At 70.0% G+C, this 55,619-nt stretch carries 54 protein-coding genes and 2 tRNA genes (1 of these 56 running past the window's edge); 17 read left to right on the top strand and 39 right to left on the bottom strand.

All coding sequences use genetic code 11. From position 1 onward, the window contains the following. The 3 genes from ACWGL3_RS07505 to nth all read right to left on the bottom strand — a co-directional run. On the bottom strand, positions 1-752 hold the 5' portion of the coding sequence (locus tag ACWGL3_RS07505; RefSeq protein ID WP_267950206.1) for a MarP family serine protease. 427 nt of this gene lie to the left of the window's left edge; 752 of the gene's 1,179 nt are visible here — the first part of the coding sequence; it begins with the start codon at positions 750-752; the stop codon falls past the left edge of the window. A gap of 21 nt (positions 753-773) precedes the next feature. Continuing rightward, entirely contained in the window at positions 774-1,427 is a 654-nt protein-coding gene (locus ACWGL3_RS07500) for an NUDIX hydrolase (protein ID WP_267947462.1), read from the bottom strand. A 468-nt stretch (positions 1,428-1,895) separates the two neighbouring features. Next, positions 1,896-2,648: an endonuclease III gene (nth, locus tag ACWGL3_RS07495; RefSeq protein WP_452461062.1), complete on the bottom strand. Its 753-nt coding sequence runs from the start codon at positions 2,646-2,648 to the stop codon at positions 1,896-1,898. A 290-nt stretch (positions 2,649-2,938) separates the two neighbouring features. Between nth and ACWGL3_RS07490 the strand changes: the two genes are divergently transcribed. Next, positions 2,939-3,625 (top strand): Crp/Fnr family transcriptional regulator, encoded by a 687-nt coding sequence (locus ACWGL3_RS07490; protein ID WP_267947460.1) that lies wholly within the window; start codon positions 2,939-2,941, stop codon positions 3,623-3,625. Between the two features lie 165 nt (positions 3,626-3,790). Here the strand turns inward: ACWGL3_RS07490 and ACWGL3_RS07485 are convergent, their stop codons facing one another. The 4 genes from ACWGL3_RS07485 to ACWGL3_RS07470 form a co-directional block, all read right to left on the bottom strand. Next, positions 3,791-4,597 carry an MBL fold metallo-hydrolase gene (locus tag ACWGL3_RS07485; RefSeq protein ID WP_452461061.1) on the bottom strand — a complete coding sequence of 269 codons (807 nt, stop codon included), beginning with the start codon at positions 4,595-4,597 and terminating at the stop codon, positions 3,791-3,793. Between the two features lie 107 nt (positions 4,598-4,704). Beyond that, entirely contained in the window at positions 4,705-5,550 is an 846-nt protein-coding gene (locus tag ACWGL3_RS07480; RefSeq protein ID WP_452461060.1) for an NUDIX hydrolase, read from the bottom strand. Positions 5,551-5,628: 78 nt separating this feature from the next. Further along, on the bottom strand, positions 5,629-6,090 hold the full coding sequence (locus ACWGL3_RS07475; RefSeq protein ID WP_267947457.1) for a RidA family protein: 462 nt from the start codon (positions 6,088-6,090) through the stop codon (positions 5,629-5,631). Beyond that, the gene (locus ACWGL3_RS07470; protein WP_267947456.1) at positions 6,090-6,263 is read right to left on the bottom strand and encodes a DUF4177 domain-containing protein; all 174 of its coding nucleotides are present in this window, start codon (positions 6,261-6,263) and stop codon (positions 6,090-6,092) included. The genes ACWGL3_RS07475 and ACWGL3_RS07470 overlap by 1 nt, the downstream gene beginning before the upstream one ends. 147 nt (positions 6,264-6,410) lie before the next feature. Between ACWGL3_RS07470 and ACWGL3_RS07465 the strand changes: the two genes are divergently transcribed. Both ACWGL3_RS07465 and ACWGL3_RS07460 read left to right on the top strand, forming a co-directional pair. Continuing rightward, complete coding sequence (locus ACWGL3_RS07465) at positions 6,411-7,457, top strand: ArsA-related P-loop ATPase (protein ID WP_355012928.1); 1,047 nt, start codon at positions 6,411-6,413, stop codon at positions 7,455-7,457. Next, a complete protein-coding gene (locus tag ACWGL3_RS07460; RefSeq protein ID WP_267947454.1) occupies positions 7,454-8,638 on the top strand; it encodes an ArsA family ATPase in 1,185 nt (394 codons plus the stop codon). Before ACWGL3_RS07465 ends, ACWGL3_RS07460 begins: the two co-directional genes overlap by 4 nt. Before the next feature lie 9 nt (positions 8,639-8,647). Here ACWGL3_RS07460 and ACWGL3_RS07455 read toward each other — a convergent pair whose 3' ends face one another. Further along, positions 8,648-8,977, bottom strand: a complete 330-nt coding sequence (locus tag ACWGL3_RS07455; RefSeq protein ID WP_267947453.1) for a WhiB family transcriptional regulator — start codon at positions 8,975-8,977, stop codon at positions 8,648-8,650. Positions 8,978-9,429: 452 nt separating this feature from the next. On the opposite strand from ACWGL3_RS07455, the gene ACWGL3_RS07450 reads away from it, so the two are divergent. Then, positions 9,430-11,808, top strand: coding sequence for a penicillin-binding protein (locus ACWGL3_RS07450; protein WP_267950205.1), 2,379 nt, complete (start codon positions 9,430-9,432; stop codon positions 11,806-11,808). Positions 11,809-11,935: 127 nt separating this feature from the next. Here the strand turns inward: ACWGL3_RS07450 and ACWGL3_RS07445 are convergent, their stop codons facing one another. Next, positions 11,936-12,391 carry a GatB/YqeY domain-containing protein gene (locus ACWGL3_RS07445; protein ID WP_267947452.1) on the bottom strand — a complete coding sequence of 152 codons (456 nt, stop codon included), beginning with the start codon at positions 12,389-12,391 and terminating at the stop codon, positions 11,936-11,938. Positions 12,392-12,490: 99 nt separating this feature from the next. Here ACWGL3_RS07445 and ACWGL3_RS07440 point away from each other — a divergent pair, with 99 nt between their 5' ends. Next, positions 12,491-13,411 (top strand): metallophosphoesterase, encoded by a 921-nt coding sequence (locus ACWGL3_RS07440; RefSeq protein ID WP_267947451.1) that lies wholly within the window; start codon positions 12,491-12,493, stop codon positions 13,409-13,411. 83 nt (positions 13,412-13,494) lie between these two features. Continuing rightward, positions 13,495-13,568, top strand: a tRNA-Pro gene (locus tag ACWGL3_RS07435). 17 nt (positions 13,569-13,585) lie between these two features. On the opposite strand, the gene ACWGL3_RS07430 is transcribed toward ACWGL3_RS07435, so the two are convergent. From ACWGL3_RS07430 to ACWGL3_RS07410, 5 genes are all read right to left on the bottom strand, one after another. After that, on the bottom strand, positions 13,586-13,873 hold the full coding sequence (locus ACWGL3_RS07430; RefSeq protein WP_452461059.1) for a hypothetical protein: 288 nt from the start codon (positions 13,871-13,873) through the stop codon (positions 13,586-13,588). Positions 13,874-13,879: 6 nt separating this feature from the next. After that, complete coding sequence (locus ACWGL3_RS07425) at positions 13,880-14,314, bottom strand: hypothetical protein (protein ID WP_452461058.1); 435 nt, start codon at positions 14,312-14,314, stop codon at positions 13,880-13,882. 115 nt (positions 14,315-14,429) lie between these two features. Further along, on the bottom strand, positions 14,430-14,822 hold the full coding sequence (locus ACWGL3_RS07420; protein WP_452461057.1) for a hypothetical protein: 393 nt from the start codon (positions 14,820-14,822) through the stop codon (positions 14,430-14,432). A gap of 172 nt (positions 14,823-14,994) precedes the next feature. Continuing rightward, the gene (locus ACWGL3_RS07415; protein WP_452461056.1) at positions 14,995-17,958 is read right to left on the bottom strand and encodes an ATP-dependent helicase; all 2,964 of its coding nucleotides are present in this window, start codon (positions 17,956-17,958) and stop codon (positions 14,995-14,997) included. 682 nt (positions 17,959-18,640) lie between these two features. Further along, positions 18,641-19,162, bottom strand: a complete 522-nt coding sequence (locus tag ACWGL3_RS07410; protein WP_267947450.1) for a lytic polysaccharide monooxygenase auxiliary activity family 9 protein — start codon at positions 19,160-19,162, stop codon at positions 18,641-18,643. A 567-nt stretch (positions 19,163-19,729) separates the two neighbouring features. On the opposite strand from ACWGL3_RS07410, the gene ACWGL3_RS07405 reads away from it, so the two are divergent. After that, positions 19,730-20,785 carry a DUF4037 domain-containing protein gene (locus tag ACWGL3_RS07405; RefSeq protein WP_452461055.1) on the top strand — a complete coding sequence of 352 codons (1,056 nt, stop codon included), beginning with the start codon at positions 19,730-19,732 and terminating at the stop codon, positions 20,783-20,785. 106 nt (positions 20,786-20,891) lie between these two features. Continuing rightward, positions 20,892-21,707 (top strand): oxygenase MpaB family protein, encoded by an 816-nt coding sequence (locus tag ACWGL3_RS07400; protein WP_452461054.1) that lies wholly within the window; start codon positions 20,892-20,894, stop codon positions 21,705-21,707. On the opposite strand, the gene ACWGL3_RS07395 is transcribed toward ACWGL3_RS07400, so the two are convergent. Together ACWGL3_RS07395 and ACWGL3_RS07390 are read right to left on the bottom strand one after the other, a co-directional pair. Next, entirely contained in the window at positions 21,700-24,687 is a 2,988-nt protein-coding gene (locus ACWGL3_RS07395; protein WP_267947447.1) for an AfsR/SARP family transcriptional regulator, read from the bottom strand. The genes ACWGL3_RS07400 and ACWGL3_RS07395 overlap by 8 nt on opposite strands. Positions 24,688-24,816: 129 nt before the next feature. Beyond that, on the bottom strand, positions 24,817-24,978 hold the full coding sequence (locus ACWGL3_RS07390) for a hypothetical protein (protein WP_267950590.1): 162 nt from the start codon (positions 24,976-24,978) through the stop codon (positions 24,817-24,819). 868 nt (positions 24,979-25,846) lie between these two features. Between ACWGL3_RS07390 and ACWGL3_RS07385 the strand changes: the two genes are divergently transcribed. The 3 genes from ACWGL3_RS07385 (at position 25,847) to ACWGL3_RS07375 (ending at position 27,872) form a co-directional block, all read left to right on the top strand. Further along, positions 25,847-26,359 carry an NUDIX hydrolase gene (locus tag ACWGL3_RS07385; protein WP_267950204.1) on the top strand — a complete coding sequence of 171 codons (513 nt, stop codon included), beginning with the start codon at positions 25,847-25,849 and terminating at the stop codon, positions 26,357-26,359. Between the two features lie 187 nt (positions 26,360-26,546). Beyond that, positions 26,547-26,981, top strand: a complete 435-nt coding sequence (locus ACWGL3_RS07380) for a hypothetical protein (protein ID WP_267950203.1) — start codon at positions 26,547-26,549, stop codon at positions 26,979-26,981. A gap of 87 nt (positions 26,982-27,068) precedes the next feature. Next, complete coding sequence (locus ACWGL3_RS07375) at positions 27,069-27,872, top strand: DUF2786 domain-containing protein (RefSeq protein ID WP_452461063.1); 804 nt, start codon at positions 27,069-27,071, stop codon at positions 27,870-27,872. Positions 27,873-28,083: 211 nt separating this feature from the next. On the opposite strand, the gene dnaN is transcribed toward ACWGL3_RS07375, so the two are convergent. Continuing rightward, positions 28,084-29,226 (bottom strand): DNA polymerase III subunit beta, encoded by a 1,143-nt coding sequence (gene dnaN / locus ACWGL3_RS07370; RefSeq protein WP_267950201.1) that lies wholly within the window; start codon positions 29,224-29,226, stop codon positions 28,084-28,086. A 325-nt stretch (positions 29,227-29,551) separates the two neighbouring features. Here dnaN and ACWGL3_RS07365 point away from each other — a divergent pair. After that, positions 29,552-29,640, top strand: a tRNA-Ser gene (locus ACWGL3_RS07365). A gap of 111 nt (positions 29,641-29,751) precedes the next feature. On the opposite strand, the gene ACWGL3_RS07360 is transcribed toward ACWGL3_RS07365, so the two are convergent. The 10 genes from ACWGL3_RS07360 to ACWGL3_RS07315 form a co-directional block, all read right to left on the bottom strand. Beyond that, entirely contained in the window at positions 29,752-30,951 is a 1,200-nt protein-coding gene (locus ACWGL3_RS07360; protein WP_452461053.1) for a tyrosine-type recombinase/integrase, read from the bottom strand. Positions 30,952-30,969: 18 nt separating this feature from the next. Next, positions 30,970-31,173 carry a helix-turn-helix domain-containing protein gene (locus tag ACWGL3_RS07355; protein WP_452461052.1) on the bottom strand — a complete coding sequence of 68 codons (204 nt, stop codon included), beginning with the start codon at positions 31,171-31,173 and terminating at the stop codon, positions 30,970-30,972. Further along, a complete protein-coding gene (locus tag ACWGL3_RS07350) occupies positions 31,170-32,852 on the bottom strand; it encodes a replication initiator (RefSeq protein WP_452461051.1) in 1,683 nt (560 codons plus the stop codon). The genes ACWGL3_RS07355 and ACWGL3_RS07350 overlap by 4 nt, the downstream gene beginning before the upstream one ends. Further along, the gene (locus tag ACWGL3_RS07345) at positions 32,852-34,279 is read right to left on the bottom strand and encodes an FtsK/SpoIIIE domain-containing protein (protein WP_452461050.1); all 1,428 of its coding nucleotides are present in this window, start codon (positions 34,277-34,279) and stop codon (positions 32,852-32,854) included. Before ACWGL3_RS07345 ends, ACWGL3_RS07350 begins: the two co-directional genes overlap by 1 nt. Beyond that, entirely contained in the window at positions 34,279-34,539 is a 261-nt protein-coding gene (locus ACWGL3_RS07340) for a hypothetical protein (protein ID WP_452461049.1), read from the bottom strand. The genes ACWGL3_RS07345 and ACWGL3_RS07340 overlap by 1 nt, the downstream gene beginning before the upstream one ends. 106 nt (positions 34,540-34,645) lie before the next feature. Further along, entirely contained in the window at positions 34,646-35,050 is a 405-nt protein-coding gene (locus ACWGL3_RS07335; protein ID WP_452461048.1) for a plasmid replication, integration and excision activator, read from the bottom strand. Between the two features lie 114 nt (positions 35,051-35,164). Next, entirely contained in the window at positions 35,165-35,905 is a 741-nt protein-coding gene (locus ACWGL3_RS07330; protein ID WP_452461047.1) for a GntR family transcriptional regulator, read from the bottom strand. 215 nt (positions 35,906-36,120) lie between these two features. Further along, positions 36,121-36,552 carry a hypothetical protein gene (locus tag ACWGL3_RS07325; RefSeq protein WP_452461046.1) on the bottom strand — a complete coding sequence of 144 codons (432 nt, stop codon included), beginning with the start codon at positions 36,550-36,552 and terminating at the stop codon, positions 36,121-36,123. Further along, complete coding sequence (locus ACWGL3_RS07320; RefSeq protein ID WP_452461045.1) at positions 36,549-36,791, bottom strand: hypothetical protein; 243 nt, start codon at positions 36,789-36,791, stop codon at positions 36,549-36,551. The genes ACWGL3_RS07325 and ACWGL3_RS07320 overlap by 4 nt, the downstream gene beginning before the upstream one ends. A 621-nt stretch (positions 36,792-37,412) precedes the next feature. Then, positions 37,413-38,192, bottom strand: a complete 780-nt coding sequence (locus ACWGL3_RS07315) for a GntR family transcriptional regulator (protein ID WP_452461044.1) — start codon at positions 38,190-38,192, stop codon at positions 37,413-37,415. Between the two features lie 30 nt (positions 38,193-38,222). Between ACWGL3_RS07315 and ACWGL3_RS07310 the strand changes: the two genes are divergently transcribed. Further along, the gene (locus ACWGL3_RS07310; RefSeq protein ID WP_452461043.1) at positions 38,223-38,678 is read left to right on the top strand and encodes an NUDIX hydrolase; all 456 of its coding nucleotides are present in this window, start codon (positions 38,223-38,225) and stop codon (positions 38,676-38,678) included. Positions 38,679-38,841: 163 nt separating this feature from the next. On the opposite strand, the gene ACWGL3_RS07305 is transcribed toward ACWGL3_RS07310, so the two are convergent. Further along, positions 38,842-39,336, bottom strand: coding sequence for a hypothetical protein (locus ACWGL3_RS07305; RefSeq protein ID WP_452461042.1), 495 nt, complete (start codon positions 39,334-39,336; stop codon positions 38,842-38,844). Further along, entirely contained in the window at positions 39,333-40,745 is a 1,413-nt protein-coding gene (locus tag ACWGL3_RS07300; protein ID WP_452461041.1) for a DUF3696 domain-containing protein, read from the bottom strand. The genes ACWGL3_RS07305 and ACWGL3_RS07300 overlap by 4 nt, the downstream gene beginning before the upstream one ends. A 1,043-nt stretch (positions 40,746-41,788) precedes the next feature. Here ACWGL3_RS07300 and ACWGL3_RS07295 point away from each other — a divergent pair. Continuing rightward, a complete protein-coding gene (locus ACWGL3_RS07295; RefSeq protein ID WP_344179004.1) occupies positions 41,789-42,100 on the top strand; it encodes a hypothetical protein in 312 nt (103 codons plus the stop codon). An 89-nt stretch (positions 42,101-42,189) separates the two neighbouring features. On the opposite strand, the gene ACWGL3_RS07290 is transcribed toward ACWGL3_RS07295, so the two are convergent. Next, positions 42,190-43,119, bottom strand: a complete 930-nt coding sequence (locus ACWGL3_RS07290) for a universal stress protein (protein ID WP_267947429.1) — start codon at positions 43,117-43,119, stop codon at positions 42,190-42,192. A 269-nt stretch (positions 43,120-43,388) separates the two neighbouring features. Beyond that, positions 43,389-45,260 (bottom strand): nucleotide-binding protein, encoded by a 1,872-nt coding sequence (locus ACWGL3_RS07285; RefSeq protein WP_452461040.1) that lies wholly within the window; start codon positions 45,258-45,260, stop codon positions 43,389-43,391. A gap of 181 nt (positions 45,261-45,441) precedes the next feature. Between ACWGL3_RS07285 and ACWGL3_RS07280 the strand changes: the two genes are divergently transcribed. Both ACWGL3_RS07280 and ACWGL3_RS07275 read left to right on the top strand, forming a co-directional pair. Next, positions 45,442-46,416 carry an NAD(P)H-quinone oxidoreductase gene (locus tag ACWGL3_RS07280; protein WP_344178998.1) on the top strand — a complete coding sequence of 325 codons (975 nt, stop codon included), beginning with the start codon at positions 45,442-45,444 and terminating at the stop codon, positions 46,414-46,416. Positions 46,417-46,448: 32 nt separating this feature from the next. Next, positions 46,449-46,991 (top strand): bacterial proteasome activator family protein, encoded by a 543-nt coding sequence (locus ACWGL3_RS07275; protein WP_276567181.1) that lies wholly within the window; start codon positions 46,449-46,451, stop codon positions 46,989-46,991. Between the two features lie 64 nt (positions 46,992-47,055). Here ACWGL3_RS07275 and serS read toward each other — a convergent pair whose 3' ends face one another. From serS to ACWGL3_RS07235, 8 genes are all read right to left on the bottom strand, one after another. Then, positions 47,056-48,324 carry a serine--tRNA ligase gene (gene serS, locus ACWGL3_RS07270; protein WP_267947426.1) on the bottom strand — a complete coding sequence of 423 codons (1,269 nt, stop codon included), beginning with the start codon at positions 48,322-48,324 and terminating at the stop codon, positions 47,056-47,058. Between the two features lie 216 nt (positions 48,325-48,540). After that, positions 48,541-49,488 carry a prephenate dehydratase gene (gene pheA, locus ACWGL3_RS07265; RefSeq protein WP_267947425.1) on the bottom strand — a complete coding sequence of 316 codons (948 nt, stop codon included), beginning with the start codon at positions 49,486-49,488 and terminating at the stop codon, positions 48,541-48,543. Between the two features lie 70 nt (positions 49,489-49,558). Next, complete coding sequence (locus ACWGL3_RS07260) at positions 49,559-50,305, bottom strand: DUF4446 family protein (protein WP_452461039.1); 747 nt, start codon at positions 50,303-50,305, stop codon at positions 49,559-49,561. Positions 50,306-50,341: 36 nt separating this feature from the next. Next, positions 50,342-51,190, bottom strand: coding sequence for a glycosyltransferase family 2 protein (locus ACWGL3_RS07255; RefSeq protein WP_267947424.1), 849 nt, complete (start codon positions 51,188-51,190; stop codon positions 50,342-50,344). 10 nt (positions 51,191-51,200) lie between these two features. Further along, the gene (locus ACWGL3_RS07250; RefSeq protein ID WP_267947423.1) at positions 51,201-51,557 is read right to left on the bottom strand and encodes an STAS domain-containing protein; all 357 of its coding nucleotides are present in this window, start codon (positions 51,555-51,557) and stop codon (positions 51,201-51,203) included. Positions 51,558-51,678: 121 nt separating this feature from the next. Then, a complete protein-coding gene (locus ACWGL3_RS07245) occupies positions 51,679-52,296 on the bottom strand; it encodes an ATP-binding protein (RefSeq protein WP_452461038.1) in 618 nt (205 codons plus the stop codon). 123 nt (positions 52,297-52,419) lie between these two features. After that, positions 52,420-54,480, bottom strand: coding sequence for a PAS domain S-box protein (locus tag ACWGL3_RS07240; RefSeq protein ID WP_267947421.1), 2,061 nt, complete (start codon positions 54,478-54,480; stop codon positions 52,420-52,422). Positions 54,481-54,557: 77 nt separating this feature from the next. Then, complete coding sequence (locus ACWGL3_RS07235; RefSeq protein WP_267947420.1) at positions 54,558-54,890, bottom strand: rhodanese-like domain-containing protein; 333 nt, start codon at positions 54,888-54,890, stop codon at positions 54,558-54,560. Between the two features lie 79 nt (positions 54,891-54,969). On the opposite strand from ACWGL3_RS07235, the gene ACWGL3_RS07230 reads away from it, so the two are divergent. Beyond that, on the top strand, positions 54,970-55,503 hold the full coding sequence (locus tag ACWGL3_RS07230) for an SSI family serine proteinase inhibitor (protein ID WP_267947419.1): 534 nt from the start codon (positions 54,970-54,972) through the stop codon (positions 55,501-55,503). Positions 55,504-55,619: the final 116 nt, after the last annotated feature.

Raw genomic sequence — 55,619 nt, 5'->3', positions numbered from 1 at the left:
GCGTCGAGCTGGTAGCCCTCCCGGGTGACGATCCGCAGGTCGTCGGTCACCCCGGCGACGACGTGCGCGTTGGTCATGATCCGGTCGTCGGCGTAGGCGAAGCCGGTCCCCTCCACACGGCGCTGGCAGGACGGGGCGGTCCCCAGGACCTTGACCACGCTGCGGCTCGACTCGATCAGCTCCGGGGTGGTGAGAACGTCCGGGTCCGGCGGCTCGACCTCGGCCAGCTCACCGGTCCCGAGGCCGCTGAAGACCTGTGGGAACGCGCTCTGGTCCACGACCCTGCGGAACGTGGAGAAGCCGCTGTGGGCCGACTCCGGCATGAGCGCGTCCACCGACTGGAGGATGCGCGAGTCCTTGACCTGCCCGGCCACCAACGGCAGCGCCGAGTTCGCGACCGTGCTGCCGATGAACCAGGCGACGAGCAGTACCGAGAGCCCGCTGACCAGGGCTCCGCCCACGGCGTCCACGACGCGGGCGGAGTCCCACGTGACCCTGTTGCGGACGAGGGTGCCCAGGTAGGAGCACAGGAACTGGCCGAGCGCGGCGGCCAGGAAGACCACGGCGATGGCCAGGAGCGCCTGTCGGCCGGGATCCTCCACCCACGCCTGGATCAGGTCCGGGGCGGCCAGGGCGGCGAGGACGCCCCCGCCGATGAAGCCCACGAAACTGAAGACACCGACGATGAAACCCTGGCGGTACCCGGTCACCGCGAACAGCAGCAGCAGGACGATCAGGACCACGTCGAGCACAATGCCCTCCAAGAATGAGCGCTACCCGACCGGCCGCAGGCCCTGCGGGGTGGCTTCGAACACGTCGGTGAGACCCTCGTGGCGCCAAGGAAGTTCCCAGCCGCCCATGGTGAGCAGGCTGTCGATGATCGCACCGGTGAAACCCCACACGAGCATGCCGTCGACCCGGAAGCCCGGCCCCCACCGGGTCCCGCCCCCGTAGCGCACCATGACCCGGTTGGCCGGTTCGGCGAGGTCGGCGACCGGGACCCTGGAGACCGCGGCGACCTCGCCGAGGTCGGTGGGGCGCACCTCGGAGGGCTCGCGCCACCAGCCCAGGACGGGGGCCACCCGGAAGTCGCTGAAGCTCAGGTACAGCTCGGGGAGGCGTCCCACGACGTCGACGCCCGCGGGGACCACCCCGGTCTCCTCCTCCGCCTCCCGGAGGGCCGCGGCCTCGACGGAGGCGTCCGTGGGCTCGATCCGGCCGCCGGGGAAGGCCGGCTGCCCGGCGTGGCGGCGCAGTCCGGCGTTGCGCTGGATGAGGAGCAGGTCCGGCCCCTTGTGTCCGACGCCGAAGAGGATGAGGACGGCCGACTCGCGGCCGCCGTTCGCGGGGGGCCGCATGGGGCCCGGCACGGTCATCGTCTCGGCGGCGTCCGCGAGCGCGGCGAGCCAGAGCGGGATCGGGTTCATACGTGAAGCCTGTTCCGGGGGTTGTCGCGCCGTCGGTGGACCGGTGCGGCCGCTGGCGCGGGCCGCACCGGGATGTTCCCGGGATGTCCTGGGCGGGCCGGGAGCGCGGGGCCCGGGGCCCGCACCGCTCCCTCGGGTCGTCATGCGGTGGAACCGTGTCCGGCGGTCCCGTGCGGGGACTCCCTCGCGGGAACCGCTCCCGGGGGCGCCGCGTCCCCCGCGGGGCCCCGGTCTCCGGGTCCGCCGGCCGGCACGGCGTCCCCGGAGGCGGTGGGACCGCCGGGGTCGTCCCGGCAGGGGGCCGCCGCCGCGTCGCGGCGGTACCGCGGAGCGGCGCGGCGGAGGCGTCCGCGCGGACGCGGCGGCCGTGTCGGGACGCCGGTGTCAACGATCACACCATCAGAGTACAAAGCGCCGCAGGCGCCCCCGCCGTCCGCCGCCTCCGGGCCGGCCGCCGCAGGGGCGGGGTCAGGCGAAGGAGCGCATCCGCAGCAGCCCGGCGGCCGTGTCCGGATCCGTCGGGCCCTCCCCGAACGAGGGGCACCAGCGGGCCAGGTCGCAGGCGCCGCAGGCGGGCTTGCGGGCGTGGCAGACCCGCCGCCCGTGCCAGACCACCCGGTGGGAGAGCATCGTCCAGTCCCTCGGGGGGAACAGGTCGCCCACCGCGTGCTCGACCTTCACCGGGTCGACCTCGTCCGTCCACTTGAAACGGCGGACCAACCGCCCGAAATGGGTGTCCACGGTGATCCCGGGCACATCGAAGGCATTACCAAGCAGTACATTTGCGGTTTTTCGTCCTACACCGGGTAGTTTGACCAGGTCGGAGAGGCTCCCCGGAACCTCTCCGCCATGCTGTTCGCACAGCGCCTGACCGAGCCCGATGAGACTGTTCGTCTTGGCGCGGAAGAAGCCGAGCGGACGGATGACCTCCTCCATCTCCTCCCGCCGGGCCGAGGCGTAGGCCTCGGCGTCGGGGTAGCGGGCGAAGAGCGCCGGAGTGACCTGGTTGACCCGTTTGTCCGTGCACTGCGCGGACAGGATGGTGGCGACCAGCAGTTCCAGCGGGGTCGTGAAGTTCAGTTCGCAGTGGGCGTCCGGGTAGAGCTCGACGAGTTCCCGGTACATCCTGCGCGCGCGGCGGACCAGCGCGAGTCGGCTCTCGCCGGTGGGCGTGGGGTTCTCCGCGGGCGCGGACGGCGCGTCTGGCGTGTCACGGGGCATCGTCACAGGGTAGGCGTCCCGACGGGGCGGGCCTCCGTGTTCACCGAAAGTTCGGCATGCTTCCGGGAGCCGGCCGTCGTTTCGGCCGGTGACCGGGATTATGTAACCAATGTCCGATGGCGCGGCGCGGACAGCCCTTGATACAGGCTGATTACGACTAAGATCGCATGGGCTGACGTCGGCTGTTGTGGGCACGTGGTCTCCCGGCGGCAAGCCGCGGTAACGACCTGGTTTCACACCCGGGTGCGATATACGTCACACTGTTGACGGTCAGGTTCTGAGGAGGACGTGTGGTGGACGAGATCAACGAGGTGCTGCGGAAGGCCCCTCTGTTCGAGGCTCTCGACGAGGAGGACACGGCGGCGCTCCGCTCATCGGTGAGCGAGGTACGCCTCGGACGCGGGCAGACCCTGTTCAGCGAGGGCGACGAGGGCGACCGCCTGTACGTGATCCTCAGCGGGAAGGTCAAGCTGACCCGCACGGCCGTGGACGGCCGCGAGAACCTGCTCGGGGTGCTCGGCCCCAGTGAGATGTTCGGTGAACTGTCGCTGTTCGACCCGCGCCCGCGCACCGCGAGCGCCGTCGCCGTGACCGACTCGGTGCTCGCCGGGCTGGGCCACGACGACCTGCGCCCGTTCCTGTCGAGCCGTCCGCACGTCTCGCTCCAGCTGCTCAAGGCACTGGCGGCCAGGCTGCGCCGGACCAACGACGTGATGGCGGACCTCGTCTTCACCGACGTGCCGGGCCGTGTGGCCAAGGCGCTCCTGGAGCTCGCCGACAAGTTCGGCAAGGAGGGCGAGGACGGCCTGCACGTCCACCACGACCTCACCCAGGAGGAGCTCGCCCAGCTGGTCGGCGCCTCGCGCGAGACGGTCAACAAGGCGCTCGCCGAGTTCGCGCTGCGCGGCTGGCTGCGCATCGAGGCCAAGGCCGTCGTCCTGCTCGACGTCGAGCGGATGCGCCGCCGGGCCCGTTAGAACCTCCGGCGCCCGGACGGGCGCCCGGCGGACACGCTGTGTGGCCGCTCTCCCCCCGGGGTGGGCGGCCACAGCGCTGTCCGGACCCCGCGGCGCGCCGCCCCTCGGCGGCGGCTCGGAAGGCCCCGTGCGCGCGCCTGCCGGGCGGTGCCCGTCCGCCCGGGGCTACGGCTCGTTGCCGGCCGGGAGCTCACCGCGCGAGGCCAGGTAGCGCAGCTGGGCGCGCACCGACGACTCCGCGGCGAACCGGATCTGCTCGTCGACGTCGGGGTAGACACGGTCCACGACGGCGCCGACCCCGGTCGCGCCGGCGTTCACGGCCTCCCGGACCTGCTCCAGGCGCGACTCCCGGTGCGCGATGTAGGAGGACAGCGCCTCCGCGGGCGCGGTCAGGATCGGTCCGTGCCCGGGCAGGAGGGTGCGCACACCCTGCTCCCGCACGAGGTCCCGCAGCCTGTACAGCGAGTCCATGTAGGGACCGAGGCCGTCGTCGCCGTCGATCACGGTCGTGCCGTGCCCCAGGACCGTGTCCCCGGTCAGGACGGCGTTGTCCGCGCCGACCAGGAGGCACACCGAGTCGTCGGTGTGCCCGGGGGTGGCGACGACCGTCAGTACCAGGCCGTCGGCCTCCAGGGTGTCGCCGTCGGACAGGCCGTGGCCGCCGACCCGCACCTCCGGGTCGACCGCGTGCACGGGGGCCCCGGTCAGCTCGGCGAAGTAGCGGGCGCCCTCGGCGTGGTCGGGGTGCCGGTGGGTGACCACCGCCATCTGTACCTGCGCGCCCTGCTCCTGCACGGTCCGCGCCACCCTCTCCAGGTGGCGCTCGTCGTGGGGGCCGGGGTCCACGACCACGACCCCGCGGGCGCCGGGCTCGCGCAGGATCCAGGTGTTGGTCCCCTCCAACGTCATCGGGCCAGGATTGGGGCACAGCACACAACTGGCGCGCAGCGTCCCGGAACCGTCGATCCTCATCGCACCTCGCTTCGATCGCCGAGACCGGACCGGTCCGGAGGACCGCGGGCGGCGAACCCCGGAACCCGTCCCGCGGCCACGCGGTCCGCACGGTGACGTGCGCACCCTCACGGGGCCGCACCGGGATTCGGCAAGGGGTACTCCACCCCGTCGGGGGCGACGACGCGGATCCGACCGTTGACTTCCCGAACTTCCGGTTCAAAGGGGACGATATCCCGTCGCGCCTTCCGTACACCCTCCAGGGTCCGGCACTCGGCGAGCTCGGCGCACGTGACCACCGTGGGCGGCAGCATGGGCATGCGGCCCGCCGCCCATTCCGGGGCGACCAGGGACGGATCGGTCCAGGCCGTGAGGTCGGCCTCGCCGCCGACGTCGCGCGAGGCCTGGCCCGGCGGAAGCTCCGCGGCGAAGAACCAGGTGTCGTAGCGGCGCGGCTGGGCGCGGGGCGTGATCCAGCGCGACCACGCCCGGAGCCACTCCGACCTGAGCACCAGCCCGCGCCGGGAGAGCACCCCCGTGAAGGAGCGGGAGCGGTCGATCAGCCCCAGCCGGTCCCTCTCCCACTCCTCGGACGCCGTGTCGAGGGTGATGGCCGGCTCCCCGGCGCGCTCCGGCGCACTCGCCAGCAGCACGCCGGTCTCCTCGAAGGTCTCGCGGACGGCGGCGCACACCAGCGCACGCGCCATCCGCACGTCGGTGCCGAGTGTCCGCGCCCACTCCCGCGGGGACGGACCGGTCCAGGGAAGGTCCCCGTCGGCGTCCCTCTCGTCCACTCCTCCGCCCGGGAAGACGTAGGCGCCCGGCGCGAAGCCCATGGAGCGGACCCTGCGCATGAGCAGGACCTCCATCGGCCCCTCCCCGCGCCCGCCCCGGGCCTGGCCGCCCCGCGCGGGGCGCAGCAGCATCACCGTGGCGGCCGGCCTGGGCCGGGCGGCCCCTCCCTGCTCCGGCATCGGCATACCCTCCCGGGTCTCGGGGCCGGAGGCCGCGCCGCCGACCGGCGCGGCCTGCCCGGCCTCACGGGGAACCGCTCAGCGGACCTCGACGATCATGTCGACCTCGACCGGGGAGTCGAGCGGCAGGGCCGCCACCCCGACCGCCGCGCGGGCGTGCACCCCGGCGTCGCCGAAGACCCGGGCGAGCAGGTCGCTGGCGCCGTTGATCACACCGGGCTGGCCGGTGAAGTCGGGGGTGCTGGCCACGAAGCCGCCCACCTTGACGATCCTGACCACGTCGGACAGCTCGCCGACCTCGGCGCGCACCGCGGCGATGGCGTTGAGCGCGCAGAGCGCGGCCAGATCGCGGGCGGCCTCCGGGGTGACCTCCGCGCCGACCTTGCCCGTGGCGGGCAGCTCGCCCTCCACGAACGGCAGCTGACCGGACACGTACACGTGGGCCCCGCTGCGCACCGTCGGCGTGTAGGAGGCCACCGGGGCCGCCACCTCCGGCAGGGTCAGGCCCAGCTCCGCGATCCGCTCCTCGGGGGTGGCCATCAGAGCTGGCGCTTCATGTAGGCGACGTACTGCTGGTTGCGCGGGTCGGTGCCCTCCGGGAGCGGGGCGGGCACGACGGAGACGAGCTCCCACCCGTCGGAACCCCAGTTGTCGAGGATCTGCTTGGTGGCGTGCGACAGCAGCGCCACCGTCTGGTACTCCCACTTGCTCATGCGTCCAACCCCTATCGGTCACCGGCGTCCCGCCACCGAGGCGGGGCGCCGCACGTCAACGCCGCCACACTACTCACCCGTGCTCCTCCCCGCCCACACAGACGCCTCTCCCCACCCGTCCCCGGAGGCCCACATAGACTCCCTGGGGTGAGTGATCGTGAGCACGGACCACAGCATCCGGGGGATGCGTGCGCGGGAGCGCGACTGCACATCGTCACCGGGAAGGGCGGGACCGGCAAGACCACGATCGCCGCGGCGCTGGCCCAGGCGCTGGCCGCAGACGGTGGCCGCGTGCTCCTGGTCGAGGTGGAGGGGCGCCAGGGCGTCGCTACCCTCCTCGGCAGCCCGCCGCTCCCCTACGAGGAGCGCGAGATGCTCTCCGTCCCCGGCGGCGGGAGCGTGTCCGTCCTGGCGGCCGACGCCGAGGCGGCGCTCCTGGAGTACCTGGAGATGTTCTACGGCATGCGCCGGGCCGGGCAGGCGCTGAACAGGCTCGGGGCCGTGGACTTCGCCACCACCATCGCCCCCGGGCTGCGCGACGTCCTGCTCACCGGCAAGGCGACCGAGGCGGTGCGGCGCCGCCGGGGCGCGCGCCGCAGGCCCTCCGCCGCCGATCCGGCCGCGCCCTTCCACTACGACGCCGTGGTGATGGACGCCCCGCCGACGGGGCGGATCTCCCAGTTCCTCAACGTGAACTCCGAGGTGGCGGGGCTGGCCCGGGTGGGCCCGATCCGCAACCACGCCGACAAGGTCATGGAGGTCATCCGCTCCGACCGGACCCTGGTGCACTTCGTGACGCTCCTGGAGGAGATGCCCGCCCAGGAGACCCGGGACGGGATCGCGGAGATCTCCGAGCTGGGGCTCGCGGCGGGGATGGTGCTGGTGAACATGGCACGCCCCCCGCTCCTCGACGACGCGTCCCTGGAGGCCGCTGCGAGCGGCGGCCCGGACCTCGACGCACTCGCCGCCGGGTTCGGGGAGGCACGTGTGGAGAACCCGCGGGAGCTCGCCGCCTCCCTGGCCGGCGAGGTGCGCGGGCACGCCCTGCGGGTCCGGTTGGAGCGACGCGTGCGGTCGGACCTGGAGGACCTGGGCCGCCCCCTCCTCGAGCTCCCCCTCCTCGCGGGGGGCGTGGACCGGGCGGCCCTGGACGAACTCACACGGCGGCTGGCCGAGCAGGGGGTGCGCCGGTGAACCCGGGACCGGAGGACGACGGCCGCGCGAACCGCGGGGGGACCGGTGCGAAGGCACTCGACACCGACGCGCTCCTGGACGACCCGGGGACGCGGATCATCGTGTGCTGCGGGGCCGGCGGGGTCGGCAAGACCACCACCGCCGCCGCACTGGGGCTGCGCGCCGCGGAGCGCGGGCGCCACCCCGTCGTGATCACCGTGGACCCGGCGCGGCGCCTGGCCCAGTCCATGGGAGTGGAGGCGCTGGACAACACCCCGCGCCCCGTCCCCCTGCCCGAGGGCGCCCGGGGCAGCATGCACGCGATGATGCTCGACATGAAGCGGACCTTCGACGAGGTCGTGGAGGAGCACGCGGACCCGGAGCGGGCCCGGCAGATCCTCGCCAACCCCTTCTACCAGACCCTCTCCACCAGCTTCTCCGGCACACAGGAGTACATGGCCATGGAGAAGCTGGGACAGCTGCGGCAGTCGGGGGACTGGGACCTGATCGTGGTGGACACCCCGCCCAGCAGGTCCGCGCTGGACTTCCTCGACGCGCCCGAGCGGCTGGGCCGGTTCCTGGACGGCAGGCTCATCAGGTTCCTGAGCGCCCCGGCGAGCACCGGCGCCTTCCGGCTGCTGGGGGCCGGGTTCAACCTGGTGACCTCGACGATCGGCAGGATCGTGGGGAAGCAGTTCCTCGACGACCTGCGGTCGTTCGTGTCCGCCTTCGACACGGTGTTCGGCGGGTTCCAGAAACGGGCGGAGCGCACCTACCGCCTGCTCCGGACACCGGGGACGGCGTTCGTGGTGGTCGCCGTCCCCGACACGGACGCGATGCGCGAGGCCTCCTACTTCGTGGACCGGCTGGCCGGCGACGCCATGCCGCTGGCCGGGGTCGTCGTCAACCGCACCCACCCCCTGCCGGAGGGCGCGGGCTCGTCGCTGGGCGCGGCGGACGCCGAGTCCGCCGCCGCCTCGCTGGAGGAGGGGGGCGTCCACCCGCTGGCGTCCGCCGCACTGCGCCTGCACGCGGAACGGGTCCGTGTGCGCGGGCGCGAGGTCGGGCTGCGCGACGCCCTGCTGTCCTCCCACCCGGACCTGCGCGTGGCCGAGGTGGCCGCCCTGCCGGAGGACGTGCACGATCTGGAGGGGCTGCGCCGGATCGGCGGCGCCCTCGCCGCCGCGGCAGGAGGACGCTAGCGCCGGGGTTCAGGCGGAGGGCTCGCCGACGCCCGCGCCGAGGGTGTCCGCGTAGTGGGAGAGGTCTCCCCCGCCCTCACGTCGGGCCTCCTCCAGGAGCGGCCCCCAGTCGGGGACGCCGGGGTGCTTGCGCAACAGGGCCCGCCGCTCGCGTTCGGTCATCCCGCCCCAGACACCGAACTCCACCCGGTTGTCGAGGGCGTCGGCCAGGCACTCGGTGCGCACCGGGCACTCCTGACAGATGAGCTTGGCCCGGTGCTGCGCCGCCCCCTGGACGAACAGAGCGTCCGGGTCGACCTCTCGGCAACGTGCCATCGTCGTCCACTGGTTGGTCCACATGTGCCCTACTCCCCTGTGTGCGCACCCGAATCGTGCGTCAGCGGGGTTCCCGGGGTTCCAGACACTCGCGTGCTCTGGTTGGGTGGGAAGAACACGGTACGCTCCCGCTGCCGCGTGGGGTGCGGTGGTTCCACGCCCACCCCTGCCGTCTAGAAATTACGGATCCGGACGCCGCACCAACAGAACCCACTCGACCCACTTCCCATCCCACTGAAGATGGCCCGCTCGGGCCATTGCGTAAGGACGCGGTAGCGCTCCGCGTCGGATGGGCGGCATCCCCTGCTGCGTCGAACCGCGCAACGAGTGGTCAGCGATAACCGTGAAAAGATGGCATGGGGGCACCGCTCGCGCGACAGTGCGGGCATCTCAGCGCGCTCGCGCACAAACCGGTTCAGATCGCACCACTGTGCGCGTCCGTGGTCACTTAGTCTGATGGGGTGGGTCAGGGGACATTGCTTCAAAGAATCAGCCAACTGGTCGTCGTAGGCGTCATCGCGGGCCTCCTCGTCGCCGCGCTCGCCCTTCCTGCCGTCGGTGGTCTGGGCATCACCGCGCGCAACGTCGCCAGCGGCTTCCTGGACATGCCCAGCAACCTCGAGACTCCGCCGCCCCCTCAGCGGTCCACGATCTACGACAGCGAGGGCGGCGTCATCGCGGAGATCTTCGACCAGAACCGGGAGCTCGTCGAACTCGACGACGTCTCACCGCTCATGGTCGACGCCATCCTCGCCATCGAGGACGCCCGCTTCTACGAGCACGGCGGCCTCGACGTGTCCGGCACCCTGCGCGCGGCAGTGCGCACCATGGGCGGCAACACCGAGGGCGCGTCCTCCATCACACAGCAGTACGTCAAGAACGTGCAGATCGAGGCGGCCACCTCCCAGGAGGAGCTCGACCACGCGCGTGAGGAGTCCATCGCCCGCAAGATCCGGGAGCTGCGCTACGCCGTGGCCCTGGAGCAGAGGATGTCCAAGGACGAGATCCTCGAGGGCTACCTGAACATCGCCTACTTCAGCGACGGCGCGTACGGGGTCGAGTCCGCCGCCCAGCACTTCTTCCAGGTGCCCGCCAGCGACCTGGAGCTGCACCAGGCGGCGACCATCGCCGGCCTGGTCCGCTACCCCTACCTGTACAACCCCCGCTTCTTCCCCGACCAGACCATCGAGCGCCGCAACGTGGTCCTGGACCGCATGGTGGCGACCGGCGCCGTCACCGAGGCCGAGGCCGAGGAGGCCAAGTCCGAGGGCATGGACCTGGACCTGGACACCCCGCCCAACGGGTGCGTGCCCAGCGACCAGCCCTTCTTCTGCGACTACGTCGTCCAGGAGATCGAGCAGGACGAGCGCTTCGGCCCCAACGAGACCGAGCGGGCGCGCTGGCTGCGCACCGCGGGCCTGGAGATCCACACCACCCTGGACCCGCAGACCCAGGAGGCCGGGCAGGCCGCCGTCGACAAGTGGGTCCCCCGCGAGAACGAGTCGCGCAAGGTGGCCGCCGAGGTGGTCATCGAGCCCGGCACCGGACACATCCTCGGCATGGTCCAGAGCCGCAACTACGGGCCGGACGAGAGCAAGCTCGGCGAGACGTCCATCAACTTCGCGACCGACGCCGACCGGGGCGGCAGCAGCGGCTTCCAGGCCGGGTCGACCTTCAAGGCGATCACCCTCGCCGCGGCACTGGACGAGGGGCTCCCCTTCAGCACCTCGTTCAACTCGCCCACCAGCGTGTCCGTCTCCGGCCAGCGCAGCTGCAACGGCGGCACCCTGGCCACGTGGACACCGAGCAACTCGGGCGACACCAGGTCCAACACCACGCACAACATGGTCTCCGGGACCAAGGCGTCGTCCAACACCTACTTCGCCCAGCTCCAGAGGCAGGTGGGGATCTGCGACGTGATGGAGATGGCCGAGACGCTCGGACTCCAGCGCGCCGACGGCACCAAGTTCACGGAGAACGAGAACTCGCTCGCCAACAGCAGCTTCACGCTGGGCAGCGAGGAGGTCTCCCCGCTCCGGGTGTCCAACGCCTACGCGACCTTCGCCTCCGGCGGGATGTACTGCGAGCCGCAGGCCATCTCCCAGATCGAGGACCGCCAGTCGGGCACCACGATCGACATCGAGCCGGAGTGCTCGCGGGCGATCGACGAGGATGTCGCCGACGGCGTGGCCTACCTGCTGTCGCAGACCTTCAACGGCGGCACGGCGAGCTCGCTCGGCATCGGCCGTCCCACGGCGGGCAAGACCGGTACCACCGACGGTTCGGCGGCGGCCTGGTTCGCCGGGTTCACCCCGCAGATGGCCGGCGCCGTCTTCGTCGGCGACCCGCGCGGCCCGCAGCAGCACCCGCTGCGCAACGTCACCATCGGCGACCGGCACTTCGGCGTGGTGTACGGCGCCACGATCCCCGGGCCGATCTGGCAGGAGACCATGCGCGGCGCCCACGAGGGCGTCGAGGTGGAGCAGCTGCCCTCGGCTCCCGGCAGGTTCGGATCGACCTCCGGACCCAGGGCTCCCGAGCCGGACGACGAGGCCAGCCCCGCCAGCGACGACGGCGGGGTGCCCAACGTGGTCGGCCAGCCGGAGAACGACGCGGTGGCCGCCCTCCAGGCCGCGGGCTACTCGGTCAACGTGTCCCAGACCCGGGTCCGGTCCGGCGAGCCCGAGGGCTCGGTGGCCGCGGTCAACCCCGACCCGGGCACGCGGCTCCCGGAGGGGGCCACGGTCAACGTGTTCCTGAGCAACGGCGGCGGTACCGCCAGCGGCACGGGCCCCGACGAGGACTGGCTCCCCGTGCAGCCCGCGCACCTGCCCCACGGCAGGGACGGGGACTGACCCGGGCCTGTGACGGAACGAGGGGGCGGCGGTGGAGACACCGCCGCCCCCTCGCGCGTCCACGGGGCGGACCCGGCCGCGGGGGCCCGCCCGCGTCGAGCGGGCCGCACCCCCGGCGGGGAACCGGTCAGCCGGCGAGCCGGCGCTTGACCTCGGCCGCCACGCGGGAGCCCTCGGCCCGGCCGGCGATCCTCGGGTTGAGGACCTTCATCACCTGGCCCATCGCACGGGGGTTGTCCGCGCCGGTCTCGGCGACGGCGTCCGCCACCAGCGCGGCGAGCTCGTCGTCCGTCAGCTGGCGGGGCAGGTACTCGGAGATGACCGCGCTCTCGACTCGCTCGGCCTCGGCCTGGTCGGGCCGACCGCCGGTGTCGAACGCCTCGGCCGCCTCCCGGCGCTTCTTCGCCTCGCGGGTCAGCAGCTTGATGATCTCGTCGTCGCCGAGGGAGCGCTGCGAGGAACCCGCGGCCTCCTCGGTCGAGATGGCCGCCAGGACCATGCGGAGGGTGCCGGTGCGCACCTTGTCACGCGCCTTCATGGCGGTGGTCAGGTCGTTCTTGAGGCGGTCTTTGAGTTCGGACATGCACCGATCCTACGGCGGTATCCGGCGGCGCCACCAACGGTTTGCGCGCGGGGGCGCCCCGGGTCTGCGACGATCGGTCCTACAACGAAGGAGGGCCGGATGGGCGTCGACAACAGACAACTCCTGCGCCGTGTGGGGCGCGCGGCGGCGATCACTGGCGCGGTGGGGGTCGCCGGCTTGACCTATGCCTCGGTGATCGAGCGCAACTGGTTCCGGCTGCGCCGCTACGAACTGCCCCTGCTCCCCCCGGGGAGCCCGCGCCTGCGCATCCTGCACCTGTCCGACGCGCACCTGACGCCGGGCCGCAGGATGCTCATCGACTGGATCCGCGGGCTGGACGCCTACGAGCCGGACCTGGTCGTCAACACGGGCGACTCACTGGCCCACCCGGACGCGGTGGGGCCGTTCATCGACGCCCTGGGGCCGCTGCTGGACCGGCCCGGGGCATTCGTGTACGGGTCCAACGACCTGTTCTCCCCCCAGCTGAAGAACCCGGCCCGCTACCTCTGGCGGACCAGCAAGACCGACTACAACAAGCGCCGCGTGCCGGACCTGCCCTGGCGCGAGCTCGGCGCGGCCATGTCCGCGTCCGGCTGGCTGGACCTGAACAACCGCAAGGGCTCGCTGAAGGCGGGCGAACTCGACGTCGCCCTCGCCGGCGTGCACGACTCGCACATCAAGCTCGACCGCTACGAGAAGGTCGCCGGGGCGGCCGACCCGACGGCGCACCTGCGCCTGGGCGTGCTCCACTCCCCCGAACCGTCCAACCTCGACCGGTTCGCCGCCGACGGCTACCAGCTGCTCCTGGCCGGGCACACCCACGGCGGCCAGCTGTGCCTGCCGTTCTACGGGACGCTCGTCACCAACTGCGGGATCGACCGGCGGCGGGCGTGGGGCCTCCACGAGTACGCGGACGCGTGGCTGCACGTGTCCGGCGGCCTGGGCACCTCCCCGTACGCCCCCGTGCGGTTCTGCTGCCGCCCGGAGGCCTCCCTGCTGGACATCGTGGCCCCCTCCTGACCCACGGCGGGCCCCTCCCCCCGTCCCGACCGCAACCCGTTCGCGCGCACTCCGTACGTCCGCTAGACTTGGGCTCGTTGCTTCGGGGTGTAGCGCAGCTTGGCAGCGCGCTTCGTTCGGGACGAAGAGGTCGTGGGTTCAAATCCCGCCACCCCGACTCTGGCTAGAGGCCACCTACGAGATTCGTAGGTGGCCTCTAGCGCGTTTGAGGGCCAAAAGATGCGGATCAGCTATCACGAGACGCGCTGTCTCGCTGGGCGAAGATGATGTCCATGGCTTCCGCGTCCTCCGTGATGACCGGGTGAAGTTGCTTCCGGTAGACCGCTCCCTCGTCGCCTGACTGGTGTGCCCGACGAGCTGGGCGATCCGCTTCAGCGGAATGCCATGGTCGGAAAGCAGTGAGACGAAGCTGTGCCGCAGTTCCCGCAGCGTCCCATCCGGCTCCAGACCCGCTCTCTTCACGATCGCCTAGAAGTCACGCCGGACGTTGGCGGCATCGAGCGGCTCGCCGATCCGCGTCGTAAAGACACGGCCAACGGGTCTCCATTCCATACCTCGCGACGCGCGCTCCTGCTTCTGCCACCGCTTGTGTTCTTCCAGGACGTCAACGAATTGTCTCGGCAGAGCGATGGTCCGACGGCTTTTCCTCGCCTTGGTCTCACCGTGCTTGCGCACCGAGCGCCACACTGCCACGCGGGGCGGCGTTCCATCCTCTGTGTCCAAGAAGACGTGATTCCAGGTGAGGGGGCGTGCCTCCTCAGTACGCACACCACCGAGAAGCGAAAGCATGAGGTAGGCATAAAGCCTGGAAGGCCGCGCGGCAAGCAGCACGGCCTTTGCCTGCTCGAGGTTCAATGCCTTACTCGGCCGCCCCGGCCGCCCTTCCGGCACCGTGACAAGCAAGGCGACGTTCCTCGCAGCCTTGTCCCTGCGTTGAGCGTATTTCTATTGAGCACCGGAGGATGGTGAGCAAGTCACGGAGGCTGCGCGACGCTAGATGCTCCGATCGGTCGTCCAGTCAGGCGTCCACGTCGTCGGCGCTGAGATCTTTCAGCTTCGCCTTGCCGATGTACGGGAGAAGGTGCTTGTTCGCCATCGAGCGGTTCTTGCCGACGGTTCCCTTCAGCAGGGGAATCAGAGGCAGAGGCCGCGAAAAGAGAGAGGGTCCCACCATTAGCAACTGGGAACGATGGGCTGAGCGCAATGCGGACAAGGCCGCGAGCCGTCGGGTGAGGAACAGACGGATGCCATCGGGGAAGGGCTCGCTGCCATCGCCTACAAGCTGCTGGAAGTCGCCGCTGCAATCCGGGAGAACACGAGGCTCGAAGGTAGCCGGAGGGCAGGTCGGGCGATGCCCTCTCTGGTCAGCACGCCTAGGGAGCCTGGCCGCGAGCTCTTCGTGGTTCGGCATGGGGCAACCGAAGCAGTTGGACCGGTGCCCTCCCGGACACTGTCGGACAGCTCCATAACGGAGCAAGCAAGTGAGAGTCTCCGGAGCAAGGTGGAGCCACCGGCCACCCAAGCACCTGTGAGGCCACCTCTCCAGGTGAGGGCCCCACAGGTGCCTTCAGGCTCTGTCTACCTCAGCATCCCGGTCCGGTCTGCGAGAATGCGGCAATGTGGCGGAAGGTCTTTCCTCCGCTCCCGTCCGGCAGGTGCAGCGCCGGCGGCATGTCCACGCTGGCAAAACTCTCCACCTTCTGGGCGCAGAGCTGGGCAAAGTCGCAAGTGTCGCACTTCTTCTCAGAAGCCCGCCGAGGGAAGTCACCTTCGGTGATGCGGGCGACCGCCCACTCCACATTAGAGACCGCAGCGTCGACGGCTTCCTGGTCGACCGGCACGTGGATCCTCTGGCTGTCCTTGAGGAGGTGAACCGCCCCCGTCCGGGCGTTGGCGCCATGGACCAGGTCGGCTCCCCTGCCGTACAACTGCACCTGCAGAGAGAGGTCTTCCCAGTGAAGGTCCGGGTTGTTGACGGGTTCCGGACCGCCCTGCATGGTCTTGAAGTCGACGACCTTGGCATCCTGGATCTTGTCCGCCTCATCGACGTTCAGTAGGAGGTCGATGGCACCGGAGATCACGGCCCCTGTGATCGGGATCTCGAAGGGAAGCTCGACCTGTCGCTTCGTCTCGAAGTCCTCGGCATAGTCCTTGGCGTAGTCGGCCACGATGTCCGACGACTTCTGCCGAGCCTGCTCGTAGGCACCCGGCCGGTTGACCGGATCCGAGCTCGGCGAAACGTGCTTGAGGTGGAAAAGTCCCTCTGCGATGGACCGGGCTTCCTCCGGCGTGGGCGCGCTGCTGTTGGCGTAGGCCTGGTGCAGCTTCCCCACCGCGGCATGCACCGCACGCCCGAATCCGAAGAGCTCCGGAATGGGCGGCGAGAAACCATTGACCACGCTGAGCTTGTAGGCGTGGGGGCAGCGCATGAAGGTGTGGATCTGGGAGTAGGTCGTTGGGAGCACCGACTCACCGCCACGCCTACGCGGTGGGACAGTGGGGGGCGTTACGAGCGGGGGTGCACCGGCCTCCAACAAGTCACGCCGGATCTCAGGATGGGCCAGGCGGGCCGCGAAAGGTGATACTCGCGCCGCGCGCTTGCCGCCGGGAAGCTGTGCGGAACCAGTGACGTAGAGGTAGCGCTCGGCACGGGTGATCGCGGTGTAGAAGAGGCGGGCCTCACCAGCGGTTCCAGTCTGGTATGACCCGTTGTCCAGCGCCTGCTGGATGAGAGTCGAGGGAATCCAGCCGTCGTAATGGTGCCGCCGGCCGGGGAAGCGGTTGGCCTCGACGTCAACGACGAAGACCACCGGGAACTCCAACCCCTTGGCCTTGTGCACAGTCGAGATGGACACGGCGTCTGGCCGAGTCATCATCTGCCCGTCGGTGTCGTAGCCGGTGCCAGCCACATTCTGCAAGAAGTTGAGGAGCTCCCCAAAACGGGACTTGCTGTCGATGGAGACGTAAACCGACTCCACGTCTTGCATGATCCGGCTGAACGTCCCCAAGTCTGTCATGACACCGTCATCAAAGCCGCTGCCAGCAACGTTGAGAGCTTCCAGCAGATCGTGAAGGAGCTGCTGAGGGAAAAGCCGTTGACGGGAAACGTCTGGGGCTACGGGCATGTGGATACGCCGCCCCCAGTCGGCGAAGACGCGGCGCACCCGGTCAAGCTCAGCCAACGGGAACGCCCGCGAGAGCTCGGCGTGGAAGTGGTGGTCGACCTGGCTCCGGTCAGGGGTGCCGTCCCGCATCAACTCGAACGCGCTGCGGAGCGCCGCTGGCTGAGGGCGGTCGAAAAGCTGTCCACCCGAGTCCAGGGCGTAGACGATGCCTCGGGCGTTGAGTGCATCAACGAAGGCAGTGTGCCGCTTCGTCCCGTCCTGCTCCTCGGTGTTCGTCGAGCGCATGAGGATGGCGAAGTCTGCGGGGGTGAGTCCCCTGCGCGTACCGTCGGGCTCCTCGTACTCCGTACCGAGAAGGCTCTTGATGCGGTCGGCGACGAAGGCGGCTTCTGCCTGCCTGTTGGGAAACTGCTGGACAACGAACTCCCGCGGGCTGTGGTTGGCGTGTGCCCGCAACACCTTCGGTAGGCGCATCGCGCCCAATTCCTGCGCAACGAAGTCTCCCGCCGTCTCGACGATCGCGGACGTGGAACGGAAGTTGGTGAGCAACTTGTGCACCGACGCGTTCGGGTAGCGCTTATCGAACTCAAGAATGTTCGTCACATCCGCACCGCGCCATCCGTAGATCGCCTGGTCGTCGTCGCCCACGACAAACAGCGTCTCGGAGTTCTCGTGCATGAGCGCGATGAGCCGCTCCTGCACCACGTTCACGTCCTGGTACTCGTCCACAAGGACATGGCGAAGCAGTGCAAGCGCCTGCTCCGCCCCACTGTCGCCGGATTCGAGCGCCTCCACGACGAGCCGCTGCATCAGCGAGAAATCGATGAAGTGGTCCTTCTCCATGTTGGACCGGAGGCGCTCCAGGGCGACCCCAAGTTCTGGATCCTCGGCTGCGACCTGCTCGGGGTTCAGCAGCTCGTCATTCATCATCTGCCACGCCCGGCTGATCTGCTTGAGCGACTCGAAGTATGCGCGACGCGCACCCTTAGCCGTGGGGTGGGCATCGCGCACAGCGTTGATCGCGAGCCTGGGGTATCGCGAGATCAGGTAGATCCGGAACTGCATCTCGTCCAGGACATCGAACTGGCGGTACCGGGCGTCCATGTCCCCGAGCACACGGCGGCACCACGCGTGGATGGTTCCGATGTACATGCCGCCGACCAGAAGCGGGTCCAGGCCACACTTCTGGAGAGCGGCCGCGACACGAGTCTTGATCTGCTCTCCCGCCTTCTCGGTGAAGGTAAAGGCGACGATTGACTCCGGTGGCGACCCGGTGGCGATCCGGTGGGCAACCCTTCCGGCGAGCGCACGGGACTTGCCGGATCCTGCACCGGCCAGGGCCAGGACCTCCGGCTCTGGTGCCACCGCAGCGGCGTACTGCTCCGGCGTGAGCCAGTTCTTGAGCGACTTCTCGATCTCCAAGTCGAAAACCCTCCTGATAATGCCGTTCCATTACAGGGCAGACTGCCAGCGGGCTCTGACAATGGGCGAACATCGAACCGAAGTTGCTGCTGAGCTCGGGCTTTGGACGACAGGGTGCTCGGGTCGCCGATGGTCACGGCCTCACCCCTCCTGCTGCCAGCGGGAGCACCGCGCACTGCACCTCGCCGTGGCTCATTGACGACAAGAGCCTGACTGTCGTGTCCTACATTCACCGGACCGAGCTCTAACGAGATCCGTCCTCCGGGGGCCAAACAGGGGACCACCGAAGGCGATCGTCGGTGGACTGTCCCGGACACTGGCGGAGCCCTCTCCTGCTTGGGCCCAGGACACGGCGTCCCTTGGGGAAGGTAAATCACACGCCTTATCGAGTTCGGGACGAAGAGGTCGTGGGTTCAAATCCCGCCACCCCGACCAGCACGAAGGCCGGTCCTACGGGACCGGCCTTCGTCGTGTCGGGGGTCGAGCAGGGGGCCACGGAACACACGGGATCGACGCCTGCCCCACCGTGTCCCCGGGCGGGGGCACGGCCGGCTCCCGTCCCTCCTCGGGCCCGGACGGGTTCCCCACGGACGTCCACGCCCCGGACCACCCGGGCCCGGACACGGGGCGGGCCCCGGTCCGGCCGTGGGCCGGGCCCGGGGCCCCGGTGCAGCCGCTCGGGCTAGCTGCGGATGTTGACGTCGACGCAGGAGTAGAAGGCCATGGGGGTGTCGGCGACGTTCCACACGGCGAGGACCTTCTGGCGTCCGTTGTAGCCGGACAGGTCCACGTTGTGGCGGACGGTCGACGGCGGGCGGGCGCCGTTGTCGTTGAAGCTGGCGACGCGCTGGCCGCCGACGAAGTACTCCCACGTGGCGGTGGAGTGCATGGCGGTGAGGGTCCAGGTGAAGGTCAGGTTGGTACCGACCTCGGTGACGTTCCAGCCGAGGCTGTCGTCCCTGAGCTCGGCGAACCTGCTGTTGCCGCCCGCACAGTCGGTGAGGCCCTTGGGGCCCTCGACGCTCTGCGGCTCCCACTGGATGTCACCGCACTCGACGACGCCGGCGGCGCACTGCGCCTGGCGGCTGGCGGGGGCGGAGACGTAACCGTGTGCGCTGGCGGTGCCGGCGGGCATGAGGGTGAAGATCATCGCGGTGGCGGCGGCGACGGCCGAGGCGGAGCGGATTCTGTTGCGGGTCTTCATGGGGGCCCTTCTGTTCGGGTCACGATCCCCTGCCGGCCCTGCGGCCCGGTCGGGTCTCGTAGCGGGGGTGACCCGGACCGTCTCCGGTCCAGGGGGGCGGAGGGCGTCCACGAGGGCTCGGATATTCCCTGCGAACGTCGGACAGCTCTGTCCTGGAGACTCCGGGCGTCCCCGGAATGTCCTCTCCAACCGTTGCGGAAGACGGTAAGCACCCCGTAACCGGACGTCAAGACTCCTGTTACGAGGGGGTACCGCGTCCCACCCGTACCGCTGGGACCGCCCATTCGGCCCGGTCGCGGGCTGGTCCTGCCGTCGCCTCCACGGCACCAGAGCCATGAACTGGAAAGATACTTAACAGAATGGGGCCGCGGTCTGCCGCGTCACTGCTATACCAATGCCCCCAGGTGGGACGTTCAGCACCAGACCTGTCCTTGAAGACATAATTTTCTTACCCCGCCCCACGGGCCCCTCTCGCCCCGCACCGGGACGGGACCGCGTCGGCCTGCGGGCGGTGGACCCGGTCGAACCCCGTCGCCCTCACGGCAGCGCCCGTCTAGGCTCACCGGCATGCCGCCAGACTTCCTTCCCGGCCTCGACCTGTCCCGCGCCCTGTACTCGGAGGCGGTCGCCCCGCTCCTCCGGGCCGAGCACCCGGACCTCCCGTACGCCGCCGCGCTGGTGGGTCCCGGCTCGGAGGTCCTCGGACTGGACACCGCGCGCTCCACCGACCACGGCTGGGGACCGCGCCTCCAGCTCTTCGTCTCCGATCCCGGCGCCAGGTCCCGGGTGCTGGAGCTGCTCGAGGAGCGCCTCCCCGAGCGGGTGCGCGGCTGGCCCGTCCGGTTCGCCCCCGGCGACGGCCCTCCGCAGACATGGCTCCCGGACGCCGACCACCCCGGCGGGCGCCACCGGGTGGAGGTCGTCGACCCCGGCGCCTGGTTCGGCGCCCACCTGGGCTTCGACCCCCGGTGCGGGGTGTCCGTCAGCGACTGGCTCGCCACCCCCACGCAGCGGTTGGCGGAGGCGGTGGGCGGCGCCGTCTTCCACGACTCGGCGGGCGACCTCACACGGTCCCGGCAGGCCCTGGACTGGTATCCGGACGACGTGTGGAGGTACGTGCTGGCCTGCCAGTGGCAGCGGATCGCCCAGGAGGAGGCGTTCGTCGGCCGCTGCGCCGAGGTGGGCGACGTGCTCGGCGCGCGGGTGGTGGCCGCACGCCTGGTCCGCGACCTCATGCGTCTGGCCCTGCTGCTCGCCCGGCACTACCCGCCGTACCCGAAGTGGCTGGGCAGCGCCTTCTCCCGGCTTCCCGACACGGCCGAACTCACCCCGCTCCTGACCCGGGGGCTGGACGCGGACCCCGCGGCGCTCGCCGACGCCTGCGCCCTGGTCGGCGAGAGGCAGAACCGGACAGGTCTCGCCGCGCGCCTGGACACCCGCCCCCGCCCCTTCCACGACCGCCCCTGGCCCGTGCTCGACGCCGCCCGGTTCGCCACCGCGCTGTCGGAAAGGGTGGCGGACCCGGAGCTCGCGGATCGGCCGCCGGTGGGCGCGGTCGACCAGCTCGTGGACAACACCGACGCCCTGACCAGCCCCGGGGTGTTCCGCTCGCTCGGCCCTTGAACAGCGTGCGCCCGCCCTGCCATCCCGGCCGCGGACCGGGCGTACCGCCGGGCGGACGGACGCGCGTCCCGCACAGGGCACGGCCCGTTGTCGTACCATCCGAGGCATGGGCCGATCATCCGATGAGACACCCCTGCGCCGGGCCGGCGGGGAGGCGTGCGCCCTCGGCGGCGCGGGCTACGCCGTGCTGCTCCAGATCGCCCACCCCAGCGTCGCCCGGGGGGTCCACGACCACAGCTCCTTCGCGTCCCGGCCGTTCGCCCGCCTGCTCGGCACGCTCTACTTCGTGTACGGCACGATCTACGGCACCGAGGAGGAGAAGCGGCGCCTGCACGCCATCGTGCGAGCCATGCACCAGAAGGTGACCGGCCCCGGCTACCGGGCTCTCGACCACGACCTGCTGCTGTGGGTGGCCGCCACCCTGTTCCACTCCTCGTCCCGGCTGAACGCGATGGTGTTCGGGGAACTCGGTGCGGAGGAGTACGCCGCCTTCCTCCGCGAGGCGTCGGCGTTCGCCACCGCGCTGGGCCTGCCGGAGGAGGAGTGGCCCGCCACCCCGGCGGAGTTCGACGCCTACTGGGAGGCGGGCATGCGCGCTCTCCGCGTGGGAGAGGAGGCACGGAGCATCACCCGGGAGCTCTTCCACCCCGCCTCCGCGCCCCTGCGCCCGCTGATGAGGGCCCAGCTGCTGCTGACCGGCGGGCTGCTCCCCCCGGACCTGCGCGAGCAGTTCCGCATCCCGTGGTCGGACGCACGGCAGCGCCGCTTCGACCGGGTCGTGCGGGTGACCCGGGCGGTGTACCCCCGGGTGCCCCGGCCCGTGCGCTTCCTGCCCGTCACCCTGTCCCTGTGGTCCATGCGCCGCAGCGGCGGGTGGCTGGGACCGCGCCGTGCGCGGAGGCTCCGGAGGATCGTCAGCTGAGGGTCTCGGAGAGGGCCGCGAGGGTCTCCCGCGCCTGCTCCGCCTCGGGCAGGCCCAGCTGCGTGAAGATCTCCTCGGCCTCCCGGAGGAGCGTGTGGGCCCGGTCCGGGGCCACCGCGGGTGCGGGCAGCCCGCCCAGGGCGAGCGCGGCGCAGGCGATCGTGTGCGTCTCGTTCCTGTCGACGGCGACGGCCCGCGACCTCTCCAGCTCGACGGCCGCCTCCTCCGGCCGGCCCGCGACCGCGTAGGTGACACCGAGGTCGTGGAGGATCTCGGCGTCGCCGCTGTGGTCGCCGGACTTCTCCGCGAGGGCCAGGGCCTCCGTGTGGGACGCGATCGCCTCGTCCCAGCACTCCGCCGCCCGGTACGCCCGTCCGAGGGAGTTGCGGACGAAGATCTGGTGGGCGACCAGGCGCAGCCGCAGGGAGAGTTCGAGCGCCTCGTTGAGGTCCCGGAAGGCGAGCTCCAGTTCGCCCAGGCCGGTCCTGGCCTCCCCGATCACGCGCTTGGCCACCACCCGCGTCTCGGCCTGGTCCTCCTCCACCGACTTGAGGATCGCCTGCTCGGCGCAGCGGATCGCCTCCCGGTGGTCCCCGAGCGTCTGGCGCAGTACGGCCAGGTTTCCCCACTGGAGGGCCTCGATCCGGTCGTTGCCGAGCTCCGAGGCGTAGTCCAGGACCCCCTGGATGGCCGCGGCCGAGTCCGCGAAGCGGCCCATCCTCTCGTAGACCATGCCGAGGTTTCCCAGGGCGCGGATGATACCCCTCCGGTCCCCCACCGACTCCAGCAGGCCGTGCGCCTCGGTGAGGTAGGCCATGGCCTCCTCGAAGCGACCGGAGATGTAGTGGGCGATCCCCAGGCCGATGAGGGTCACGGCACGGCCGCGCTGGTTGCCCTGCTTGCTGTTGATCTGGAGAGCGCGCTCGTGCGAGCTGACCAGCAGGCCCATCTCACCGTGGAGGGCGTAGAAGCGCCACACGGCCTCGGCCATCTTCCAGGCGCGGTCCTCGTTGTCCTTGGAGGCGAAGTACTCGATGGTGTCGGCGAGGTTCTCCTGGTGGAGGGAGAACCAGCCCTCCGCGTCCTCCCTGCCGCCGAGGTCCGTGCGGTATCCGGGGCGCTCGTCCTCGGCCGCGTCCCGCACGCGCGGCCCCAGGAGGGAGGCCGCGTGCTGCGCCGTCACCAGGTAGTACTCGGCCAGGCGGGCCCTGGACCGGTCCGCCGTGGCCCCGTCGAACTCCGACGTCGCCCTGTCCAGGGCGAACTCCCTGATCAGGTCGTGCATCCGGTAGACGTCGCCCTGGGGCTCGTCGAGCAGGCACATCCCGACGAGTTCCTGGAGGATGTCGTCGGCGTCCTCCACCGTCATGTCCAGGAGCGCGGAGGCCCCGGCCAGGTCGATGGTGCTCCCGATCATCAGGCCCAGGGTGAGGAAGGCGTGGCGCTGCCCGGGGTTGAGGCTCTGGTAGGAGAGGTCGATGGCGGCCTCGACGCTCTGGCCCTCGACCTGGAGCTCACGGAACTTGCGGTTCTGCTCGCCCAGCCTCCTGGCCACGTGCAAGAAGGACCACTTCGGCCGGCTGAGCATCCGGCCGGCGATGACCCTGAGCGCCAGGGGCAGGCCCCCGCAGATGCGGACGATCTCCCGTGCCTGCTCCGGCTCGCGCCGGACGCGCTCCTCGCCCAGGATGCGGCCGAAGAGCTCCAGCGACGACTCCTCGTCGAACATGCCGAGGGAGAGGAACCGGGCGCCGCTGAGACCGGAGAGCTCGTTGCGGGTGGTGATCAGCGTGAGGGCCCCCGGCGAGGACAGCAGCAGGGGGCTGACCTGCGCGTAGCTCGCCGCGTTGTCCAGGATGAGCAGCGCCTTGCGGCCCATGAGGGTCGCCCGCCAGAGGGCCGACCGCTCGTCGAGCGACTCGGGCACCGCCTCGGGCTCGACGCCGACCGCGCGCAGGAGGGCCCCGAGGGCCGAGGAGGGGTCCAGGGGCTCCTTGTTCGAGGTGTAGCCGTACAGGTCGAGGAACAGCTGGCCGTCGGTATAACGTTTCGCGGCTTCGTAACCGAAACGGACCGCGGTGGTGGTCTTCCCCTCGCCGCCGGCTCCGGTGATGACGCAGACCTTGGCCCTTCCGTCGCCGGTGACGGCCATCTCCTCGAGCTGGCGCAGGGGACCCTGCCGCCCGGTGAAGTCGGGGAGGTCGCGGGGGAGGTCGTTGCGGACCAGGTAACGAAACCCTGATTCCGTTGGCGCTCCGGCCGCCGGCTCCTCCCGGTCGGCGTCCTCCTGGAGGATCCGGGCGTGGAGGGCGGTGAGCTCGGGGCCCGGGTCGACCCCCAGTTCGTCGGCGAGCCGGGAGCGGAACTCCTCGTAGACGGCGAGCGCCCTGGCCCGCTCGTTGTCCCGCCACAGGGCGGTGATGAGCAGGTGGTGCAGGCGCTCGCGGAACGGCTCCTCGCTGACCAGGGGGGTCAGGCGGGAGGCCACCTCCGCGTGGCGGCCGAGCTCCAGGGAGCAGGTGGCCCAGCCGACGACGGCCGACCACCGCTCCTCGCGCAGGGGGGCGACCACGGAGTAGTCGAGGTATTCGGAACCGACCCCGGAGAAGGGCACCCCGCGCCAGCACGAGAGCGCGCGGTCGAGCAGGTCGGCCCTCTCCTGCGGCTCGGCCTTGGCCGCGGCGTCCCGGAGGCCCCGGAACCGGTGCAGGTCGACCGTGTCGGGGGCCACGTCCAGGGCGTAACCGCCCGAGGTGGTGGCGATGCTGTCGGGGAGGATGCGGCGGAGGTGGGAGATCTGGACCTGGATGACCGAACGCGCGGTACGCGGCGGGTCGTCGCTCCACAAGTAGCCGATCAGCTGGTCGACGGTGACCTCACGCCCGAGGTGGACCAGCAGGGCGCCCAGTACACAGCGCTGGCGCGGACCGCCGACCGGTATCGGTCGGCCTCCGGACCAGACGGTGATGGGGCCAAGCACGCCGAATTCCACAAGCAGCAACCCTAGCAAGCGACATTGCGGAAAAACGGGATGCGGACATGCCAACGGCTCCGAGTACCCCCCTCCACCCAGGTACTCGGAGTGACCGCTGGACCACCCTGCCGGACGCTACTCGTCCTGGCTGGGCTTTTCCTGCTCGGGAGCACTCTCGACAGGCTTCTGCTCGGCCGGGGGCCTCTGCTCGGGGTCCGGCTCGCGCAGCGGATTCATCCTCGCCACAGGAGTCGCGTCGGCGATGATCGCCTCGAACCGCTCATCCACGGTCAACATCTCCGGCACACGAACTCCTCTTCTCACCGCACTCGTGTAGAGCCGCAATGTGGCCCTACGTCGCCTGTGAAGCATCAAACGGACTCACCGCCCTCCGGCGGACCGGCCACCCGCGGCGAGTCCCGCCTCAGAACACACCACGGGTGGCATGTGTCCAACGAACGTCGCGCTGGTAGGCGACCATGAGCCGTCCTCTCATGGAGGCCTTCGCGTCGAACGAGTTCCACACTAGAGAGATCTTCTTCCACCGCGCTTTCAGTCTTCTTTCAGCGCCGGAATCGGTGTGGCGTCGGCCGTTGTTCGCATGCCGTTCACTCTTACCCCGTCCCACCGGCTCCTCACCACCGCTTGGCCGGTTGCGGACCGCCGACGCAGGGCGAAGACCCCCACACCGTGGCGTCATGGCAGGTGGGAACCCCTCGACCCGGGACCGGAAGGGGCTCGCCTTCCCACGGGAAACCCCGCGACTTCCGCGACGCGCCCGCGTCCCCGCACCCGTGCCGAAAAGCACGAAAAAGCAAAAATCCCCACGGGGAAGGCGATACCGCTTCCGTATATGCTCCCGGTATCCCGATAACGGCACCGCCTCCATTCGTCTCCTCCGGGTCCGGCGCCGGCCTTCGCGCCCGCGCCTCGCGGTCCGCCGCGGCCGTTCCCCCGGGACCCCCGGCTCCCCTCCCCCGCACGAGCCGCCCGTCCGGGCGGCGGCACGCGGTATCCGCCCCGTACAACGGAGAAGTGCTGCGGAGGCCTCCGGGCGGGCCATAGGTTCGGAGGAGCACGGGCATGATCGCCCGTGTCCGATCGTTGTGCACGGGAGGACGGACGTCCCCCGTGGTCCGGAAGGGAAGCCGATGTGGAGGACGTGATGCTGGAGGGCGACGGAAACGGCTGGGTCAGTCTGCCCGACGGTTCCCGGCGGTGGGGGGTGTACGGCGCGGCCGGCCTGCTGCTGTACACCACCGACGTGGCCGGAACCGGCCACGTGCTGCTCCAGCACCGGGCCGGGTGGACGCACATGGGCGGGACCTGGGGCATCCCCGGAGGCGCCAGGAACAGGGACGAGACGCCGCTGGAGGCCGCCGTCCGGGAATTCCGGGAGGAGATCGCCGGCGACCTGGGCGAGTACACCCTCGTGGGCGTCCACGAACAGGACCTCCAGGTGTGGCGCTACGACACGTTCCTGGCCAGGGTCGCGGAGATGACGCCGTTCCGGCCGGGCAACACCGAGAGCAAGGAGGTCCGGTGGGTCCCGGTGGACCGCCTGGAGGCGCTGCCCCTGCTGCCCGCGTTCCGCACCGCCTGGCCCCGTTTGTCCGCGGACCTGTCGGCGTCCTCCGACGGGAACCCCGGTGGTCCGGGCACTTCCGCGACCGGCTGATCGTTGCCCCTCCGAGGGCTCCCGTCACCCGGTGCCCTCGCTGCCGCGGATCCGGCGATGTGCCGGGGCGCGGACTCGGGGGTAAGTCAGGGACGGGCCCTGATGCGCGTGGAGCCCCGAGACTGCATGCTGGAGCGGACGGCCCGTCGAAGAGCGGTCGTCACGCGATTCGACTGGAGCAGTGGACATGACGCTGGAGCGCGGTAACGCATTCACTCCCGTCGCCTCGGCGACGATGATCTGGCCCTGGACCACCTCGGTCCTGGGGGGCGCGGCCGGTGGTGCCCTCTTCTTCCTGCTGAACCTGGGCGCCGGCGCCCTCTCGTCCGGGCTGACCGCCGCGGTGATCTTCTTCGCACTGATCGGCGGCGTCGGCGGTGTGATGCGCCAGAAGGCCGACCGCCGGGGCAGGCGCTACGCGGCCACCTACCCCTTCCGCTACGCCGCCGTGCCCGCCGCGGTCGGCGGTGCGGGCTACGCGATCGTCAGCTACGCGACCTCGATCCTGGCCGCCCCGATCGCCGGGCTGTTCGGCGCCCTGTTCGGCGGGTTGCTCGTCGCGGCGGCGATCTGGGTCACCGTCGGGCTCATCGCGATGGTGGTCGGGAACAAGAACGCCTAGGCTCGGTGTTTCCCGCCGGTGGCGGGAACTGGACACTCACCGACGGGAGACAACCGGGCGCCGATGACTGAAGCTGCTCGTCAGAAAATGGTCGAGCGGGTCCGAGGGCTCCTCCGCATGGCGGAGGACCCCTCGGTGACTGACGCCGAGAGCCAGGCGTTCACCGCCAAGGCCGCCGAGCTGATGACCCGCCACGCGATCGCGGAGGCCGAGGCCCGCGCCGAGAGGGGCGAGGAACCGGACGCGATCAGCCGCATGGACTACACCGTCGCAGGGGTGGGCGGCCACGGAAAGGCCCGGGTCCGGGCACTGGCCGACATCGCCGCCGCCTACGGCTGCCAGTCGGCGGTCAGAGGCAACAACTCCGAGAACACCGACCGCGTCATCATCCTGGTGGGGACGGTGAGCGCGCTGGACGCGCTGCGGATGCTGATGCCGTCGATCTCCATGCAGATGGAGTCGTCGGCCAAGTTCATGAGTTCGTCGCACGTGGCGGACATCCGCGAACTGCGCAACTACACCAGGTCGGAGCTGGAGACCGAACGCAAGCGCTACTACCGGTCGTTCGTGCGCGCCTACGGGCGTGCGGTCGCGGAACGCATTCGGGAGTTCCGGGCGCGGTTGCAGGAAATGGCCGCTCCGGGGGGTTCCGACGGGTCCAGTGAGAGCGTCGACGCGGCCCGCGGAACGGAACTGGTCCTGCTCAACGACGTGAACCGCGTGCGTGAGGAGTTCCAGAAGCAGTTCCCCCAGTTGCGCAAGCACCGGCCGGAGCGTACGCACAGCGCGGCGGGCTACCGCGCGGGGTACAGACGGGGGCGCCAGGCCGAACTCGGGCTGGACACCCCGGTGAGCCGCGGGGGGACGTCCACCCTGGCAGAGGGCGAATAGGGCTCACCGCCCCGCGTTGTCCACAGGCTGTGCACAGAACCGCCCCTCGTGATGTTTTCGCATGTCAAAGCAGAAATGCGAGAGTCCACCAGGGGTGGTTCGGGCGTTCTCTGCAGACGATTACCCCGGGTTATCCACAGGAAGTTCGCCTTCCTGTGGATAACTCTGTGGATAAGGCGCGGCCGACGTGGGAAAAGGCCTCAATCCCTGTTCAGGACACCCGCAACGGTTGAACCAGATAGCGGAAGGACGGGTTCTCCCCCTCCTCGGCGGGAACGTCGGTGAACACGGCGGGTTTCGTCTGCTCGGTGAAGTTGAGGTACGCGGTGTCGGTCTCCACCGCCGTCAGACCGTCCATCAGGTAGTCGGGCCGGAAGGCCATGCGCAGCGGCTCCCCCTCGTAGGAGACCTCGATCGCCTCCACCGCCTGGGCGTCGTCCCCCGAACCCGCCTCCAGGAGGACCTCCCCCTCGGTGAACGCCAGCCTCAGCGGGGTGTTGCGGTCCGCGACCAGCGCCACCCGCTTGACCGCCTCCGCCAGAGGGCCGACCGCCACCTCGGCGCGGGCCGAGAACTCCTGCGGGAACCACGAGGCGTACTTGACGAACTCGCTGTCGATCAGCCGGGTGGTGGTGCGGCGCTCACCGTTCCCGAAGCCGATCATCCCCTCCCCCGGCGACAGGCCCGCACCCCCGCCCGGCGTCCCCGAGGACAGGGCGATGTCCACGTCGGAGCGGTTGACCAGTCCGCGCACGGTGTCGTACAGGGTGCGCGCCGGCACCAGGGCCGCGGTGTCCACGCCCTGGTCGGAGGGGTTCCACCGCAGGTCGCGCACGGCGATGCGGTAGCGGTCGGTCGCGACCACGCTGAGGGAGTCGCCCGTGAAGTCGAGGTAGGCGCCCGTGAGCATGGGAAGCGTGTCGTCCCGGCTCGCGGCCGGGGCCACCTGGCGCACGGCTGTGGTGAAGGCGTCCGCGGACACGGAGCCGATCAGGCCGGGCATGCCGGGCAGGGAGGGGTAGTCCTCCAGCGGCATGGTGATGAGGGTGAAGCGGGCGGCGCCGCCGACGACCCGCAGTTTGGCGCCGTCGGTGTCGATGTGCACCGAGCCCGGGGGGAGGTTGCGCACGATCTCGGCCAGGAGGCGGCCCGGGACGAGGGCGGCTCCGGACTCCTCGGAGAGGACGTCCACGGACGCGCGCGTGGAGACCTCGTAGTCGAACCCGGACAGGTGCAGCGCCGAGCCGTCCCCGGAGACCTCCATCCGGATCCCCGCGAGCACGGGCACCGCGGGACGGGTGGGCAGTGCCCTCGCGGTCCAGGCGACCGCCTCGGCGAACGCGTCGCGATCCACTCGCAGTTTCACGGGTCGGCCTCCTCGTAGGTGTCGTACAGCGTCAACCTACCCAGGGGCTCCGACAAGCGACCGGCCCCGTCGCCGGGGTCGGACCTGTGGAGACCCCGGTCGGACCGTGCGGAAGGGGTGGTGCGACCGGGACCGGACCGGGGCGCCTCCGCCGTAACGGCGTTCGTGTCCGCCATGCCCCCGCAGTCGCTGCCGGGCGGCCCCCGGGCCCCGCCCTCCCGTGCCGCCGACCACCCCGGAACCGGAGCGGGAGATCCCCGCGAAGCCGCCCGTCCCCGTGGGCTACCATGACTGGCGGAGAGTCACTCTCCCGGGAGGGTTCGCATAGCGGCCGAGTGCAGTGCTCTTGAAAAGCACCAAGTCCTTGACGGGGCTTCATGGGTTCAAATCCCATACCCTCCGCAGAACCCGCAGGTCAGCAGCTCGCGGGAGAGACAGAGAAGGCCGGTCGCCCGGCTCCATCGCACATTTATCGCACATGGACCAGGCCACCGGCTTTCGCCGTTCCCGGGGTCAGGCGGCAAGGACCCTCTGCCGAGCGGCGTCCATCGCGTCCGCGACCTCGTCCAGGCGGTCGGGGAACAGGTGCCCGTACCGGTCCAGGGTCATGGTCGCGGTCTTGTGGCCGAGCATCGCTTGCACAACCTTGACATCCGCGCCGGCGGCGATGGCCAGTGACGCGGCCGTGTGCCGGAGCTTGTGGGGGGTCAGTCCCCTGTCTCCCAGTTCCGCCGCCTGCACGGCCAAGGAGAACTCACGGTTGCGCCAGTTCCGGATGCGCAGCGGAGCGCCCCGCCTGGTCGTGAAGAGCAACGCGTCCACCGGCCGACCTTCCACGAAAGGTCGCAGCTCGGAGACGAGCGACCTGGGCACCGGCACGGTCCGGAACTTCCCGTTCTTAGGAGCCTGCTCGACGAGCTTCCCCTCAACCTCGGCGAAGGTGACCACCACCCGCACACGCCTCCTGTCCAGATCGACCCTTCCCACGCGCAGCGCGGCGGCCTCACTCCACCGCATGCCGGTGTAGGCCAGGAGCAGGATGAGAGCGCGGCTCACCCTGGCCGACGCGAGTTCCTGCCCGTACTTGGTGCGCAGTGTCAGGGAGGCGTTCGCCAGCGCCTCCACCTGGGCGTGGTCGAGGTAGACGTGTTCGGCCTCGGAGGGTTTGGGCAGCGGTACGCCCCTGGCCGGGTTGAAGGGAATGCGCCGGGGGACGCACCAGCCCAGGACCATCGACAGCACGACGTGCGCGTGCCGGGTCTGGGAAGCACCGAGGTTGCTACCGCCCTCGTCCCGGGGTTTCTGAAGCTCTGCCACCCATACGGCCACGTCTTCGGTGTGGATTGCCGAGAGGCGGAGGTCTCCCCAGCGCGGCAACACGTGGTTGTCGAGCACTGCACGGTACTGCCACCAGGTGGACCGTTTGATGTCCGTGCGCGTGCTCAGCCACTTCTCGGCCATCTCGGCCACGGTGACCTTGGCGTCGTGCGGGTTGCGGTAGGAGCCCTCGTGGAGGCTGTTCTCGATCTCGGTCTTCTTCTTGTCAGCGTCGGGCTTCTTCTGAAAAACGCCGCCGCTCTTGATCTTTCCGGAGGGGTCGTAGTAGCGGACCCACCACCGGCCGGGCGGCGTGCGCTTGGTCGCCTTGGCCTTCTTCGCCGCCTCCACGTACGCCTTGTCCTTGGTGCGGTCATAGACCCACGCGCGAGCCATGGGAGTTCCTTCCGTGGGTTACTGGGCGAGGACCCAGGAGCGGACTTCTCCGGGGATGTAGCGGACGTATCGGCCGATGCGGTGGGAGGGCGGTCCGTCGCCCTTGTAGCGCCACTCGTAGAGGGTCTTGGGCGGGACGCGGAGGTAGGCGGCGGCCTCGGTGACGGACCAGAGCGGGGACGCCTCGCTACGGGGGTTCGGGACGGTCGGGGGACGGTTCATGCGGCCTCCAGAGGTCGGGTTGCCGAGTGTCCGGTGTCGCGGGCAGCGGCGAGCTGCGAGCGGCGTTTGAGGGCTTCGCCCACAGCCCGGAGTAGGCGTTGCTCCCGAGGGGCCACGTCGGGATCGGTGGGACGGGCCAGCTCCCAGGAGAAGGAGCCGGAGGCCACCGTCAGCAGCGGCGGGCGGTCGTCCTCGTCGCCCTGGCCGTCGTCGCCGGGGGTGACGCCGAGGGCGTTCAGGACCCAGGTGAGGCGGTCGGCTTTGTGGTCGGCGAGGGTCTTGCCGGACCATTTGCGCGAGACCAGGACGCGGCGGCCCGCGTAGCCCAGGTGTTCGCGGCGGTGGGCTTTGGAGCGGCAGAACCCAGGGCGCATACCCGGTTTGGCCTCGTCCGGTTGGACCCCGTAGCGGAGCCAGTTCGCGCACCGGGGCGAGCAGGGTTCGAAGCGGAGCGCGTCAAGGAGACGGTCCACGTGCTGTTCCTGCCGGTCGGTCTCGGCGGCGTGGCACTCGGCGATGTCCTTGGTCAGGTACTTGGCCAGGTAGCGGACGCACCGGTCGGCGTCAGCGGACCCGGCGACCACGCCTTTGGCGTCGACCTGTCGGCCGAAGCGCACCACGTGATGGGGTTGCGGGTCGGGGTCCTCATCCAGGGCGTCCAAGGCCTCGTCCCACGTGGGGAGCAGTTCGCCCGTGGTCGGGTCGAGGAAGGTTCCCGCAGAGGCGTCCCATTCGGGAAGGCGGTCGCCGTCGAAGCGGACCGTGTCGGCGTTGGGCCACCAGACCTGGTGGTAGGTGGCGGCGGCGATCTGGCGCAGCTCTGCCCGGGGGAGGGTGCCGCGTGTGGCCATGTGCAGGTGCGGGGCCAGGCGGCGTTGGGGTTCGACGGCGGCGAAGTACTGGACGTCGAACCCGGCGACCCGTCGGAGGTTCTGCACGAACCGGTCGACGAGCTTGGAGAAGTGCAGGGCGTCCCGGGCGGCACGCCGGTAGTCGTAGGTGGCGAAGTCCACCGGGGTGCCGTCCGAGCGGACCCGCCCGTAGGAGTCCAGGGTCAGGGTGATGAAGAGCGAGGGCCGGAACACCTTCCCGGACGTGGGATCGGTGTAGGCCCGGCCGACCGTCTTCCTCGTCATGGGCCGCTTGGGCAGGTCGGGGGCGTCCTGGCGGCGTTTGGTGGAGCGCACCCGGCGCGGCTTGGCCGCAGCGGCGTCCGAGGAACGGGTCACCGAGCCCCGCAGCCCGGAGGCGGTGATCTCCTCGTCCAGGTCCGCAATGGCGGCGTCCAGGGCGGCGAGCTGTTCGGCATCAGCGGTACCGGTGGCGGCGAGCCGGTCTCGTTCGGCTGTCATTACGGCCCGCTGTTCCACCCAGCCCCGTTGCGTGTCAGTGGGCGGGTCGGGCTGGACCACGGGTTCGGTGTCCAGGTGCCAGCCCTCTTCACACTGGGTCCGCCGCAACGACCGCTTCCGTTTCGCGCAGGCCGGGCAGCGCGATTCCAGCGTGGACCCGCACGGCACGTCGATCACCGTCGTCTCACCGGTGGCGATGTCCGTGCGCCGAAGGGACACGGGGCGGATGCACACGCCGTGGTCGGCGGCGACCTGTTCGGCCACCTCACGCGCCAGGGGTTGCGCGAGCCGTTCGGCCCGGGTGGACTTCCCCGTAGGCGTCGGCATCAGGCCTCACCTCCCTTAAAGGTGGAGAGGCCGTACACGTCGGCCATCTCGGCGATGTCGTCGTCTGAGACGTACGCGGCCCGGACACGGACCGGGGCGGGTGAGCCTTCGAGGCGGACGTATCCGACACCGGGAAGGGTGGGGTCGATCAGGTGGGCGTTCGCGCCCCGGTCGCGTGCCCCTTCCCCGAGGACCATGTCCACCTGTGAGGCCTCGTCCAGCCGCAGGGCGACCTTGTCGGGGAAGAGGTTGCGGAGGTTCATGACCTCCTTGCGGGGGTCCTGCAAGGCGGCCAGGACGGCGAAGCCGACCGAACGCCCCTGTGAGGTCAACGTGGCTATGGCGTTCTCCGCGCGGCGTCGGACGTCCCGGTCGGGGTGGTAGGCGGTCAGGAACGCGACCTCGTCCAGGACCACGACCACGAACGGATCAGTCCGGGTCGGGGTGTGGGAGCGGTGCTTTCCTGCGTAGCGCTCGGCCCGCGCCTGCATGTCCCCTACCGCCTGTTCCAGCAGGGCCACCGCGGTTTCTCCGGTGTCGGCGTAGTGGGCGAACAGGCCCCGCCCGTAGGACAGCTCCATGCGCTTGGGGTCGATCGCCCAGATCCGCACCGTCCCCTTGGCCACAGCGGGGAGCATGGCGCGGATGGCGGACCAGATCACAGAGCCCTTGCCGGAGCCGGTGACGCCGGCGACCAGGACGTGCGTGCCGTGCAGGCGCAGCTTCCAGGGTGAGCCGTCCTCACAGCGGCCGACCGGCAAAGCACCCAGGTCCGGAGCGTCGGGCACGGGAAGGGCTTCGAGGGGTTCGGCGAGGGTGTCGTAGCGGGGGAACTCCAACGTGATGCGGCGGGGGCCGTCGATGATCACCCGGCAGGACGGGGCGTTGAAGCCGTGCGCCAGCTCGGCCACGCGGGTCTCGAACTCGGCCGGAGAGGTGCCGGCCACCAGGGTGACCTTGACCCGGTCGGCCCAGGTGTCGCAAACGACGCGGCGGATCCTGGGGAGGTAGCGGCGTTCCTGGTAGGACTGCGCGAGGCCGGAGATGACCAGGACGGGTTGCCAGTGGCGACGGTACACGAACACGTGCCGCCACCACGCCAGCAGCCGCAGCGTCACCCACGTGCGGTGGGAATCCGGCCAGACACGCCACCACACCAGAGACGCCACCGAAGCCAGACCCCACAGACCAGCGAGAGCGGGCCAGTCCCCCAGCCACCACACCCCTGCCGAGGCGGTGACACAGCCAACGAGAACGGGGAAGCGGAACGGCAGGGTGACCAGGAACCGGACCAGCCGGTAGATCCACGAGGCCAGGACGACGATCCCGGGGGTTTCCACGATCGGGGTCGTCCACCGCACGCCCTGAGCGGGAGAGGGCAGGGTCGTGTTGGACTGGGCGGAGCCGACCTTGGAGGTGAACGGCATCACAGGCCACCGCCGCTCAACGTCTCGCCGGTGGCGATCTGGGAGAGGATGCGGTCCCGGTCGGCGCGGGCGCGCTCGGCGCCCTTGGCGGCGTCGGGGTTGCCGCCCCGCTCGGCGAGGGCAGCGAACACCTGGGCCTTGAAGTCGAAGAACGCCGCGTGCTCGGCGGGGGTGGTGCGGGGCTTGCCGATCTCGGCCAGGAACACACGGACCAGCTGGGGGCCGGTCAGCGTGGACAGGTCGGGGCGGTTGTCGGACATACTGAAGACACCTCTTCACGAAGCTTTCGCAGGGTTCGGGTAGGGGTTCCAGGGGCGGCCGAGGTGTTGGAGCACCAGGCCGCCCCGTCTCATGTGCGGATGGGGGTCAGGCGGCGTCCTTGGCCGGGGCGCGACGTGTTCCGGCACCGCCGGGGGCCTTCACGCCACGGGCACGCAGCGAGTAGGCCACCCGGGGACGGCGGCCGGAGTCGTCGACGTAGGGCATGACCGCCATCGCTTCGAACTCGATCGGCCGGAACGGCAGCCCGGGGACCTCGTCCGGGAGGGTCGGGCAGTGCTCGGCGGCGATCTTGACCTTCACCGACTTGGCCTTGCCCCGCGCCTCGGGATCGGCGTCGATCACGTCCACCGCCCACAGCGGAAGGCCCGTGTCCTTGTCGAGCTGCGGCCGCTTGGTCTCGAAATCGGTGATCGGCTCCACCCCCAGCGCGAACGCACCGTGCGGGAACACGGTCCCGAACGCGACCGATACAGCACCCTGAATAGCCATCTCTCAGCCTCTCATTTCATGTCCACTCAACCACTTGTTCGGTCAAGTGGAAGTCAGGATAACCGGCCACACTCGTCCGGACAAGTGGATAGGTGGCCGGTGTTCGATCCGCACTCACACGGCCGGGTAGGAGTCCTCCAGTTCGTGCAGGTCACCGGGGAGAACCACCTCAGCGACCGCGATCACCTCTCCGCCCGCGTTGAGAATCCGCGCGGTGATGCACAGCACCGGAGCACTCTCACCCAGCCCCAGCGACGAGCGTTCCGCGTCAGTGGCCAGGCGAGCGCAGAGGCGTTCGACGACCTTGGAGGGGCGCAGCTGCTTGACCATCTGCACGTGTTCGCGGGCACCGATGCTGATCGGCTGCGTCTCGCCCAGGTCGGTCCCCTCGGCCACGTGCAGGGGGAACCAGAGGGCGACCAGTTCGCTGGGTTGACCCTCGTCCAGGACCAGGCGTTGGCGCATGACGGCCGCGGAGCCCTCGGGGGCGCCGATCGCCTCGGCCACGGCAGCCGTCACCGGGATGCGGCCGGCGGTGAGGATGCGGTTGCGCTTGGCCTCCTCGGAGGCATCGAAAGCACTCGCGCCGGCATGGGAGCGCTCGGAACTCTGCTGAGGCACCCCGCGGACGAAGGACCCGCGTCCGTGTTCACGATCAATCCAGCCCTGCATGCTCAGGATCTGCAAGGCCCGCACGACCGTGGAGCGCCCGGCCCCGAACTCACGGACCATACGGGACTCGGAGGGAAGCATCTCCCCCACCGGATAGGTACCGTCTTCGATGCGCTCTTGGATCGCCCGCACGATCTGCACGTACTTGGGCGGAGCGAACTCCAGACTCGACATGTTGTCCACCTGGTGACTCTAGTACTCGTGTGGTCGAGTAGCTTACTGGTGTTGGTCGTCCCTGTCAGCAGGTGGGGGCACATATGAACCCCACGAGACGACCAGGGAGCACGACGGGAAGCACATCCGCAGGTGTGCACATCGCCGTGAAGGAAGGACCCCGCGTGCCCTGGGCCCCGTGGTCTCGAAAGACGTCAGGGCACGCGGGAGTCGGAGAAGGACCGCTAGAAGGGCCGCCAGTCCTGGGCACGCTGAACCGTGTACACGGTCAGGTTGTCCACCGTGGCCCCGCACACCGCCCGGCGTTCGGCCTCCACCAGCGCCACAGCCACCAGAGCCACGTCGTAGCGGGCCGCCTCGTCCGCCGCGGACAGCACCGGCGGCACGACACGACGGACATGCGTGCACTGGGCACCGCCCACCTCATGGACCAGACCGACGACGTAGGTCAGACGCAGGCGCCGCAGCGCCAGGGCCGGAGGAAGCACGCACCGGTACCGCTGCACCACCGACGCCCCATCGGGGCCGGGGGAGACGGCTTCGTAGGTGATGGACTCCCAGTCCTCGCAGGCCACCCGCACCCGTACGCCCTGTTCACGCGCCCAACTGGTGAGGGATTCACGGCCGGAGACCGGCCCGCAGGCATCGGTGTTCACGTCCGCACCGCCCCGATGGCGATGGCGGTACGCACCAGGTCGCGCAACTCGTCCATGCCGTCGAAGGCGGGAGTCGAACGCGCGATCTGCACCAGCAGGTTGATGCCCCGCCGGTCCCTCTCGGCCCGCTGGGCAATGCGCCGACGTTCCCAGTCCAGGTAGGGGCCGCGCTGGAGGCAGTACGCCCGGGGGTCGTCGCCGTCCATCACGATCGGTTCGGGCGCCGGCCACACCTGCACCCGTGCGGGAGTGGGCAGGTGGAACGGCCTGGGGCCGGTCCGGTGGTGCCTGCCGTGTCGTTTCGGTCCTATCAGAGTCACCAGAGCCCGAATCCGGGCGATAAAGTCGCTCACGTCAGCCTGCTTTCGTCAGGTTGGCCACGCCCCCGGACGCCTGGACCGCGTCGCGGGGGTCTGTTGTCTGTCGACGGTCTCTCCTGGGGCCGGAAGCAGATCCGGCCGGAGGGTTCTCCGCCCTCTCGCGCTAGGAGCCCGTTCCGGTCCCGCGGCATGCCGTGCAGGACACGACGCGCGTGGCCGGTTCCTGGGCGTTCGAGGAACGCAGCACGACCAGGCGTCGCGAACGGACGGTCTTTCGGCCACGTCCACGGCACGCCCTGCACCGCTGCGGCTCTGAAACGGCGACGGCATCCACGAAGCACGCTCCCGGTGGATTGGCGGTGCCACGTCTCCATAGCGAGGAGGGCACCGCTCACAACAACGGACTACTGCACTCTCATGCACATAAGAACAACCCATGCACTCATGTATATGAGTAGTGAGATAAGAGTGCCTGACTCATGTACATGAGTCAACCCTCTTGTGTGGAGACGCCGAACCACGGCACCCCACACCCTGCTCTCAATCCGTAGCGGGAATCCGGTAGTCGAGCACGAACTGGTCAGCCGCCATGATCGTGTCGCACACCTCGACCACACGGTCAGTCGTGGTGACGGCATTGCGGGTCAGGTGGATGATCGCAGAGCCGGGGCTCAGAGCCAGCGCACTCGCTTCCTGCTTGGTGGCCAGACGCGCCCGCACGGTCTCGGTGTATTCGGCGAACTCGTGTCCATGCTCTTCCAGCCGCGCGTAGATGCCACCGCCACCGGGGTTCTCCTCGAAGAGCTCGGGGATGTCCCGCGCTACGTCCCACGGCAGGTAGGACGTCGCTTCCTCGGTAGGGGTGCCGTCACTGAAGTAGAGACGGCGGCGGGCAAGAACCTTGTCCCCCCCAACCACGCCCAGGCGCTCAGCGATCTCAGCGGGAGCGGAGACAGGTCCGATGGAGAGGACCTGGACTGTGGGCTTCACGCCGGCCTGCTCGGTCTCCGCGATGTAGGCAGCTTTACCCGCGCGACGGTGGGAGCGACGGAAACGGTCCGACGACTTGCGAGTGACCGGAGGCCGGGACTTCACGAAGGAGCCCCTGCCCTGGTAGGTCTCCACCAAGCCGGTCGTGCGGAGCTGGGCGACAGCTTTGCGGACCGTGCCCGACGAGACGCCGTAGCGTTCCATCAGCGCGGTCTCACTCGGGATCTCCTCAGCAGGAGCCAGGCGCCCGGTTCTGATCTGCTCTTCGATGTCGTCCGCAATCTGGAGATACCGGGGCTTCGCAGATCGCGCCCCTACAGTGCTCGTCATAGTCCTTCTGTTCCTCCTATGCTCCTGTACATGAGTAACAGCACCGGAGACAAGCCGTCAACGCCGCTGCACTCCGTGTCCGTAGCGGGAGCCGTCATCCGCGAGGACGGGCGGATGTTGGTGATCAAGCGCAGGGACAACGGCAACTGGGAGCCCCCGGGCGGAGTCCTGGAGTTGAATGAGACCCCGCAGGAGGGGGTTGCCCGCGAGGTCCTGGAAGAGACCGGCATCCACGTCGAGGTGGAACAGCTCACGGGCGTTTACAAGAACATGGTTCGCGGAATCGTCGCCCTTGTCTTCCGCTGTAGGCCTTCTAGTGGCACAGAAATCCCAACCTCCGAGTCTACAGCCGTCGAGTGGGTTTCCCCATATCAAGCTTCAGAGCGAATGTCCGAGGCATACGCAGTCCGCCTGTTGGACGCTCTTGAGATCAACGCACCACATGTGCGCAGCCATGACGGCGCAAGAATTATTTCCAGCCAATGAGCAACCTTTTAATGGAGGATGAAAATTTCTCGATTTCGACTTTCTGCATCAAGATCACCCCCAGGCGCAGTCAATCAAAAAAGCACTACTGTCGAAAGCATACCAAGACCTGAAGTCCACCAATTAAATCCTTCCCACATGCAATGAAATTGAATTCAAGGGTTCAAGAAACTCCCTTGAGACACTCTGGACATAATTGGAAAACTCTAACACCGGCCCCCTCTAGCTCAACGAAAGCATGAAGCCAGTCCGAGTCGGAGCAATTAACAACCTGAGACTCACATTTATCGGCGAGAACAACTGCCACGAATTTCTTGTCTGAAGGATCAAAATCCTGCAATGAATCCGGAATATCTAAAAAATCACCATCTTCGCTGACAGGAACCTCGACAGCAACTACAGCATTCTGACTGGCCTGCCTTCGATGAACGTACAAGAAAAAATGATCGCCAACTCCCGGCTGGCCACTGTAATTACAGTAGTCTTCATACTCAGACAATATCCTGCCGAGGTTATCAACCACAACGACAGCCCCTTGTGTGCAATGCTCAAGGAAATCGACTGCCTGGTCGCTACACTCTCTTGAAACATGGGTTCTCCTCCCATTTGCAGCGATGAGAACATTTGTATCCACAACACTTCTTTGTGGAAATTTCAATTTTTCTCCTTACCAGAGGATCGCTTTTTCCGCGCCGCGCGATTCATCGCCACTGACTCTTCAAGCGAGTTTCCAAAGAAGCCATCAGGCCAGTTCTTAATATTGCCATAATCATCGAGCTCCAATTCTCGAATAGTAGATTTCCTACCTTGAGAATCACAAAAATAAACAGAGCAGTCTTCAGACGAAAATCCCACCCTCTTGTTCCAGTTAATTATCTCACCTTCAGCTATTCTGCGCTGCATCCTAAGCAACAGATGCTCAGAATGGCTCTCAACGATAAGCTGCAGATTTCTAACCTTAGCTGCCTCAATCAGAACGTCCGCAAGGGCACTTTGAACAGCAGGGTGCAGGTGTATCTCCGGCTGCTCGAGCATCACTATAGATTCTTCGGGGACGTAGGCGAGTAGCACCAATACTGGTAGCACCTGACTGACGCCAAAGCCGACGTCCGTGAGAAGCACCTCCGAACTATACTGGCTCTTTTTAACAAGAACCCGATATAGCGAGTTTCTATCATCCACGGCTTTTACGTCAAACGAGTATATCAACCCCAATTGCTTAAGCCATTCTGCCACGTGCTGCTCTACGGTAATTCTTCGAACAGCCTGAAGTACGCCATTTTTCTTTTCAATATAGGCTCTTGTATTAGTATTCCCATCGGCCTGACTTGAAATAAGTGCTTCGATGGACTTTTCCCCGCGGTGGCCGACATCCATAGGACGACCACCTGCCCAAGAATATTGCCGCTTGGGGTCGTCCCGAAGCGGCCCAAGATAATAAATTCTGTCAAAAAGCCTCTCGAGGTCTAGCTCGAGATCAGAAAGAAAAGACGCGTTCTGATAATACGCACGAACCTGGTCCGGAAAACCATAGAATTTCCTTGGAGGAGGAAGTGGCCAAGCCCTCCCAGGGGTTCGCTTTATCCGGTATCCTTCACTCGATAGTTTATAGCTATTAGTCTTTGAATGCATCAGAGAAAAACTAAGTCCATCTAGAACATACTTCAGTTTTTCCACTCGAATGTCAGACAGATGCTTCTTCACTTCAACTTCGAATTCAATCGCACTCCCCTGGAATATGGGAGGAGAATTCTTCTTGTCTAGATTGGGAATAACAACTGGACTCTCGGGAGTCCACGCCACCGATATACCCAGGCCTGAGTTTTCACTGTGAGAAAATAGGATATCGTTGAAGTTGCCGAGCTCAACCATTGAGTCAGGCCTACCGAAATCAAAGACACTTCTCATGTCGGCAGATTCAGCTGTCTGCTTCATGAGCATCAGACTCTGAAGAATACTAGTTTTTCCAGAGGAATTAGAACCAAAGAAAAGTGTTATTTTGCTGAAATCGATATCTCCGGTTTCTTGCCATGATTTAAAGTTCCGAAGATTTAGCTTTTCTATCATTTAATTAATCTTCCTAACCGGTGCTCCGATGGCCCCTCTGCCGAATACACCCTTATGAGATCAAGGCGACGGCGCGAGCGCCGTCGCGGCGGCCAGCAGCCTCCGCTCGGGCTGCGGGCTGCCGCCCGGTCCCAAGCGTGCGGCCACATGCCCGCACACCCATGACTCTCCTCGGACAAGTCCAAGGCTGAGGTGGACTAGAACTGCCCGAGAGGACCATAGTGAACCAGGACACATGCATCCGTCAGAGAAATCAGTCTCAATGTTTGATGGCAATATCAACCGTCACGGTCATGTCACTCTCGGCTGACGCTTGAAGCTGTGCTATCCACCGCTCGTATCTACGATGTGTCGGCGACTGGCAGTACCAAGGGGCTCGCGCCCCCTGGACCCCCCGAGCCCACACGGACCCTGGCGCGACACAGGACGTGCGGATGCTCGGACCGATCGCGCCAGACCCCGCGCGGGACCGGACCCGTGGTCGCTGTCTGCTGGGGTACCGACGCGGCGTCTCTCCCTGCCCAAGATCCCCAGAACACTCTCAACTCCATCGCACATTTATCGCACATGACTCCGAGAAACGGCCGGAAGCGCTGGGAAGCCACCGGAACATCTATGCAGCTCACAGAGCATTTCCTCGGTTTGCCAGCAGGTCGTCAGACCCCCTCGGACCAACGGGGCTTCATGGGTTCAAATCCCATACCCTCCGCAGAACCCGCAGGTCAGCAGCTTGCGGGAGAGACAGAGAAGGCCGGTGGTTCCGGGCCGGTGCGCACACGGCGCACACGCCCCCGGGGCCACCGGCCTTCCGCGTGTCCGGGTCCGGGTCCGGTCACCGCGGCCGGCGCAGTGCGGAACGGGCCCGCAAGGTCCCCGTCGACGTGTCGACAGGTCGACGGGGCCCGACCTCCGGAGGGGGAGGCCCTCCCTCCGCGCAGGCAACGCCGCAGCCGGACAAATCCGTGGACAGTCAGCGGGGCGGTCGAGCATGCTGCCTCACGGACGGCGCACCCGGCCGACCGCCCCCGACCCACGGAGGACTCATGGCATTGGTACGCAAGGGCTCACGCCGTATCAGCGTGGACGGCACGGACTACCGCTGGCGCGTACGCCGCAGGCCGACCTACGCGCAGGGGGTGGGTGAGAGCCCCATGACCTTCGCGGCGGAGCTCGCGGACTCCCCCGGACGGGTGCTCGTCGTCGCGACGCCGCACCCGCACCCGGGCCACTACCGGGTGGGACCCGGCGCGGCCGTCCCCGTCACCCCGGCCGTGGTCGCGACCGCCATCCGCCGGGCCCGGGACGAGGGGTGGAGCCCTTCCTCGCCCGGCTCTCCCCACCACCTGACCCTCTGAGGCCGACCCCGTCGGAGCACCGGAACCGGGGGCGGCGGCGTCACGGGCCCCGGGCCGGTCCTCGGGCGCCGGCCCCGGGGCCCGCTGCCCTACTCGTCCTCGTCGGCGTGCCTGGGGAGGACGACCACGGGGATCCTGGAACGGTGCAGCACGCCCTGGCTGACCGAGCCCAGGAGCAGGCCGCGCACGGTGCCCCTGCCCCGCGAGCCCACCACGACGGCGTCCGCGCCCTCGGCGGCCTCCAGGATCGCGCTCACCGGGCTGTTCTGGGTCCGCACCACGCTGACCTCGACGTCGAGGTCCTCGCGCCTCTCGTCGACGACCTCGGCGAGCAGGCCGGCCACCAGTTCCTCGGACTGCCTCTCGAACAGCTCCTCCTGCGGCTGGTACCCGGCGGCGGTCATCGCGACCGGGTCGTAGGGGTAGGGAACCTCCCAGCTGTGGACCACGACCAGTTCGGCACCGCTCTCAGCCGCCAGGTCGTAGGCGAGGCCGAGGGCGCGGCGCGCGGTCTCGGAGCCGTCGACACCGACCACGATCCGGTCCATCGACGTGGTCGCGGGCTTGCCCTTGCGCGAGGGGACGACCACGACCGGGCACGGCGCGTGGGCGGCCACCCGGACGCTGACCGAGCCCACGAACACCGACTTGAACGTGCCCATCCCCCGGGTGCCGACCACGATCAGGTCGTGGGGGTGGCTCTGCCGGATGACGGCCAGCGGCGCCTCCTCCATCGCGGTCACGGCCTCCGTGACCACGGTCGGCCGGAGCTCGCGGACGTGTGCCTCCGCCTCGCCCAGCACACCGGTGGCCTGGCCGTGGATCTCCGGCGTGGGCTCGAACCGCGCGGCGCCCCCGTGGGCCGACACGATCAGCGGCATCCCCAGGGCGTGCACGATGCGGAGCGGGGCGTCCCGCCGGGCGGCCTCCGCCGCCGCCCACTCCAACGCCGCCCGTGAGCCGTCCGATCCGTCGATCCCCACGACGACCCGGGCCGGGCGCACCTCTTTGCCTGCCATAGTTCCCCCTTAGCACTGCGACAGCACTGCGGACCATCTTCGTCGAGTAGACCAGCGCCCCGCCGGAACGGCGCAGGCCGAAGGTCGCCGTTCCGTCCGACCTACGGCCCCGGCGCGCATGCCCGGGACCGGCCCGGAACGGCGGCCGACGGCCCGGCGCGGCACCGCGGAGCACCTGGTGCCCGGATTCCCTCCCCACCATTGTCCGGAAGCGGGTCCCGTAAACCGGAGAGGCGCCCTCCGCGCGTTGTGTCCCGTCCCGACCGTCCTCACCCGCGCCAGGCGAACGCCTCCCCGACCGACGCCGCCAACTGGAGGTAGGCGTCCCGCGTCCCCGGGGCGAGCTGGTCGAGGTCGACCTCGGCGCCCTCCTCGAGGTGGCCGTCCCAGGGCACCCGGACCACGTCGCGGCACCTGCTCGCGAAATGGCCCTCCAGCCGGTTGAGGTCGACGCTGCTCTTGCTGTTGGACCGCACCATCGACAGCACCACGACGGCGCCGCGCACGAGCGGCCCGTGGCCGTGCGCCTCCAGCCAGTCCAGGGTGGCGCTGGCGCTGCGGGCCCCGTCCACGGAGGCGGAGCTGACCAGGACCACCTGGTCGGCGAGCCCGAGTACCCCGCGCATCGCCGAGTGCAGGAGGCCGGTGCCGCAGTCGGTGATGCAGATGGAGTAGAAGTGCTCGACTATCCGGGCCACCTCGCGGTAGTCGCCGTCGCTGAACGCCTCGGAGACGGCGGGGTCGCGGTCGGAGGCGAGGATCTCCAAGCGGCTGGGCGACTGGGACGTGAACCCCCGGATGTCGGCGTAGCGCGACACGAGGTGGCGCTCGTTGAGCAGGTCGCGGATGGTCGCGGCGGTCTCCAGCCGCACCTTGTCCGACAGCGTGCCGCGGTCGGGGTTGGCGTCCACGGCGAGGACCCGGTCGCCGCGCAGCGAGGCCAGGGTCGCGCCCAGCGCGACCGTGGTGGTGGTCTTGCCCACCCCTCCCTTGAGGCTGAGCACCGCCACCCGGTGGTGCCCGGTCGCGACGGGGGTGCAGGCGCGGGCCACCAGTTCGCGCCGGCGCAGGACCTTGGCGGACTCCCCCGGGTTGACGAGGCCGAGGGTGGCGGAGTGCACGGCACGGCGCCAGCCGCCGCTCGGCCCCTGGCGCCGGTTGCGCACCAGCGTGGCCGCGTTGAGGGCGTCGGCGGTCTCCCCCTCCTGGTCGGGGCGCCTCTGGGCCTGCTGCCCGGAGGGGCGCGCGGGCGCGGGCGCGAGTCCGGCCCGCGGGCCGGTGAGGGTGGGCGGGGGTTCGGGGCCGCGGCGCGGCAGCGGCTCGGACCGCACCGGGCCGGGGTCGGAGGGCCCCGCCCCCGCGGGACGGAGGGGGTCGGTGCGCTCGTCGTCCGCCCACGGGCCCGCCACCGGCCCGGGTTCGGGGGCCGGCTCCGGGGTCCGCGTCGGCCCCGACCCGGCTCCGAATCCGTCGGCCCCGTGGCCCGGCGCCGGTCGCGCGTCCGGTGCGGAGTCCGGTCCCGGGGTCCCGTCCGCCCCCGGGACCGGGCCCGCACCGGTTTCCGTGCCGTCCGCCCCGGAGGGGTCCGGGCGTTCGGTGTCGAGCGGCGGTAGCTGCTCGGGCTCGGGGACGTCGGAGTCGCCCCGGAGCCTGCGCGGTGCGAGGGGGTCCGGCCCCCCTCCGCCCGGTCGGGCGGGCCTCTGGGGTCGCTGGGGCCGTTGGGGGCGCTGCGGCCGCCGGACCGCGCCCGGCAGGAGCCGGACCGTGGAGCTCCGCGTCTCGTCGTCGGAGTCCGCGGTGTCCTCCGGGGCCTCGGGGCGTTCCGGGGCCCCGGGCCCGCCCGGACCGTCGTCCTCGTCCGGCGGCGGCGCCTGGTAGCCGGTCCCCGGCAGCGGGGGAGGCGCGTCCTCGGGCAGCCGGGCGTAGGGGGGCGGGGGCGGGGCCGCCCCCTCGAACCCGCCGAACCACTGCTCCCTCGGCGTGGGCGCGGGCGGCTCCGGAGCGGCTTCGGCGGACGGTTCGCCGGTCCCCTCGGCGCCCCCGTCCGTACCCTCCCAGAGGGACTCGGGCCTCTCCTCGGCCTCCGAACCCGTGCCCGCCTCGGAGCTGCGACCCGTCCCATGCTGTTCCTGGTGTGCCACCGGAGTTCTCCTGCGTGAAGGGGGTGTGCTGTGGAGGAAGGGACACTCCACAAGGGAGAGGCGGGATCCGCTTCCTGGTGTCACTCATACCCGCCCCACCCCAGGGAAGCATCCCCCGGGGGTCGGTGGACAGGGCAATCCGTAGCACCGTCCCTGAACCTCCCCGGGTACTGTCTGGCTCATGCACGCGATCCGTATCACCGCACCGGGAGGACCCGAGGTCCTCGCCTGGTCAGAGGTTCCCGACCCCGTCGCAGGAGAGGGGGAGGTCCTGGTGGACGTGGCCGCCGGCGCGGTCAACCGCGCCGACGTCGCGCAACGGCAGGGCACCTACCCGCCCCCACCCGGCGCCTCCGAGTACCCGGGCCTGGAGTGCTCGGGCACCGTGGCCGCGCTCGGCCCCGGCACCGAGGACTCCGGATGGTCCGTGGGCGACCCCGTGTGCGCCCTCCTGTCCGGGGGCGGCTACGCGGAGAAGGTGGCCGTCCCCGTGGGGCAGCTGCTCCCCGTGCCCGAGGGCGTCGGCCTGGCCGAGGCCGCCGCCCTGCCCGAGGTGGCCGCCACGGTGTGGTCCAACCTCGTGATGGTCGGCGGGCTGCGCGCGGGGGAGACCGTCCTCGTGCACGGCGGGGGCAGCGGCATCGGCACCTTCGCCATCCAGTTCGCCCGGGCCCTGGGCGCCCGCGTGGCGGTCACCGCGGGCAGCGAGGAGAAGCTGGCCCGCTGCCGCGAGCTGGGCGCCGAGATCACCGTCAACTACCGGACCGAGGACTTCGCCGAGCGCATGCGCGAGGAGGGCGGCGCCGACCTCATCCTCGACATCATGGGCGGCTCCTACCTCGACGCGAACCTGCGTTCGCTGGCGACGAACGGCCGCATCACGATGATCGCCCTGATGGGAGGCCGCCGCGCCGAGGCCGATCTGGGGCGTATGCTCGCGAAAAGGCTCTCCGTACACGCGACGACGCTCCGCTCCCGTCCCCTGGACGAGAAGGCGGCCATCGTCGCGGGAGTACTGGAGCAGGTGTGGCCGTTGGTAGAACAAGGAGCCATCCGCCCCGTCGTGGACCGTTCTGTACCGATGCGGAACGCGGCGGAGGCGCATCGCGTCATGGAATCGAGCGCGCACACCGGAAAGATTCTCCTCACCCTCTGACGGCGTGCCGGTACATCCACGTAAGGGAACTGATGAGCAGCGCAGACGACCAGAAGGACGAGCCCCAGGTACTGGTCATGGGGGTCGACCAGCACGACGGGGCCGACGACGACGGCGCGGAGGAGCCCCGCTCCCTCGCCGACATGGTGGAGCAGCCCGCCAAGGTGATGCGGATCGGCAGCATGATCCGCCAGCTCCTGGACGAGGTGAAGGCCGCTCCGCTGGACGAGGCCAGCCGCACCCGCCTCAAGGAGATCCACACCTCCTCGATCAAGGAGCTCGAGGACGGCCTCGCCCCCGAGCTCATCGAGGAGCTGGACCGGCTGACCCTGCCGTTCGCGGACGGGTCGGCGCCCAGCGACGCGGAGCTGCGCATCGCCCAGGCGCAGCTGGTGGGCTGGCTCGAGGGCCTGTTCCACGGCATCCAGACGACCCTGTTCGCCCAGCAGATGGCGGCCAGGGCCCAGCTGGAGAACATGCGCAAGGCGCTGCCGCCCGGCCTCTCCGGCCTCCAGGCCCAGGACGGCCCGTCCGTGGCCGGCGACGAGCCGCACGGATCCGGCCCCTACCTGTAGCCAGGGCCCCGAACGCGAGGAGCCCCCGCCCTTTGTGGGCGGGGGCTCCTCGCGTACACGGGTGCTACTTGGCGTTCACCGGCTCCAGGACGTCGAGGCCCAGGAAGGGGCGCAGCGCCTCGGGGACGACCACGGAGCCGTCCGCGCGCTGGTGGTTCTCCAGGATGGCGACGATCCACCGTGTGGTGGCCAGCGTCCCGTTCAGGGTGGCGGCGAAGCGGGGCTTGCCGTCCTCCCCCCGGAACCGCACGTTGAGGCGCCGGGTCTGGAAGTCGGTGCAGTTCGAGGTGGAGGTCAGCTCGCGGTAGGTCTCCTGGGTGGGGACCCACGCCTCGCAGTCGAACTTGCGGGCGGCGCTGGTGCCCAGGTCGCCCCCGGCGATGTCCACCACGCGGTAGGGCAGCTCCAGCTTGTCGAGCATCTCCCGCTCCCAGGCGAGGAGCCGCTCGTGCTCCTCGTGCGCCCGGTCCGGGTGGGCGTACACGAACATCTCCACCTTGTTGAACTGGTGGACCCGGATGATGCCCCTGGTGTCCTTGCCGTAGGAGCCGGCCTCGCGGCGGAAGCACGTCGACCAGCCCACGTACCGGTTGGGCAGGTCGTCGGCGGCCAGGATCTCCCCGGCGTGGTACCCGGCCAGCGGCACCTCGGAGGTGCCCACGAGGTACAGGTCGTCCGCGGCCAGCCGGTACACCTCGTCGGCGTGCTCGCCGAGGAAGCCGGTGCCCTCCATGGTCTCGGGCTTGACCAGGACCGGCGGGATCATCGCGGTGAAGCCCGCGGCCACGGCCTGGTTCATCGCCATGTTGAGCAGTGCCAGCTCCAGCTGGGCGCCCACGCCGGTGAGGAAGTAGAAGCGGGATCCCGAGACCTTGGCGCCGCGCTCCATGTCGATGGCGCCGAGCATCTCGCCCAGCTCCAGGTGGTCGCGCGGGGTGAAGTCGAACTCGCGCGGCGTCCCGACGGTCTCCAGGACCCGGAAGTCGTCCACGCCGCCCTCGGGCGCGTCCGCCTCCACGATGTTGGGGACGCGGGCCAGGACGGCGGCCAGCTCCTCGGCGAGGCGGCCGGCCTCGGCCTCGGCCTCCTTGACCTCGGCCGCGAGCGACTTGGCCTTGGTCAGGAGCTCCTCGCGGTCCTCCGCGGAGGCCTTGGAGACGGACTTGCCCACACTCTTCTGCTCGGCGCGCAGCGTCTCGAACCGGGTCAGCGCGGCGCGGCGGCCGGAGTCGAGTTCGAGCAGCCGGTCCGCGACGGAGGGGTCCTCCCCGCGGGCGCGCTGCGAGGCGCGGAGTCGTTCGGGGTCTTCTCGAAGAGCGCGAAGGTCGATCACGTCTTGCAGGTTACCGCCCGGGCTCGGCGGCGGTCACATCGTTTCCCCGGACCGCGCCGCCGACGCACGGCGGCGGCTTCCCCGCCCGCGTGCGGGGGGACCTCGTTCTTCGGCATCCTGGTGGGGAACATCGCCCGGCCTCCCCGCCCGCGTGCGGGGGGACCGCTGTGGAGGAGGCCGCCGCGGGGCCGCCGGCCGGGACGGCCGGCGCGGTCGTCAATCGACGTGTCCGGCACGGATGCGCGCCAGCCACTGCTCCGCCTCCGCGAACTCCGCGTCGGTGGCCGGACGGGGCCGGAGCGGGGGGTCGGTCTCGACGGCCTCGCCGCCCCGCGGGTAGCTGCCGAGGAAGCGCACGTCCCGGCAGACCCTCCGGATGCCCATGAGGGCCTCGCCGACGCGGGCCTCGGCCACGTGGCCCTCCGCGTCGATGCAGAAGCAGTAGCTGCCGAGCTTGTCCCCGGTGGGGCGCGACTCCAGCCGGGTGAGGTTGACCCCGCGGACGGAGAACTGGCTGAGCACCTCGATCAGGGCGCCGGGGTGGTCGTCGGAGATGAAGGCGACCAGCGAGGTCCGGTCGGCCCCGGTGGGCGCGGAGACCGCGCCGGGTCTGGACAGGTAGATGAACCGGGTGGCGGCCCCGCCGCGGTCGCCGATCCCGACGGCGAGCGCGTGCAGCCCGTACCGCTCGCCCGCGATCACCGCGCAGATCGCCGCGTCGTAGGGCGCGCCGGGTTCGGAGACCGTGCGGGCGGCGGCGGCGGTGGAGGAGACCGTGTGCGTTTCCGCGTCGGGCAGCCGTCGGGCGAGCCAGCCTCGGCACTGGGCGAGGGCGTGGGGGTGGGTGGCCACCCGCTTGACGTCCTCCAGGACGGTGCCGGGCCGGGCGAACAGCGCGAACTCGACCGGGATCGCCGTCTCACCGGTGATGAGGAGCGGCTCCCCGTTGACGAGCTCGGCGATGGTGGCGGTGACGCCGCCCTCCACCGAGTTCTCCAGCGGGACGACGCCGCCGTCCACCGTGCCGGTCCGGACGGCGTCGAAGACCGCGGCGACGCCGTCGCACGGGACGCGCGCCCCGTCGGGCGCCTCGGGGCGCAGCGCGCGCAGCGCGGCCTCGGTGAAGGTGCCCTCGGGGCCGAGGTAGGCGTAGCGGTTGGGCATGGTGCCAGGCTATACGGACCGGTGGGCGGCGCGTGGCCCCTGGGGACACGCACGTCGGCCGGGCGGCGGGTCACCCGCGGGCGGAGGTGCTCCCGTCCACCTTCTCCTTCAGGGAGCCCGCGCCCCCGGACGTGCGGCCGGCGCGCGCCGCGGCCTCCGGGACGCCGTCCCCCGCGTCCCCGACCGAGGCGCGGATCCCGGCTCCGTCCTCCTGCCCGGAGCCCTCCCCGTCCCCGGAGCGGTCGTCCGCGTCGCAGCCCTCCGCGTCGTCCATGTGGTCCGTGTCGTCCATGTCCTCCACGGCTGACAGCACCGTGACCAGGGAGTCCGCCGCGGGCTCCGCGCCGCTGCCGTCGGAGCCGGCCACCGCGGCCCCGGCAGCCGCGGTCCCGACCGGGGCCGAGGGCGCGGGCACGAGGGCGCCGACGCCGTTGCCCAGCCGGGCCGACCGGACCACGCGGTCCTCCTCCGGGCTGAGCAGGACGCGGCCCTCGCCGCGCACGACGGCCTTGGCGTAGGTGCGCGACTCGGTGCGGCCGTTGATGGAGGTGAGGACGACCCCGTCGCCCTGGCCGTTGAGCAGTGCGAGGGAGAAGGAGCGGGCGCCCGACATCTCCTCCAGGGCGTCGTAGTGCAGTACGGCCACGTCACGGACGGCGAACGGGTCGACGCCCGAGGCGCCCACCGCGGCCGTGCGGGTGGCCAGGACCTGGGATTCTTCGCCGAGCGCGCGGGCCCTGTTCAGGGCGTATCCGCCGAGGGCGAGTCCGCCCAGGCCGGCGATCAGACCCAGCGAGGCAATGAGCGTAGTGAACACAGCGCGAGCGTATCGCTACGCAAAGCACCTATGGTGTCACTCCTGGCTATTTCCCCGATCCCTGTGCCCGAATTTTCGCGACATTTGCCGTCGCGTGAACGTCGTGCGCCCCAGGGCCCTGTCCCATCCGCGCCGGACCGCGGGCCGGAACCCCCTGGCCATCAGGGCCCTCGCCACGTCCGTGAACTGGTGCGCGCGGTGCATCTGCGCCCTGAGGTCGGTGCCGGTGGCCCGGTGCTCCAGCGGCACCTCCACCTCCTCCACGCGGAACCCCGCCCGGAGCACGTCGATGGTGAGGCCGGTCTCGACCCCGAAACCGGGCGCCAGCGGCCTGGCCGCCTCGAAGGCCGCGCGCGTCAGGCAGCGCTGGCCGTTGAGCGGCTGCTCGGGCTCCCAGCCCGTGGCCCGGCTGACCCCGCCCCGGGCGAGGCGCACCACGAAACCGTGGCCGCCCAGGCGCATGCGGGTGGCGGGGAAGAGCGCGATGGTCATGTCGGCCTTCCCCGTGCCGACCGGTTCGATCAGCGGGGCGGCCCCCGAGGCCGTGCCCTCCAGGTCGGCGTCGAGGAACAGCAGGTGCCGGGGCGGGCGGCGCGTACCGGCTTCCGCCTCGTGCTCCTCGATGAGCCGGACGCCCTCGGCGCCCGTCTCCATCGCCGCTCCCTTGCCCCGGTTGCGGCTGTGCCTGAACACGCGCGCGCCGGCCCGGAGCGCGACGTCCGCCGTCGTGTCCGCGGAACCGTCGTCGACCACGACGACCAGGTCGACACCGGGCAGGTCGCGGGCGGCGCGCACGGTGCAGCCGACCCGTTCGGCCTCGTCCTTGGCGGCGATCACCACGGCGACCCCGGTCTCCTCCGGGCCGCCGGCCTCCTCCTCGCGCACCTCGCCCCGTCTACTGGGCCTTGCCGGTCCCCGCGGCCACCGGCAACGCGTCGAGATCGGCGTGGATGACGAACACCTCGACCAGTCCGGTGACCTCCAGGACCTTCATGACGGCCGGTTTGGGCGCCACGAGCTCCAGTTCACCGCCCTTGTCACGGGCGCGCTTCATGGCGGAGAGCAGCACGCTGATGCCCGTCGAGTCGCAGAACTCCGTCCGCGACATGTCGATGACCAGCCGCCGCGCCCCGTCCTCCAGGGCTCCGACGAGCTCGCTGCGCAACTGGGGCGCCGTGTACAGGTCGATCTCACCGCCCACGGTTACCACCGCGACGTCTTCTTGAGATCGGCTTGATATCTTCAACTCCACGGACGTGACTGTAGCGCCCCGTCCACCCCCGGGCCACTTCGGTGACGGTGTGTTGACGGTGTTTCGCTACATCGGTCACGTTCCTCCGGGTGCCGACGCCGGAGTCCCCTCGCGGGGCGCCTCAGAGCAGCGCGCTCCGGGCCCGCTGGTCGTCACGGAGGTGGAGGCGCAGCTCGACGACGTCGGCGGCCCTCCGGTCCACGAGCTGGTCGACGACACCGCAGCCGCGGTCCGCGTCCGTCCCCCGCTCCGCGCGGCCGACGTCGTCCGCGGAGAGCTCCAGGACCGCCCACACCGTGGTGGTCGTCGCGTCCATCTCGGTGCCCCAGCGGCCCGACAGGGTCTGGACGATGCCCAGGCCCCGGCCGCCCAGCCCGGACACGGAGGGCATCGCCACCCGGGGCATCGTGCTGGACCCGCCGTCGCGCACCGAGATCTCCACCCAGCCCCCGGGGCGCGGACCGCGGTCCACCTCGACCCTCCAGGACACGCCGACGGAGTTCTCGGGGTTGCCCGGTGTGGGCAGGGGGCTGGCGTGGCGGAGGGCGTTGCTGACGAGTTCGCTCAGAACGAGGGCGGCGTCGTCGACGCGGTCCTCACCGAGTTCCATCGCGTGCAGGTCCCCGCACAGCCGCTGCCGGGCTCCCGCCACGCTCGCGGGGTCGTAGGGGAGTACGACGCTCCGCTCGACCTGCTGCGGGCGGTCCCCGGAATCACCTGGGGTGCTGTCACCTGACACGTTCTGTCCCTGCGCGTTCGTGCTCTCTCGGGCGGACCGGAACCCGCCCGAAGTGTGGCAGCGAATTCCACCAGGGGTGGAAATGCCCCGATCACCTCGGAAGGAAACCCACGTCGAGATGAATCACGGGGTGGGGCTGGCGCTCCGGCGCACGGATCGCTGTCGTGACAGGGATTCGGGGGTTGAAGAGGTTTTTGTAGTTTTTTGGGACGCAGGTGGCTGGTGGGAGATGTCTGTCACCCGCGCCCCACCAGTGACGCCCGTGCGCACCGCGGCCGCCACAGGGGACTCCTCCGCCCCGGCGTCCTCTCCCTCCTCGGGATCCGGCGCCTCGCCACGGTGCAGCGGCACCGTGAAGCGCATCCTGGTCCCCCGCTCCAACCGCTGGGCGGTCACGTCCCCGCCCTGGTCGCGGGCCAGCTGCCGCACGATGTACAGACCCAGCCCCAGCCCGCCGAAACCGGTCTCCCCGTCCCCGCGCGCCCCCGCCTGCACGAAGCGGTCGAAGATCCGCTCCTCGTCCCCCGGGCGCAGCCCCACGCCCTCGTCGTCCACGGTGACCGCGACGGCCTCCTCCTCCGCCCGGGCGGTCACGTGCACGTGGCCGCCCTCCGGCGAGAACTTGAGGGCGTTGTCCAGCAGCTGGTCCATGATCATGCCCGTGGCCAGGGAGTCCCCCGCCGTCGCGGGGAGCTCGTCGGGCCCGTCCAGGGAGACCTCGTGCCGGTCCGAGAGCGGCCGGAACGCGCTGACCGCCTGCCTCAGCACGTCGAGCAGGTCGAACCTGTCCCGGCTGACCCGGATCTCCCCGCGCGAGACGTCCGATCCCAGCTGGAGCCGGTCCACGAGGGTCACCAGTGCCGAGGACCGGTCCGCGATGGTGCCGACCGCCTCGTACTGGGAGTCCGGGGTGAGCCGCGCCCACTTGCGCATGAGGGTGGTCGCGTAGCCGTGGATCACCGTGATGGGGGTCCGCAGCTCGTGGCCGCTGGTGGCCAGGAAGTCCTCGCGCTCCTCCTCCATGGCCTTCTGCGCGGTGATGTCGCGGAAGTCCACCACCCACTCGTGGGTGCGGGGGATCCTCGCCATGAGGATCTCCAGCCAGCGGCCGTCCTTGAGCTTGTGCTTGACGGGCTGGCCGTGGCACGCGGGCAGGGGGAAGGGCGGGTGCCGGCCCTCGACCGCCTCCAACGGGTAGCCGGTCAGCTCCACCGCCGAGCGGTTCCACTTGCGCACCCGGCCGCCGAAGTCCAGCACGGCGATCCCGTCGGCGCTGGAGTCGGCCACGGCCTGTTCGTGGACGCGCTGGAGGTTGAGCTCCTCGTAGGCCAGGGCGTTGCCGATCGCCACCCCGGCGTGCGCGGCGAGGAGTTCGAGCAGCTCCAGCTCGATGTGCCCCACCTTGCGCTGGCTGTAGAGCGCGTAGAGGGCGCCGTACGGGCGGCCGTGCACGTTGGTCACGCACAGGGCGATGGTGTGGAGGCCGGGGAGGTCGGCCCAGACCAGGTCCTGGAGGCCGCGGGTGTCCTCGTTGGCCAGCAGGACGGACTTGCCGCTGCGCAGCAGCTCCCCGAACAGGCTGTCCTCCAGCGGGGCGGTGAACCCCTGGAGCTCGTCGGACAGGGCCGAGATGCTCACCAGCTCCACGCGGTCCTCGTCGAGGAGGACGAACCCTCCCGCGTCCGCGCCGGTCAGCTCGGTGATGCCCCGGGAGATCCGGTCGAGCACCGACTTGAGGCTGAGGTCCGCGTTGATGTCCACGACCACGTCGGTGAGCCGGCGCACCAGCCTGGCCCGCTCCATGGCCGAGCGCTGCGCCTGCACGTCGTTGTCGGAGGGGTGGATGTTGAGCACCCAGCCGAGGAACCGGCCGTCGGCCCCGGCCACCCGGTTGGCGCCGATCCGGACGTCGAGGACCGTGCCGTCCCTGCGCACCCGGCGCGTGTACACCGCCAGCGGGTTCCCGGCGCGCACCTGTTCGAGCACCGCGCCGTGCTCGCCCTTCAGCTCGGCGGGGACGATCGGCAGCTCGCCGCCGAGCACCTCGTCCGCGCTCCAGCCGAACATGCGCTCGGCGGCCGGATTCCACACGGTGACCCGGAGCTCGCTGTCGAGACCGACCACCGCGTCCGCTGACGAGGCCAGCACGGCTTCGGCGCTGAGGGGCGCGCGCTCGGAACTCACGACGTCATAGTGCCACCCGAAAGCCGCCGAGTGGCAGGGCTTTGCACAATCCGATCAAATTCCGCCCCGAAGGAGACTCACAGGACCCTCGGCTCCTCGCCGGAGCCCGCCTCCATGGCGCGCCCGGCGTGCTCCCAGGCCCGCATCCCGCCGGACACGTTGACCGAGTCCCAGCCGGCCTGGTTCAGCGCCGCGACGGCCTGGGCGGAGCGGCCGCCGACACGGCAGACCACGTAGACCCTCCTGTCCTGCGGGACCTCGGAGGCCCGCTGCCCCAGCTCCCCGAGCGGGATGTGGACGGCCCCGGGCGCGCGGCCCGCGTTCCACTCGTCGTCCTCGCGGACGTCGAGCAGGTAGGCGCCCTCGGGCACCTCGGTGGCGCCGGTCTCCGGAACACCGTTCCCGAACATTGTGACCCCCTGTGTCGTGATGATGCGAAAAATGTGAGGAACCGGGGAACCCGGCACGGGCGCGCCACGTCGAAGCGGTATGTCACTGCACACCCTCGCGACGGCTCTGCCGACCCGCCTCGCCGCTCTCGCAGCCCTCGGCCTGCTTATCACGGCCTGCGGCAACGATCCCGCAGAGGTGAACGCTCCGGCACCCGAGTCCGACCAGACCACCGAACCCTCCTCCCCCGGCGACGGGGAGGAACAGGGAGACGACGGCGCGACCGGCGGCGGCGACGCCGAGGTCGAGCTGACGATCGAGCGCTCCCTGAACGACGAGGAGTCGCTGTCGCCCGAGTCCGGCTACGAGGAGGGGACCTGGACCCTCACCTGTGCGCCGGTCGGCGGCGACCACCCCGACCCCGAGGCGGCGTGCGCCCGGATCGACGAGGTCGGCGCGGAGCCGTTCGTCCTCGACACCAGCGACATGATGTGCACGATGATCATGGGCGGCCCCGAGGTCGTCCGCGTCACCGGGCACGTCGAGGACACCGAGGTCGACACCGAGTTCAACAAGGTCGGCGGCTGCGAGGTCGACCGCTTCGAGTCCGTGGACACGGTCCTCAACCCCTGACCGGGGCGCCGGCGCGCGGGGGCCCGGCCCCGGGGCCCCCGCGCCCGCGCCCCGTCAGGGTGTCCCCCGGGGGGCCCAGAAGGCGACCGCGTGGCGCCAGCCCACCAGGCAGAAGC

Source organism: Nocardiopsis sp. NPDC055824 (genome assembly GCF_053616335.1).
This window is presented reverse-complemented; position numbering and strand designations above follow the sequence as displayed.

What these genes read in the sequence shown, in the direction of transcription:
- ACWGL3_RS07500 (WP_267947462.1), bottom strand. Translation starts at nt 1,427, where the DNA reads ATGAACCCGATCCCGCTCTGGCTCGCCGCGCTCGCGGACGCCGCCGAG.
- nth (WP_452461062.1), bottom strand. Translation starts at nt 2,648, where the DNA reads ATGCCCCGTGACACGCCAGACGCGCCGTCCGCGCCCGCGGAGAACCCC.
- ACWGL3_RS07485 (WP_452461061.1), bottom strand. Translation starts at nt 4,597, where the DNA reads ATGAGGATCGACGGTTCCGGGACGCTGCGCGCCAGTTGTGTGCTGTGC.
- ACWGL3_RS07480 (WP_452461060.1), bottom strand. Translation starts at nt 5,550, where the DNA reads ATGCCGGAGCAGGGAGGGGCCGCCCGGCCCAGGCCGGCCGCCACGGTG.
- ACWGL3_RS07475 (WP_267947457.1), bottom strand. Translation starts at nt 6,090, where the DNA reads ATGGCCACCCCCGAGGAGCGGATCGCGGAGCTGGGCCTGACCCTGCCG.
- ACWGL3_RS07470 (WP_267947456.1), bottom strand. Translation starts at nt 6,263, where the DNA reads ATGAGCAAGTGGGAGTACCAGACGGTGGCGCTGCTGTCGCACGCCACC.
- ACWGL3_RS07455 (WP_267947453.1), bottom strand. Translation starts at nt 8,977, where the DNA reads ATGTGGACCAACCAGTGGACGACGATGGCACGTTGCCGAGAGGTCGAC.
- ACWGL3_RS07445 (WP_267947452.1), bottom strand. Translation starts at nt 12,391, where the DNA reads ATGTCCGAACTCAAAGACCGCCTCAAGAACGACCTGACCACCGCCATG.
- ACWGL3_RS07440 (WP_267947451.1), top strand. Translation starts at nt 12,491, where the DNA reads ATGGGCGTCGACAACAGACAACTCCTGCGCCGTGTGGGGCGCGCGGCG.
- ACWGL3_RS07420 (WP_452461057.1), bottom strand. Translation starts at nt 14,822, where the DNA reads ATGCCGAACCACGAAGAGCTCGCGGCCAGGCTCCCTAGGCGTGCTGAC.
- ACWGL3_RS07410 (WP_267947450.1), bottom strand. Translation starts at nt 19,162, where the DNA reads ATGAAGACCCGCAACAGAATCCGCTCCGCCTCGGCCGTCGCCGCCGCC.
- ACWGL3_RS07405 (WP_452461055.1), top strand. Translation starts at nt 19,730, where the DNA reads ATGCCGCCAGACTTCCTTCCCGGCCTCGACCTGTCCCGCGCCCTGTAC.
- ACWGL3_RS07400 (WP_452461054.1), top strand. Translation starts at nt 20,892, where the DNA reads ATGGGCCGATCATCCGATGAGACACCCCTGCGCCGGGCCGGCGGGGAG.
- ACWGL3_RS07390 (WP_267950590.1), bottom strand. Translation starts at nt 24,978, where the DNA reads ATGTTGACCGTGGATGAGCGGTTCGAGGCGATCATCGCCGACGCGACT.
- ACWGL3_RS07385 (WP_267950204.1), top strand. Translation starts at nt 25,847, where the DNA reads ATGCTGGAGGGCGACGGAAACGGCTGGGTCAGTCTGCCCGACGGTTCC.
- ACWGL3_RS07380 (WP_267950203.1), top strand. Translation starts at nt 26,547, where the DNA reads ATGACGCTGGAGCGCGGTAACGCATTCACTCCCGTCGCCTCGGCGACG.
- ACWGL3_RS07375 (WP_452461063.1), top strand. Translation starts at nt 27,069, where the DNA reads ATGGTCGAGCGGGTCCGAGGGCTCCTCCGCATGGCGGAGGACCCCTCG.
- ACWGL3_RS07360 (WP_452461053.1), bottom strand. Translation starts at nt 30,951, where the DNA reads ATGGCTCGCGCGTGGGTCTATGACCGCACCAAGGACAAGGCGTACGTG.
- ACWGL3_RS07355 (WP_452461052.1), bottom strand. Translation starts at nt 31,173, where the DNA reads ATGAACCGTCCCCCGACCGTCCCGAACCCCCGTAGCGAGGCGTCCCCG.
- ACWGL3_RS07350 (WP_452461051.1), bottom strand. Translation starts at nt 32,852, where the DNA reads ATGCCGACGCCTACGGGGAAGTCCACCCGGGCCGAACGGCTCGCGCAA.
- ACWGL3_RS07345 (WP_452461050.1), bottom strand. Translation starts at nt 34,279, where the DNA reads ATGCCGTTCACCTCCAAGGTCGGCTCCGCCCAGTCCAACACGACCCTG.
- ACWGL3_RS07340 (WP_452461049.1), bottom strand. Translation starts at nt 34,539, where the DNA reads ATGTCCGACAACCGCCCCGACCTGTCCACGCTGACCGGCCCCCAGCTG.
- ACWGL3_RS07335 (WP_452461048.1), bottom strand. Translation starts at nt 35,050, where the DNA reads ATGGCTATTCAGGGTGCTGTATCGGTCGCGTTCGGGACCGTGTTCCCG.
- ACWGL3_RS07315 (WP_452461044.1), bottom strand. Translation starts at nt 38,192, where the DNA reads ATGACGAGCACTGTAGGGGCGCGATCTGCGAAGCCCCGGTATCTCCAG.
- ACWGL3_RS07310 (WP_452461043.1), top strand. Translation starts at nt 38,223, where the DNA reads ATGAGTAACAGCACCGGAGACAAGCCGTCAACGCCGCTGCACTCCGTG.
- ACWGL3_RS07300 (WP_452461041.1), bottom strand. Translation starts at nt 40,745, where the DNA reads ATGATAGAAAAGCTAAATCTTCGGAACTTTAAATCATGGCAAGAAACC.
- ACWGL3_RS07295 (WP_344179004.1), top strand. Translation starts at nt 41,789, where the DNA reads ATGGCATTGGTACGCAAGGGCTCACGCCGTATCAGCGTGGACGGCACG.
- ACWGL3_RS07290 (WP_267947429.1), bottom strand. Translation starts at nt 43,119, where the DNA reads ATGGCAGGCAAAGAGGTGCGCCCGGCCCGGGTCGTCGTGGGGATCGAC.
- ACWGL3_RS07280 (WP_344178998.1), top strand. Translation starts at nt 45,442, where the DNA reads ATGCACGCGATCCGTATCACCGCACCGGGAGGACCCGAGGTCCTCGCC.
- ACWGL3_RS07275 (WP_276567181.1), top strand. Translation starts at nt 46,449, where the DNA reads ATGAGCAGCGCAGACGACCAGAAGGACGAGCCCCAGGTACTGGTCATG.
- pheA (WP_267947425.1), bottom strand. Translation starts at nt 49,488, where the DNA reads ATGCCCAACCGCTACGCCTACCTCGGCCCCGAGGGCACCTTCACCGAG.
- ACWGL3_RS07235 (WP_267947420.1), bottom strand. Translation starts at nt 54,890, where the DNA reads ATGTTCGGGAACGGTGTTCCGGAGACCGGCGCCACCGAGGTGCCCGAG.
- ACWGL3_RS07230 (WP_267947419.1), top strand. Translation starts at nt 54,970, where the DNA reads ATGTCACTGCACACCCTCGCGACGGCTCTGCCGACCCGCCTCGCCGCT.